This is a genomic window from Nocardioides sp. IC4_145 (assembly GCF_011250565.1).
Lineage (GTDB): Bacteria > Actinomycetota > Actinomycetes > Propionibacteriales > Nocardioidaceae > Nocardioides.
Window position 1 is genome coordinate 1 of sequence record NZ_JAANMS010000003.1, and the last position, 56213, is coordinate 56213.

Sequence of the window (56213 nt, forward strand, 5' to 3'; positions counted from 1 at the left end):
CCGGTCACCGGGGAGCTCGGGCCCAGCACGACCCACCACGCGAACCGAGGAGCAGCATGATCCGCACGACCACCCCGACGACCCGCCGCCGTGGCTTCCGCGCCGCCCTGGGCGCCACCCTCGCCGCCGGCCTCCTCGCGCTCTCCGCCTGCGGCGGCTCCGCGACCGGCAACGAGGGCGCGATCGGCGACGACGGCGAGGTCGACCTCTCCCGGGTCACCCTCGTCGTCGGCGACCAGAAGGGCACCAGCGCCAAGGCCCTGCTGGGCGCGGCCGGGCTCGACGACACCGAGTACACGATCGAGTGGAAGGAGTTCACCTCCGGCCCGCCGATCCTCGAGGCGCTGAACTCCGACGCCATCCACGTCGGCATGGTCGGCAACACCCCGCCGATCTTCGCCGCAGCCGCGGGCGGCACCTTCAAGATGGTCGCCACCGCCTCCTACACCGGCAAGGGCGACACGATCCTCGTCCCCCGGGGCTCGAAGGTGCAGAGCGTCGCGGACCTCGAGGGCAAGAAGGTCGCCGTCGCCGAGGGCAGCTCGGCCAACTACAACCTGCTCGCCCAGCTCGAGGAGGCCGGCCTGACCTACGACGACATCGAGGTGCAGAACCTGCAGCCGGCCGACGCGCTCGCCGCGTTCGCCAACGGCCACGTCGACGCGTGGGCGGTGTGGGACCCCTACACCTCGCAGGCGGTCGTCGACGAGGGCGCCCGCGTGCTCGTGGACGGCGACGGGCTGGTCAACGGGCTGAACTTCCAGGTCGCCTCCCAGGCGGCCCTCGACGACGAGGCCACCACCGCGGCGCTCGAGGACTACCTCACCCGGATCACGAAGGCGCAGATCTGGTCTGCGGAGCACCGTGAGGACTGGGCGAAGGTCTGGGCCGAGCAGACCGGGCTCTCCGAGGAGGTCACGCTCGCCGCCGCGGCAAACCGGCCGGTCACCCCGCGCCCCATCGACGACGAGGTGATCGCCTCGGAGCAGGAGATGGCCGACGCCTTCACCGCCAACGGGCTGATCCCCGAGGAGGTCGACGTGACCGGCTTCTTCAGCGACCAGTTCGCCGACGCCACGACCGGCGACGCCGTCCGGTGACCGCGCCGCTCACCCTGCACTGGTTCCTGCCGACCTCCGGCGACAGCCGGGGGTTGGTGGGGGCCGGGCAGGGCGTCCCGAAGAACGTCACCACCGGGCTGGCGGACACGCTGACCACCAGGCCGGGCGGATCCGTCCGCGAGCGCTTCCGCCCGCCCACCATCGACTACCTCGCCGACGTCGCCCGCACCGCCGAGCGGCTCGGCTTCACCGGGGTGCTCACCCCGACCGGCACCTTCTGCGAGGACGCCTGGCTGACCACGGCCGCGCTGGTCCGGGAGACCACGACGCTGAAGTTCCTCGTCGCCTTCCGCCCCGGCGTGGTCAACCCGGTCCTCGCCGCGCAGATGGCCGCGACCTACCAGCGCATCTCCGACGGACGGCTGATGCTGAACGTCGTCACCGGCGGCGAACCCGTCGAGCAGGCCCGCTTCGGCGACACCGCGCCCAAGGACGAGCGCTACGCCCGCACCGACGAGTTCCTCGAGGTCGTGCGCGGGACCTGGCGCCGGGCGCCCTTCGACTTCGCGGGCACCTACTACCGGGCCGAGGGCGCGCTGGTCAGCGGCGGCATCGACCCGCTGCCCCCGATCTACTTCGGCGGCTCGTCCGCGGCGGCCGGTCCGGTGGCGGCGCGGCACAGCGACGTCTACCTGACCTGGGGCGAGCCGCCGGAGCAGGTGGCCGAGAAGGTCGCCTGGATCCGCGGGCTGGCCGCCGAGCAGGGCCGGACCATCCGGTTCGGGCTGAGGGTGCACACCCTCTCGCGGGACACCTCCGAGGAGGCGTGGCGGCACGCGCAGTGGCTGCTCGACGGCGTCGACCCCGCCACGGTCGAGGCCGCCCAGGCCGCGCAGGCCCGCAGCGAGTCGACCGGCCAGCAGCGGATGAACGCGCTGCGCCGGGCCGGCACGGCGTACTCCTCCGCGCGCGAGCTGGAGGTCTCCCCCGGCCTCTGGTCCGGCGTCGGGCTCGTGCGCGGTGGCGCCGGCACCTCGCTGGTCGGCAGCCACGAGGAGGTCGCCGACCTCGTCGAGGCCTACCACCGCGTGGGCATCGACGAGCTGGTGCTGTCCGGCTACCCGCACGTCGAGGAGGCGTCGTGGTTCGCCGAGGGCGTCATGCCGCACCTGCGGCGCCGGGGCCTCCTCGACGCGCCCCTCCCGGCGGCCGCCTCCGCCTGACCCGCCCGGCACCGTGGCAGGCTGGACCCGTGGACGACGCGACCTGGGCCGCCCTCGCACTCACCCTGACCGTGCTCGGGGCGGTGTGGACGTGGCACGCGTTCCGCAAGCGCGGCGTGGCGTCCGGCCTGCGCGGTGCGGGGCTCACCCTGCTGCCGGCGGCGGCGTACCTCACCGACACGCTGCGGATGTTCACCCGCATCGGAACCGCGGTCGGCGACTGGGTCACCGGCCTGGTGCTCAGCCCGTCGGTGTGGGTCGGGATCGTCCTGGCGGGCGTCGCCGTCGTGCTGCTGGTGGTCTCGGGCCTCGTGCGCGACCGCGAGCGGGCCCGTGCGGTCGGCGGCGCAGCGACCGCCGCGCCCGACAAGGCGGTACGCCGTGGCAAGGGGAAGGGCGAGCCGGCGATCGGCAGCGCCCAGGGCGGGGACGACGAGCTCGCCGACATCGAGGCGCTGCTGCGCAAGCGCGGCATCTCCTGAGCATCTCCTGACCCGGCCGCCCCGAGTCTCCTAGAGTCCTGGGGTGACCCACCTCGACGACGTCGCCCGCAACCGGCTCTGGGCCCGGCTGTCGGCCGCCGCCGCAGCCGCTCCGGGCGACCTGCCCACCCCGGTCGCCGTGGTCGACCTCGACGCCTTCGACGCCAACGCCGCCGACCTGGTGCGGCGCGCGGCCGGGAAGCCCGTGCGGGTGGCGTCGAAGTCGATCCGCGTCCCGGCGCTGCTGAGGCGCGCGCTGGCCACCCCCGGGTTCGCCGGCGTCCTCGGCTACACGCTGCGCGAGGCGCTCTGGCTGGAGGAGCAGGGCGTCACCGACGACGTGCTCGTGGCCTACCCGACGGTCGACCGGGCCGCGCTGGCGCGGCTCGTCGCCTCACCGTCGGCGGCCGCGCGCGTCACGATCATGGTCGACGACGTCGCCCACCTCGACGTGGTCGACTCCGTCCGTTCGTCCTCGGCCGTGCCGGTGCGGGTCGCGCTGGAGGTCGACGCCGGCCTGCGGGTCCGCGGCCAGCACGTCGGACCCAAGCGCAGTCCGCTGCACGAGGCCGACCGGGTCGTGCGGCTGGCGCGCGAGGTGCTCGAGCGGCCGGGCTTCCGGCTCGTCGGCGTGATGACCTACGAGGGCCAGGTCGCCGGCGTCCCCGACGCGGTGCCCACGCAGCGCGCCCGCTCCGCGGTCGTCCGCGGCCTCAAGACGGCGTCGCTGACCCAGCTGTTGGAGCGGCGTCGGGCGGTCGCGGACGCGCTGCGCCCCCTGGTCGACCTCGAGCTGTGGAACGGCGGCGGGTCGGGGTCGATCGAGACGACCGTCGCCGACCCCGTCGTCACCGAGGTCGCCGCCGGGTCGGGACTGCTGGTGCCGACGCTGTTCGACCACTACCGATCGTTCGACCCCCGCCCGGCCGCGTTCTTCGGCGTGCCCGTGGTCCGGCGGCCCTCCGCCGACATCGCGACCGTCCACGGCGGCGGGTTCGTCGCCTCGGGTGCGGCCGGCGCCGACCGGCTCCCCACGCCGTGGGCGCCCGCCGGCCTCCGGTTGACCGGGCTCGAGGGCGCGGGCGAGGTGCAGACGCCGCTCACCGGCCCCGTCGCCGGACGCCTCGCGATCGGCGACCTGGTGTGGTTCCGGCACGCGAAGTCCGGCGAGCTCTTCGAGCACACCGACCGCGTGCACCTGCTCCGCGGCGAACGGTTCGTCGAGGAGGTCCCGACCTACCGTGGGCACGGCCTCGTCTCCTGACCCGGCCGCGGTCGCCCTCGATCTCGTCCGCTCCCGGCCGCCCACGCTCGGCTCCGGGCGGCTGGTCTGCGTCGACGGACCGGCCGGCTCGGGGAAGACCACGCTCGCCGGACGGATCGGCGCGCTGGCCGCCGCGCCCGTGCTGCACATGGACGACCTGTACGACGGCTGGGACGGCCTCCCCCGCGTCGGTGAGCAGCTCGACCGCCTGCTGCTGCCGCTGTCCCGCGGCGAGACCGGGACGTACCGGCGCTACGACTGGCACGCGGGGGCGTACGCCGAGACGGTCGCCGTGGCGCCCGCCCCGCTGCTCGTGCTCGAGGGCGTCGGCGCCGGCTTGGCGGCGTACTCCTCGCTGGTGGGGGTGCTCGTCTGGGTCGAGGCGCCGGCCGGCCTGCGGCTGGAGCGGGGCCTGGCCCGCGACGGCGCCGAGGCCGAGCCGCACTGGCGGCGCTGGACGGTCGCCGAGGCCGCGCACTTCGCCGCCGACCGCACGCCCGAGCGGGCCGACCTGCTCGTGGACGGGACCGGACAGCGTCCGCCCCTGCGCCTAGGGTGAGCCGGTGCTACCTCCGAGCGGCGAACAGTTCGAGATCGAGGGCGGCGGCTACCGCGCCGTCGTGACCGAGAGCGGTGCCGCGCTGCGGGCGCTGTCCTTCCGGGGGCGCGACCTCGTCGACGGCTTCGGGGAGGACGAGATGTCCTCCGGCGGCCGTGGGCAGCTGCTGGTTCCGTGGCCGAACCGGGTCCGCGACGGGCAGTACACCTTCGAGGGTCGCGACCTCCAGCTCCCGCTGAGCGAGCCGTCGCGGCACAACTCCTCGCACGGGTTGGCCCGCTGGGTCGCGTGGAGCGTCGAGGAGCACACCGGGCACTCGGTGTCGCTGACCTACCGGCTGATGGCGCAGACCGGCTACCCGTGGACGCTGGACCTGCACGTCGCCTACGACCTCTCCGCGGACGGCCTCACCGTCACCCAGACCGCGACGAACGACTCCGGCCGCCCGGCGCCGTACGCCTCGGGGGCGCACCCGTACCTCCGCGTCGGCGACGGCCCGGTCGACCGCTGGGAGCTCACGCTCCCCGCCGCCACCCGCCTGCTCGTCGACGACGAGCGGCTGCTGCCGGCGGGCCGGGAGGCGGTCGAGGGCACGCCGTACGACTTCCGCGTCGCCCGCCCCCTGCGCGACCTGGCGCTCAATCACTGCTTCACCGACCTCGAGCGCGACCCGGAGGGCAACACCACCGCGGTGCTGCGGGACCCCGCCAGCGGCGACGGCGTCACCCTCTGGGTCGACGGCCACCACCCCTGGCTGCTGCTCTACACCGCCGACGACGTCCCCGCGGCCGCCCGCCGCTCGCTCGCCGTCGAGCCCATGACCGCTCCCCCCGACGCCCTCCGCTCCGGCGAGGACCTCTTCACCCTCGCCCCCGACGAGACCGTCTCCGTCGTCTGGGGGATCCGCGCCCTCGAGGACTGACCCTGCCCGCTCAGTGGCCACTTCCGGTCCGGTAGGTCGACCGGAAGTGGCGACTCGACTCGTCGTTTCCGTCGACTCGGCGGAGGACGGGGTGGGTGAAGCGCAGGAGCGCAGCGTGGGGGCTAGCGGGTGAGCTCGTCGGCCAGGCGGCGGACGTCGCGGACCGCCTGTCGGGAGCGCTCGCCGTCGGAGCCCTGGATGCCCATGGCGGCGACGGTGCGGCCGTCGGAGAGGTCGAGGGTGACCCAGGGGGCGCCGGGCGGGAGGTTGACCGAGATGACCTCGGCCCAGGCGAACTCCCGCTTGCGGTACCCGTTCACGACGGTCAGCCCGTCGCGGGTCGCGGTGACCCGCGACCGGGTGAGCGCGTGCAGCACGACGCCGCCGGCGATCACGAAGAAGAAGATCGTCCCGATCTGGAACGGGGTGAACTTCGCGCGCGTCTCGGCGCCGAGGGAGATCCAGGCCGTGGCGAGGATGACCAGCATCCCGATGCTCAGGACGGTCGCGACGATCCGGGGGCCGAGGGGACGCCAGGTCCGCGGCACGTCCAGGGGGCCGCGGCCGGCCTCAGAGCCGGCAGGCATTGATCTCGGTGAGCAGGATGCCGCGCGCGCCCAGCTCCCACAGCTCGTCCATCAACCGCTGCGCACCCTGGCTCGGGACCATCGCCCGCACCGCGACCCAGCCGTCCTTGTGGAGCGGGGAGACCGTGGGGCTCTCGATGCCGGGCGTCAGCGCGACCGCGGCGGAGACGTGCTGGCTCTCGATGTCGTAGTCCATCATCACGTAGCTGCGGGCCACGAGGACGCCGTCGAGGCGCCGCTTGAACACCTCGAAGCCGGGTGGCGGGTCGCCGGTGGCGCGCTTGATGAGCACGGCCTCGGAGTCGAGGATGGTCTCGCCGAAGACCTCGAGCCCGGCCTGCCGCAGCGTGCTGCCGGTCTCCACCACGTCCGCGACGACGTCGGCGACGCCGAGCTGGATGCTCGTCTCGACCGCGCCGTCGAGCCGCACCACGGTGGCCTCGATGCCTCGCTCGGCGAGGAAGGCGCGGACGACCCCGACGTACGACGTCGCGATGCGCAGCCCCGCGAGCTGGGACAGGTCGGTGTAGCGCCCGGCGGGACCGGCGAACCGGAACCGGCTGCGGCCGAAGCCGAGCGGGCGGACCTCGTCGGCCTGCGCGCCGGAGTCGCGCAGGAGGTCGCGGCCGGTGATGCCGACGTCGAGCGTGCCCTCGCCGACGTACAGCGCGATGTCCCGCGGGCGCAGGTAGAAGAACTCGACGCCGTTCTCGTCGTCGACGAGCGTCAGCTGCTTGCTGTCGTCGCGCTGCCGGTAGCCGGACTCGCGCAGGATCTCCGAGGCGGACGTGGAGAGCGACCCCTTGTTGGGGACGGCGACGCGGAGGAGGGACATGGGGTCCTGTTCGGGTTCAGAGGTGGGCGTAGACGTCGTCGAGCTCGAGGCCGCTGGCGAGCATCAGGCACTGGGCGTGGTAGAGCAGCTGACTGATCTCCTCGGCCGCCCGGTCCTTGCCCTCGTGCTCGGCGGCCATCCAGGACTCGGCAGCCTCCTCGACCAGCTTCTTGCCGATGGCGTGGACGCCGGCGTCGAGCTGGGCCACCGTGCCCGAGCCCGCCGGACGCGTCCGGGCCTTCTCCTGCAGCTCGGCCCACAGCTCGTCGAACGTCTTCACGGGTCACCAGCCTAGGTGACGGCGGTCCGTCGACGCCCCTCGGTGTCCCCCCGGGAGCGGCTCATGAGCCGCTCTGACCTGCTGATACCGTCCCGGGTATGGGCACATCGCTGTCGCTCGAGGCGCAGCGACGTCGCTTCCGCGTCGTGGTGCCCGCGGCGCTCTCCTTCATCACGCTCTACGCGATCCTGCTCAGCCCCGCGCTGCCGGCGGACTTCCGGGAGTCCGCGAGCGGGCTCGGCCTGATGATCTCCGGCACGACGACCGGCGTGGCGCTGGCCCTGCGGGCGCGGTGGTCGACGGGCCAGCGGCGCCGCGCCTGGCAGTGGCTGACAGCCGCGGCGCTGGTCGCGGTCCTCGGCAACCTGTGGACCGCGTTCGTGGGCTACGACCCCGTGACCGAGCCCAGTGCGGTCAGCGACCTGAGCGTCTCGACGGCGCTGGTGCTCTCGATCGTCGGCGTGCTGTCGTTCCCGACCGTGCGCCGCCGCGGCCGCGACCTGGTGGTCCTGGCGCTCGACGGCGTCGTCGGTGGCGCCGCGGTGCTCATCGTCGCCTCGGTGCTGGTCTACGACGAGCTGCTCCAGTCGGTGGGCGAGCTGTGGGGGCCGCAGTTCTTCAGCCTGCTCATCCCGTTCCTCGACGTCGCCCTGGTCACCTTCGGCTTCTTCCTCGTCCTGCGCAGCCGGGGCGAGGGCCGTCCCGCCCTGGCCCTGGTCGCCTTCGGCTTCATGCTGTACGCGATCGCCGACCTGGCCTTCGCACTGCGGGTGAGCCAGGGCACCTTCGTCTGGGGCGACCTGACCGACCTGGGCTGGATCGCGGGCTACGTGCTCATCGGTGTCGCGGCGTGGTACCCGGCCCGCCCGGGCGCCGAGGACGTCGAAGAGAGCCGTGCCGTGGCCGACGCCCGGGACACGATCCTGGTGTTCTCCACCGTGGGCGTGGCCGTCGCGGTGCAGACCGTGCTGAACCCGGGCACCGAGCTGCAGCGCGCCCAGGTGGTGCTGTGGCTGGCGCTCGGCCTCGCCGCCGGCCTCCGACAGGTCCTGCTGACCCTCGACAACACCCAGCTGCGCCGGGGGCTGGAGCTCCGGGTCGAGGAGCAGACCGCCGACCTGCGGCGGATGGCGCGTCGTACCGAGACCCTGCTGACCTCCGTCGGCGACGGCATCTACGGCGTGGACGCGGACGGGCTGATCACCTGGGTCAACCCGTCGGGCGCCCGCGCGCTCGGCCACCCGATCGAGGCGCTGGTGGGGCAACGGGCCCACGACCTCTTCCACGCCCCCGGTGTCGACGGCGCCGCCTTCCCGTACGACGGGTGCTACATCGCCGAGGCCATCGCCTCGGGAACGGTGACCAGCGCCGAGGAGGACGTCTACGTGCGCGCCGACGGCAGCACGTTCCCGGTCGAGATCACGGCCAGCCCGCTGGTGGACGACGACGTGGTCACCGGCGCGGTGGTGGTGTTCCGCGACGTCACGCAGCGTCGTGAGGTCGACCGGATGAAGAACGAGTTCCTCTCGGTCGTCAGCCACGAGCTGCGCACGCCACTCACCTCGATCCGCGGCTCGCTCGGCCTCCTGGCGGGCGGTCAGCTGGGCGAGCTGAGCCCGCGCGCGACCTCGATGGCGCGGATCGCCCTGGAGAGCAGCGAGCGGCTGACCCGGCTGATCAACGACATCCTCGACCTCGAGCGGATCGAGTCCGGGACCCGCCCGATGGAGCTGGCCCCGACCGACCCCCGGACGCTGGTCGAGGCGGCCACCGCCGGGATGGACGCGATGGCGCGGGGCGCCGACGTCCGGCTCGAGATCGGCGAGACGTCCGGGCAGGTGCTCGCCGACGCCGACCGCGTCGTGCAGACGCTGACGAACCTGCTCAACAACGCGATCAAGTTCTCCGCCGCCGGTGGCCGGGTCGTCGTGGACGCCACCCTCCAGCCCAGTGGCAGCGCCGTGCTGTTCCGCGTGCGCGACGAGGGCCGCGGCATCCCCGCGGACCAGATCGCCACGATCTTCAACCGCTTCCACCAGGTCGACTCCTCCGACGCCCGGCAGAAGGGCGGCACCGGCCTCGGCCTCGCCATCAGCCGCGGCATCATCGAGCGGCACGGGGGGCGGATCTGGGCGGAGAGCCTGCCGGGTGAGGGGACGACCGTCCAGTTCACCCTTCCGGTGGCGCACCGGGCCCGCCCGGTCGGGACGGACGCCCCCGTGGACGCCCCCGCGATCCTCGTCTGCGACGACGAGCCCGAGGTGGTCGGGACGCTGTCGAGCATGCTCGTCCGGCACGGCTACCGGCCCATCGGGGTCGGCGACGGCGACGAGGCGATCGCCCGCGCGACGGCCGAGCGGCCCGCCGCCGTCCTGCTCGACCTGCGCATGCCCGGCACCTCGGGCGCCGAGGTCGTTGCCCAGCTGCGCAGCGGCGAACGCACCCGCGCGATCCCGGTGGTCGTCGTGTCCGGGCTCGGGCCGGAGACGGCACCGGAGCTGGACCGGCAGACCGAGGGCTGGCTGGTGAAGCCGGTCACCGAGGAGCAGCTGGTCCAGGCCGTCGACGTCGCCCTCGCCGGTCGGATGCGCGAGAGCGTGGTGCTGCTGGTCGAGGACGACGAGGACCTCGCGGAGGTGATCATCGCCCTGCTCCGCAGCCACGGGCTGCGCGTCGACCACGCTTCGACCGCGGCGGCGGCGATCGCGGCCGGGCGGAGCGTGCGGCCCCACGTGCTCGTCCTCGACCTGCACCTGCCCGACGAGGACGGATCCGCCGTCGTGGCGGCGTTCCAGCAGGACCCGGCGCTCGCGGCGACCCCGCTGGTCGTCTACAGCGCCGCCGACGTCGAGGTCGACCGGCGGGCCGCCCTCGAGCTCGGGCCGACCGTCTTCCTCACCAAGGGACGCAGCGGGCCCGAGGCGCTCGAGGATCGCGTGCTCGGCCTGCTCGACGCCGTCACCGGGCGCCCGGCCGCGTCCTCCGCCGAACTCTCTGCTCGCCCGTCCGTCACCACCACCTCCCAGGAGGAATCTTGACCACCCGCCTCGACATCACCGTCCGCACCGCCACCGGGGTCGGACGCACGAAGCTGGCGGCGTACGACCACGCCCTGCTCAACGCCGGAGTCGGGAACCTCAACCTGATCAAGCTCTCCTCGGTGATCCCGCCGCACAGCACGGTCCGGGTGCTCGAGGACGGCGCCCGCGAGGTGCTCGCCGGTGGGCACGGCGACAAGCTCTACTGCGTGGAGTCGGCGGTCTTCGCCGAGCACAGCGGGGAGACGGTGTGGGCCGGGCTCGGCTGGACGCGGGACGACACGACCGGCGGGCTGTTCGTCGAGCACCACGGCGGCAGCGAGGAGTCGCTGCTGGAGCAGATCACCCTGAGCCTGCACGACATGGACGAGAACCGCGGCGGTGGCTACGGACCCGTCGAGTCGGCGACCGCGTCGGCCCACTGCACGGACCGGCCGGTCTGCGCGCTCGTGGTGGCGGCGTACGCCGTCGAGGACTGGAACCCGAAGGAGCAGCACCGTGGCTGAGGCGGTCGCCCCCACCCTCGACATCACCGTCGAGCGCGAGCTCGACGACGAGACGATCGCGGCGTACTGGGCGCTCTACCGCGAGACGTTCGCCGAGCTGGAGGTCCGCGCGATGGCGCGCCACCTGCTCCACGAGCACGAGTTCGTCGAGGAGATGAAGGACGCCCGGGTGATGAAGTACGTCGCCCGCGACGCCGCCGGCGAGGTCGTCGGTCTCTCCACGCTCACCCGCGACCTGGAGACCGTGCCGTGGATCAGCCCCGGCTGGTGGGCGCACCACTACCCGGAGCACACCGCCCGGAACGCCGTCTACTACCTCGGTTTCACCTTGGTGCGCCACGACCAGCGACAGACCAACGTCATGTGGTCCATGATCTCCACCATCGTGGAGATGCTCGTGGAGGAGCGGGCGGTCTGCGGGTACGACTACTGCAAGTTCAACAACGAGGTGCTGAACCTCGGTCCCGGTACCGAGGCCCTGCTGCACCGGATCGCCGACGTGGAGGTGGACGCCGCGGACACGCAGACCTACTACCGAGCGCTCTTCGCCGGACCGCGGACGAGCTGATGCCGCGCGCCCTCGTCGTGGACGACGACGACTCGATCCGCGAGATCACCCAGCTCGCACTGGAGGTCGTCGCCGGCTGGGAGGTCGTCACCGCCGAGAGCGGGGCACAGGCCATCGACCTGGCCGCCGAGCACCGGCCCGACGTGGTCGTGCTCGACCTGATGATGCCCGGCATGGACGGCCTCACCACCTTCCGGCACCTCCAGGCGCAGGAGTCGACCGCGGGCATCCCCGTCGTGCTGCTCACCGCCAAGGTCCAGGTCGGCGACCGCCAGCTCTGGGACGAGATGGCCGTCGCCGGGGTCATCTCCAAGCCCTTCGACCCCATGGCCCTCGCCGGCGAGATCTCCACGATGCTCGGCTGGACCTGACCGCTCCGCTGGTTGAGCAGCGAGGGCCGCCTGGCGGCCTGAGCATGTCGAAACCCCCGGTGAGGGGCGCAGGGCCGCGACCACGCTTGCTCTGTCCTCGACCCACCGGGCGCTCGCCCGGTCGACCAGCGGGCGGGCCGGAGGTCAGCGGCGGGTGATGCTGCGGAGGGTGCGGGCGGTGAGGAGGGCGGCGGACGTCGCCTCGTAGCCCTTGTCCTCCTTCGACCCGGGCAGGCCGGCGCGGTCGAGCGCCTGCTCGTCGGTGTCGCAGGTGAGCACGCCGAAGCCGACCGGGGTGCGGTGGTCGAGGGCGACGCGGGTCAGGCCGTCGGTGGCGGCGGAGCAGACGTACTCGAAGTGGGGCGTGCCGCCCCGCACCACGACGCCGAGGGCGACCACGGCGTCGTACCCCTCCTCGGCCAGCGCCGCGGCGACGACCGGCAGCTCGAACGTGCCCGGCACGCGGACGACGGCCGACTCCCCCACCTGGTGGTCGTCGAGCGCGCGCTCGGCACCGGCCAGGAGGCCGTCCATGACCTCGGTGTGCCAGCTGGCGGCGACGACGGCGACGCGCAGGTCGCTGCAGTCGACGGGCCGGAGGGTCGGGGCGCCGTGTCCGCTCATGCGTCGATCTCCTGGTCGGTGGTGTCGAGGGGGTCCACGACGGACGTGCTCGGGGCCGGCTCGACGGAGGTCAGGCCGGGCAGGACGTGGCCCATCCGGTCGCGCTTGGTGCGCAGGTAGGCCAGGTTGTGGTCGTTGGGGTGCGGGGTCAACGGGACCCGCTCGGCGACGGGGACGCCGAAGTCCTCGAGGCTGCTGACCTTCTCCGGGTTGTTGGTGAGCAGCCGGACGCTGGTGACGCCGAGGTCCCGCAGCACCTGCGTCGCGGTGCCGTAGTGCCGGGCGTCGGCCGGCAGCCCGAGGTCGAGGTTGGCGTCGACGGTGTCGCGGCCGCCGTCCTGGAGCTGGTAGGCCTGCAGCTTGGCGACCAGGCCGATCCCCCGGCCCTCGTGGCCGCGGAGGTAGACGACCACGCCGCGGCCCTCCTCGACGATCCGCTCGAGCGCCTCGTCGAGCTGCGGGCCGCAGTCGCAGCGGTGGCTGCCGAAGACGTCCCCGGTCAGGCACTCCGAGTGCACGCGGGTCAGCACCGGCTCGTCGCTCCCCCGCAGGGACTCCGGGTCGCCGTGGACCAGCGCGATGTGCTCGGAGCCGTCGACGGTGATGCGGTAGCCGTACGCCGTGAAGTCGCCGTGGCGGGTCGGCAGGCGGGTCTCGGCGACGCGCTCGACGAGGTTCTCGTGGCGTCGGCGGTGCTTGACCAGCTGCTCGATCGAGATCATCGCCAGCCCGTGCTCGTCGGCGAACTCCCGCAGTTCCGGCGCCCGCTTCATCGTCCCGTCGTCGTTGACGACCTCGACCAGGACGCCGGCCGGGGTGAGCCCGGCCAGCCGGGCCAGGTCGACCGCGGCCTCGGTGTGCCCGCGCCGGACGAGCACGCCGCCCTCGCGGTAGCGCAGCGGGAACACGTGCCCGGGCCGGGTGACCTCCCACGGCTCGGTCGCGGAGTCGGCGAGGACCCGGACGGTGTGCGCGCGGTCGGCGGCCGAGATGCCGGTGCTGACGCCGTCGCGGGCGTCGACCGAGATCGTGTACGCCGTGCGCAGCTTGTCCTTGTTGTGCGGCGTCATCAGCGGGATCTCGAGCCGGTCGAGCATGTCGGCCGGCATGGGCACGCAGATCACGCCGCTGCTGTGGCGGATCGTCCAGGCCATCAGCTCCGGCGTCGCCTTGCTGGCGGCGAAGATGATGTCGCCCTCGTTCTCGCGGTCCTCGTCGTCGACGACGATGACGGCCTTGCCGGCGGCGATGTCGGCGATCGCGCGCTCGACGTCGTCGAGGCGGACCTTCTCGTGCTGCCTGGCGGGCTGCTCGGCGAGCTGCTCGGCGAGCTGGTGGGCGGGCGGGCGCGGGGCGCTCATGCGGGGACTCCTTCGTCGACCGGCAGCGGGGCCGCCGCCGGCTGGTGCGAGGCGCGCTCGACGCGCCACCAGGTGATCAGGCCGAGGACGCAGAACGCGCCGTAGAACAGGTACATGCCGGCGGTCGGGTAGTAGCCGGCCCGGATCAACGTCGTCACGCCGACCACGTCGACGGCGATCCACACCAGCCAGAACTCCACCCAGCCGCGGGCCATGCCGTAGGTCGCGATGAGCGAGCCGGCGAGGATCCACGCCTCGGTGGTGGGACCCCACGACCCGATCCGGACGAGCAGCGCGTACGCCGCGGCGTACCCGACCGCGGCCGCACCGAGCAGCGCGAGCCGCTCGCGGCCGGTCGCCCAGCGGGGCTCGACCGCGGCCTCGTCGGGCGTGCGGCGTGCCGAGCGCCAACGCCACCAGCCGTAGACGCCGACCAGGGCGAACATCACCTGCCGGCCGGCCTGGCCCCACAGCGGCTCGGAGGTCGCGCCGCTGAGCTCGCCGCTCACGAAGACGGTGAAGAGCAGGACGTTCCCGACCAGGCCGATCGGCCAGGCCCACACCAGCCGGCGCATGCCGAGCAGCGCGCTGGCCAGGCCGAAGCCGTTGCCGACGACCTCGCGGACCGCGAGCGTGCCGTCGCCCACGGCGATGGTGCCGTGCAGCAGCCAGTCGAGCATCAGCCCTCCTCGGTGGTGCTCGGCGTGGCGGCGGGCAGGTGGCCCGCGAGCAGCTTCTCGACGTGCTTGGCGATGACGTCGGCCTCGAGGTTGACCCGGTCGCCGACCTGCCGGCTGCCGAGGGTCGTGCGCGCCAACGTCTCGGGAATGAGGCTGACGGTGAACGAGGTCTCCCCCGCCTCCACCACGGTCAGGCTGACCCCGTCGACGGTGATCGAGCCCTTGTCGACGAGGTACCGCGCGAGGTCGGCCGGCAGCGAGACCTCGACGACCTCCCAGTGCTCGCTCGGGGTGCGCCGCAGCACCTCGCCGACACCGTCGACGTGGCCCTGGACGATGTGGCCGCCGAGCCGGGTCGCCGCGGTGACGGCGCGCTCGAGGTTGACGGTGTCGCCGGGCCGGACGCCGCGCAGGCTGGTCTTGTCGAGCGTCTCCTGCATGACGTCGGCGGTCCAGGTGTCCTCGTCGCGGGCGGCCACGGTCAGGCAGCAGCCGTTGACGGCGATGGAGTCACCGAGCGCGGCGTCCTCGAGGACGGTGGCTGCGCGGATCGTGAGCCGGATCGCGTCGCCCTGGTCCTCGACGGCCGCGACGGTGCCGAGCTCCTCGACGATCCCTGTGAACATTGCTCAGCGCTCCTCGTCGTGCTGGACCGGTGCCGTGGACGGCGCCGGTGTCGGTGCGGGTGTGGGTGCGGGCGTCATGGTCAGCCGAACGTTCGGCTGCTCGCCGGCCTCGACCGGGTCGAGCACGGCCACGTCGGTGACCGTGGGCCGGAACGCGTCGGCGATGGTGGTGATTCCGAGGTCGGCCACGGCATCCAGACCGGCGCCGAGGAACATCGGCGCGACGTACGCCACCACCTCGTCGACGAGGCCGGCGCGCAGGAACGCCGCGGCCAGGGTGGGGCCGCCCTCGAGGAAGACGTGCTGGCGGTCGCGGGCGCGCAGCGCGGCGAGCGCCTCGTGCGGGTCGCGGGTGCGCAGCAGCACCGTCTCGGCCCGGTCGTCGAGCACGCGGCGGCCGGGGTCGAGGTCGCGCAGGCCCATGACCGCGCGCAGCGGCTGGGAGGGCAGCGGCACGTCGTGCTCGTCGCGGACGGTGAGCGCCGGGTCGTCGACCGCGATCGTGCCGGTGCCGACCAGCATGGTGTCGGCCTGCCCCCGGAGCCGGTGCGTGTCGAGCCGGGCGGCGCGGCTGGAGATCCAGCGGCTGGTGCCGTCGGCCGCGGCGCTCCGGCCGTCGAGGGTGGTCGCGAGCTTCCAGGTGACGAACGGGCGGCCGTGCTCGACGGCGAAGGTCCAGGTCCGGTTGAGCGCGCGCGACTCGTCCGCGAGCAGCCCGGCCTCCACGTCGACGCCGGCCGCGCGGAGCGTCTGCGCGCCGCCGACGGCCGCCGGGTTGGTGTCGGCCGCGGCGTACACCACGCGACGTACCCCGGCCTCGACCAGCGCTCGCGCACACGGCCCGGTGCGGCCGGTGTGGTTGCACGGCTCGAGGGTGACCACGGCGGTCGTCCCCCGGGCCCGCTCCCCCGCCCGCGCCAGCGCGTCCGCCTCGGCGTGGGCGGTGCCGGCGCCGCGGTGGAAGCCCTCGGCCACAGTGGTGCCGTCGTCCGCGAGCAGCACGCACCCCACCCGTGGGTTCGGCCCGAGGGGTACGCCGGGGCTCGCGGCGAGCGCGAGGGCGCGGCGCATCGCGCGCAGCTCCGCGTCGCTGGTGCTCATCGGCTGACCCCTCGTGTCCGGTGTCGTCGCGGACTCCGGGGCCTGACGGCGGCGCGGGCACGTGCGTGGCGTGCCGAGCCGCCTGCGTGCGCTTCCCATCCGGACTTTGACCGTCGGTCCAGGACTCTCACCTGGTCAACCGGTCACTGGCTGTGACCGGGTCGCGGACTTCTGGATCTCTCCAGTCACCGCCGGCTCGGAATTTCACCGACCCCAGAGCACGCGAGCGTGTTGCTCGTCTGGTCGCCGAGTCTGCCACAGCGGTCCCTCGCCGGCGGCGTGAGGCGGCCCACAGGGTGGGACAACCTTCCGGCCCGCTGGGCGTCTCCCAGGCATGCGCCCCCTCCTCGCCACGCTCGCCGGGGTCGTCCTGCTCGCCGGCTGCGGGGGCGGGCCGACCCCGTCCGCCGACCCCGCCACCGGTCCGTCCGCGGGGGACTCCGTGGAGGACGCCGGGGAGCCCACGGCTCGGGTGGACCGGGGTCGTGCGATCGCCGATGCGCCGACCTCGGTGCTGCGCGACGTCCGGGTGCGGCGCACGCCCCGCGGGCTCGACGTGACGACGTGGTGGGGGTGCGTGGACCCGCTGGCCTGCCTGCGCAGCGACCAGGCCGTCGCCGCCAGCGGGGACGACTTCGCGACCGCGACGTACGACCAGGCCCCCCGCGGGCAGGCGCTCCGGCGGCTGGGCGGTGCGGACCGGCGGCGGTCGGCGGGCCACCCGGCGTGCCGGCCACCCGCGGACTGGTGAGCGCGGAGGGCGACTCGCTCGTCGCCGGCGTGCGTGCCGTGGTCGCCGGCGGCGACGGCGCGACGTTCCTGCCGTTCCAGCGGGTCGTCCGCGGAACGGACGGCCGGTGGGAGGTCTTCGACGTGCCGGAGGTCGACGGCGAACGGGGTACGTGAGCGGGGCGGTCGTCCTGCCGGACGGTCGACTGCTCGTGCTGCTGCCGGTCTGGAGCGGCGACCGGGCCGGCCGGCCCAGCGCCGTCCACCACTGCCTGTGGGTCTCCGCAGGCGCCGACTGGTCGTCGTACCGGCCCTGGGCCGGTGACGTGCAGCGGCTGCGCGCCGACCCGCGCGAGGGCGGGGTCCTCTGGTTGCTGCTCGCCGACGACATGGCGCCCCTGCTGGTCTCGACCGACGGCGGCCGCACGTTGCGGGCCGTGCGGGCTCGGTGACCCCTGGGAGTCTTGATCGAACGTTCGATCAAGGGCGAGCCTGTGGATGAACCCCTCGGCGTCGGGCCAGCCCGTGGTGAGGTGGCGACATGCCGCACGTGCTCGACACCCGCACCCGGACCGAGGAGCTGATGCACGCCTCGTGGCGACTCATCGACGAGGGCGGCACGGCCGCGGTGACCCTCCGCCGTCTGGGCGACGAGGTCGGGATCGCACCATCGTCGATCGTCCACCAGCTGACCAACCGGGAGCGGCTGATCCGGGTCCTCGCGGTGATGACCAACGACGAGCACCTCGCCCGGACACAGGTCCGCTCGCTCGCTGAGGGCTGGGCGGGCTTCCTCCCACGGGACGAGGAGGACCTCCTCGTGCTCCGGGCCTGGCTCGCCTGGAGCGAGCTCGGGCGAGCCGACCGTGAGCTCGGCGACGTGCTCGACGTGCGGCACGCCCGCGAGCGCTCCGTGGTGACCGGCCGGCTCCAGCGCCAGCTGGACCACGAGCCGACCGACGCGCTCGTCGAGTCCGTGCTGGCCCTCGTGCGCGGCCTCCAGCTCGCGGTGACCCTCCGGCCGGGCGGGCTGGACCCAGAGCTCGCGCGCACGGCCCTGGTCGAGGGCGTCCCTCAGCTGACGGCAGCGGCCGCGGCCTCCCGCAGCGAGGAGACCATGGCGTCGGGGTCGTCGGCGGAGTAGACGGCCGAGCCCGCGACGAAGACGTCGGCGCCGGCCTCCGCGCAGCGGCCGATGGTCTCGAGCGAGACGCCGCCGTCGACCTGGAGCCAGGTCTCGACACCGTGGGCGTCGAGCAGCGCGCGGGTGCGGCGGATCTTGGGCAGGACCAGGTCGAGGAACTTCTGCCCGCCGAAGCCCGGCTCGACGGTCATCAGCAGCACCATGTCGAGCTCGGGCAGCAGGTCGGCGTAGGGCTCGATCGGCGTCGCGGGTCGCAGCGCCATCGACGCCCGGGCGCCGTGCGCACGGACCTCGCGGGCCAGCCGGACCGGCGCTCGAGCGGCCTCGACGTGGAAGGTGACCGAGCCGCAGCCGGCCTCGACGTACGCCACGGCGTTGCGGTCGGGGTCCTCGATCATCAGGTGGGCGTCGAGCGGGGTGTCCGTGCTGCGCGCCAGCGCCTCGACCATCGTCGGGCCGAAGGTGAGGTTCGGGACGAAGTGGTTGTCCATGACGTCGACGTGGACCCAGTCCGCGCCGGGGATCCGCGCCACCTCCGCCCCGAGGTTCGCGAAGTCGGCGTTGAGGATGCTCGGCGTGATCTGGAGGTGGTCCACGGGCCGTCAGTCTAGGGAGCGCGCTGACCGCGGAGCAGGTCAGGCCAGCTCGAGCAGGTCCTGCTCGTCGAGGACGTCCAGCGACAGCGTGCGGTAGCCGACCGACTCGAACAGCACCGTGACCCGGTCGTCCTCGACGTCGGTGACGACGCCGGGCCCGAACTCGGTGTGCACGACGTCGCTCTGGACGGGGTACGCCGCGTCCTGCTCGACGGCCGGGTCCTCCGCGACGCCGTCGCGGCAGTTGTCGCAGCGGCCGCAGCGCTGCTCCGCCTGCTCCCCGAAGTAGCCCTGGAGGTACGCCGCGCGGCACCGGTCGGTCTCGGCGTAGCCTCGCATCATGTCGACCCGCGAGCGCTCGAGCCGGCGGTGGGACTCGGCCACCTCGACCACCGCGGCGACGGCGTCGTCCGGCGCATTGGCCTCCGGGCGGGTCTCGTGGACCAGCGTCAGCAGGTTGAGGATCCGGCCCGTCTTGCGCGGCCCGAAGCCGGACGCCTCGGCGACGTCCTTCGGCTCGATGCCGACCTCCCCGGCGGCCCGGAGCACGGCGTGGACGTCCTTGGGCTTGGGCACACCGCCGGAGAAGAACCGGCCCAGGGCGAGGTCCTCGGCCCGGTAGACCAGCGTGGCGGTCGCCGGCTCGCCGTCGCGGCCGGCCCGGCCGACCTCCTGGTAGTAGGTGTCGGGCGACTCGGGGATCTGCGCGTGCACCACGAACCGCACGTCGGGCTTGTCGATGCCCATGCCGAAGGCGGAGGTCGCCACCACGACGTCGACCTCGTCGGCCATGAACGCCTCGTGGGTCTCCTCGCGGCGTCGGTGGCCGAGGCCGGCGTGGTAGACCGCCGTGCGCCGGCCCGCCTCGGCCAGCGCGGCGGCGTACTCCTCGGCCTTGGGACGGGTGCGGCAGTAGACGATGCCCGACCCCTCGGCCGCGGCGACCAGCTCGACCACCGCGCGGAGCTGGTCGGTCTCCTCGTTGACGCGGACCACCTCGAGGGCGAGGTTGTCGCGGGCGAACCCGGTCAGGACGGTCCGCGGGTCGCGCAGGTCGAGCCGGTCGACGATGTCCTCCTGCACCGGAGGCGCGGCGGTGGCGGTCATCGCGACCACGCGGGGCGGCGCGCCGTGCTCGTCGACCAGGTCGGCGAGGAGGTCGCCGAGGCGGAAGTAGTCGGGCCGGAAGTCGTGGCCCCACGCCGAGACGCAGTGCGCCTCGTCGACGGCGACCAGCCGGATGCCGGCGGCGCCGATCGCGGCGCGGACCTCGTCGTTGGCCAGCTGCTCGGGCGAGCAGAAGAGGAAGTCCACCTCGCCGGCGCTCGCCCGCTCGACGACCTCGCGCTTCTCCGCCTCCGACTCCGCCGAGCTGAGCCGGCAGGCGCTGAGCCCGCCCGGGGCCGAGCGGATGCTCTCGACCTGGTCCTGCTGGAGCGCCAGCAGCGGCGAGACGACGAGCGTGCAGCCCTCGGTGAGCACCCCGGCGACCTGGTAGACCAGCGACTTGCCCGAGCCGGTCGGCGAGACGAGCAGCACGTCGTGGCCGTCGAGCAGCGCCGTCATCGCCTCGGCCTGGCCGCCGAGCAGGTGCTCGTGGCCGAAGACCTCGCGGGCGGCCTTCTCGACCCTGGTCAGGAGCTGCTGTCGCGAGGTCACCGCGAGCCGTTACCCACCCCGCTCCCCTCGGACCTCACCCCTGCGGGGGACGCTCACTCCTCGTCGGGGTCCGCAGGCGGCTCGGCGCCCTCCGCCTCGTCGCGCTCGGCCCACGCCAGCAGCGGCGCGATGTCCCAGGGGTGGTCGTCGATGTCGGCGTGCAGGTCGCCGAGCTCGGCGAAGCGCTGCGGCACGGTGAAGATCGTGAAGTCGCGCGGGTCCACGTCGGCGACCTCGTCCCAGCGGATCGGGGTGGAGACGCGGGCGTCGGGCAGGCCGCGGACGGAGTACGCCGCCGCGATGGTGTGGTCGCGGGCGTTCTGGTTGTAGTCGACGAAGACCGTCGCGGGGTCCCGGTCCTTGCGCCACCAGGTCAGGTCGACGTCGTCGGGCGCGCGCCGCTCGACCTCGCGGGCGAAGGCCAGCGCGGCACGGCGCACCTCCTTGAACCCGTGGTCGGGCCGGATCCGGACGTAGACGTGGATGCCCTTGCTGCCGCTCGTCTTCGGGTAGCCGGTCACCCCGAGCTCGTCGAGCACCTCGTGGACGACGCCGGCCACGCGACGTACCCGGTCGAAGTCGCAGTCCGGCCCGGGGTCGAGGTCGATGCGCCACTCGTCGGGCTTCTCGGTGTCGGCGCGCCGGCTGTTCCACGGGTGGAACTCGACCGTCGACATCTGCACCGCCCAGATGACGCTCGCCAGCTCGGTGACGCAGAGCTCGTCGGCGGTGCGGTTCCAGCGCGGGAAGTGCAGCCGCACCGTCTCCACCCACGGCGGTGCGCCGTTCGGTAGCCGCTTCTGGTGCACCTTCTCCCCCGCGAGGCCCTTGGGGAAGCGGTGCAGCATGCAGGGCCGCTCCTCCAGCGCGTTGACGATGCCGGGGCCGACGGCGAGGTAGTACTCGACCAGGTCGAGCTTGGTCGCTCCCGACTCGGGGAAGTACACGCGGTCCGGGTTGCTCACCCGCACGACGCGGTCGTCGACCTCGATCTCGACGGACGGGGACTTCGACGCGGCCACGCGTCCACCGTAGTGGCCCGTACGGTGAGGCCCGTGCGCCTCGACCAACCGCCCGTGGTCCGCGTGTCCGTGCCGCGGCAGGGCCGGGCGGAGAAGCTGCCGCTGCGCCGGTGGCCGATGACCGTGCCGGCCGTCGAGCACGTCGTGCGGCGCGGGCTCGACCTCGACCCGGGGGTGACGTTCCTCGTCGGCGAGAACGGTTCGGGCAAGTCGACGATCGTCGAGGCGGTGGCCGAGGCCTACGGGCTGTCCCCCGAGGGCGGCACCCGCAACTCCCACCACTCCACCCGGGTGACCGAGTCGCCGCTGGGCGCGGCACTCACGCTCCAGCGGGGCCTGGGCGCAGGCCGGTGGGGGTTCTTCCTGCGCGCGGAGACCATGCACGGCTGGTACACGCACCAGGAGCAGTACGGCGGCCCCTCGCTGCACGAGATGAGCCACGGGGAGTCGTTCCTTGAGGTGCTCCGGACCCGCTTCGACTCCGCCGGGTTCTACTGCCTCGACGAGCCCGAGGCGGCGCTGTCGTTCTCCTCGACCCTGGGCCTGGTCGCCGCGTTGGACGAGGTCGTGGCGAAGGGCGGGCAGGTGCTGTGCGCGACGCACTCTCCCGTGCTGGCCGCGATGCCGGGCGCGACGATCCTGGAGGCCGGCCCGTGGGGCCTGCGCCCGGCCCGGTGGGAGGAGCTGGACCTGGTGCAGCACTGGCGCGCGTACCTCGCCGACCCCGGGCGCTACCTCCGGCACGTCGTGGGCGGCGCCTGAGCGCTCACTCCTGCTCGGTGCCGCCTCCCCCGTGGGCGCCATGATGTGCTCGGCGGGGCCGGTGCGGTCGGTGCGCCTCGCGAGCAGCCGGTCGCGGTCGTCGGGTGCCAGGTCGGCCCGCTCGGCGGACTCGACCACCAGCCCCAGCTGCTCCTCGGCCCTCTGCCTCTCAGCCGCGGCGCAGCAGCGCCAGGAACATCGCGTCGGTGCCGTGGCGGTGCGGCCACAGCTGCAGGGTGCCAGCCACCGGGCCGGCGCAGTCCGGCACGTGCGGCAGCAGACCGCCGGCGTCCTCGAGACGTACGTCGCCGCGCGACCCCAGCACCGCCTCGACCACCTCCGCGGTCTCGGCCAGCACCGGCGAGCAGGTCGCGTAGAGCACCACACCGCCGGGCCGCACCAGGCCCAGCGCCGAGCCGACCAGGGCACGCTGGAGCTCCACCAGGTCGGCGAGGTCCTGGGGCCGGCGTCGCCAGCGGGCCTCCGGCCGGCGGCGCAGCGCCCCCAGTCCGGTGCACGGCGCGTCGACGAGGACGCGGTCGAAGGTGCCCTCGCGGAACGGCGGGCGAGTGCCGTCCGCGGTCAGGACACCGGCGACCCCGTCGGCACCCCGGAGGTTGCGCGCCACCAGGCGGGCCCGGTGCTGCTGACGCTCGCCGGCGACGAGCCGCGCACCGCGCCCGGCCGCGAGCGCAGCGAGGAGCGCGGACTTCCCGCCCGGGCCGGCGCACAGGTCGAGCCACTGCTCGTCGCGGCCCTCGAGCGGGGCTGCGGCGGCCGCCTCGGCGACGAGCTGCGAGCCCTCGTCCTGCACCCCGGCGCGGCCCTCGGCGACAGCCGGCACCGCGCCGGGGTCACCGGACTCCAGCACCACGCCGTAGGGCGACCACGGGGTCGGCTCGCCCGGGAGCTCCTCGCGGGTGGCCCGGCCCGGGCGGGCGACCAGGGTGACCCGCGGCGGCTCGTTGTCGGCGGCCAGCAGGGCGTCGAGCTCGTCGGGTCCCACCGCGCGGCGCAGCTCGTCGACCACCCAGCGCGGGTGGCTCGCGGCGATCGCGGCGTGGCCCGTCGGGTCGGTCCCGCGGTCCGGCGCGACCCGGTCGACCCAGGCGTCGAGGTCGTGGGCGGTCACCTTGCGCAGCACGGCGTTGGCGAAGCCGGCCGCCCCCGGCCCGACCTTGCTGCGGACCAGGTCGACGGTCGTGCTGATCGCCGCGTGGGCGGGCACGCGCATCGAGAGCAGCTGGTGCGTCCCGAGCCGCAGCGCGTCGAGCACCTTCGCCTCGACCTTCGCCAGCGACCGGTCGACGCACGCGGCCAGCACGGCGTCGTACGTCGCCTGGCGGCGGATCGTGCCCGACACCAGCTCGGTGACGAACGCTGCGTCGCGGCCGGCCAGCCCGTGCTCGGCCAGCACCGAGAGGAGCACGAGGTTGGTGTACGCGTCGTCGACGCGCACCGCCTTGAGCACCTCCCACGCCGCCAGGCGCGGGACGTCGACCTTCGGCCTCGGCTTCGGCTTCTGCTTCGACCGCGGGGCGGGGCGGCGCCGGTCAGCCATCGGAGTCCCCGTCGAGGTGTGCCAGGTGCTCGCGGACCAGCCGCTTCGGAGCCCGGGCGGCCCAGGCCTCGATGATGACCTCGCGCAGCTCCTCGACGTCGAGCTCGCCGAGCCGGGACTGCGAGACCAGCACCGCGCTGCTGCGGCGGAAGTGGTCGATCGTGAAGAACGGCGTCGACGGGTCGGCGACCAGCGCCTCCTTGGCGTCCGTCGTCGGCGTGGTGATCACCAGCAGGTCGTCGTAGGGCTCCCCGGTCGCGGGGTCCACCGCGTGGTGGTCCGGCGCGCGGAAGAGCAGGAAGCCGCGGCCGCGGACCAGGTACGTCGGCCGGTCGCCCCACGACGTACCCAGCTCGACCTCCGGCAGCGACCGGCAGATCGCGTCGACGTCGGCGGGTGTCGCGGGGCGGCCCATGGCTCAGGCACCGAGCCGGGTGCCCGACTCCAGACGTACGCCGCGGGCCCAGTCGGCCGCGCCCATCTGCTTCTTGCCGAAGGCCTTGACCTCGCCGAGCCGGACCGCGTCGGTGCCGGTGCCGACGAGCACGGCGTTCTTGCGGACCTCGAGCACGCCGGGCTCGAGCCGGGTGCCCTCCTCGATCGTCACCGGACCGACCTTGAGCCGCTCGCCCTCGTGGGTCGACCAGGCGCCCGGGCCGGGCGTGCAGGCGCGGATGCGCCGGTCGACGGCGACCGCGGGCTCGGACCAGTCGACCTCGGCGTCCTCGACGAGGATCTTCGGAGCGATGCTGACGCCGTCCTCGGGCTGCTCGCGGGCGACGAGCGAGCCGTCCTCGATGCCGTCCAGGGTGGCGACGAGCAGCCCGGCGCCGCCCTCGGCGAGGCGACCGAGCAGGTCGCCGGCGGTGTCGGTGGGACGGATCCGCTCGGTCATCACGCCGAACGTCGGGCCCGCGTCCATCGCCTTGACGATGCGGAACGTCGTCGCGCCGGTGACCTCGTCGCCGGCCCAGATGGCGTGCTGCACGGGGGCCGCGCCGCGCCACGCGGGCAGGCAGGAGAAGTGCAGGTTGACCCAGCCGTGCGGCGGGATGTCGAGGGCCGACTGCGGCAGGAGGGCGCCGTACGCCACGACCGGGCAGCAGTCCGGGCGCAGCGCCTTCAGCTGCTCCTGGAACTCCGGGTCACGCGGGTGGTCGGGCTTGAGCACCGGCACGCCGAGCTCCTCCGCACGCTGGGCGACCGGGCTGGCGACCAGCTTGCGGCCGCGGCCCGCCGGGGCGTCGGGGCGGGTGACCACACCGACCAGCTCGTGGCCGGAGTCGGCGATGGCGTTCAGGGAGGGCACGGCGACCTCGGGGGTGCCGGCGAAGACGAGGCGCATGGACTAGAAACCGAAACCGTTCGTGGGATGGGGGCTGATCTTGACCTGGGGCTTCTCGAGCCCGAACCACTCGGACTCGCGGATCTCCTTCATCGCCGCCTTGCGCGCGGCCTGGTCGAGCCGGTCGATGAAGAGAACGCCGTCGAGGTGGTCGGTCTCGTGCTGGATGGCGCGTGCGAGCAGCTCCGAGCCGTGGATCGTCAGCGGCTCGCCGTGCATGTCGAACCCCTGCGCCACCACCGACATCGCGCGACGACACTCGTAGGTGAGCTCCGGGAGCGACAAGCAGCCCTCGAGGCCGTCCTGGACCTCCTCGGACAGCTCCAGCGTCGGGTTGACCAGGTGGCCGACCTCGCCGTCGACGTACCAGGTGAAGACCCGCAGCCCGACGCCGATCTGCGGCGCCGCGAGGCCCGCACCCGGTGCGTCGAGCATGGTGTCGGTGAGGTCCGAGACCAGCTGGCGCAGCTCCTTGTCGAAGTCGACGACCTCCACCGCGGGCTTGCGCAGCACCGGGTCCCCGAAGAGTCGGATCGGCTGGATGGCCACGGTTCTCCTGGAGGTCGGTCGTCGTGCGGGGCAGCGGTCCACTCTAGTGGGCCGCCCGGGTAGCCACGGCAGCGCCGGTCGTGTGCCCCAGCACGCGCGCGCTCGCGTCCTCGGGCACACGACCCCCGATCCCGGGCGGCCCCACGGCGGTCGTGTGCCTGGGAACGCACCGGACCGCGTCGCCAGGCACACGACCCGGGCAGCGGGTCCGGGAGCGGGCGTCGGGGCAGGCGCCGGCACGGACTACAACGACGGCGGGTCGACCTGGATCCGGACGGCGTCGAGCTTGCGGGCGGAGCGGACGCGCTGCAGCTCGCCGAGAGCCCGCCCCAGCGCGGGACCGTGCGCCCGGGGGACGCGGACGACGGCGCGGACCTCGGGCTCGTCCTGCTCGCCGAGCGAGGTGGGGACCGGTCCCAGCACCTCGCCGACCTCCGGCAGGCTCAGCAGGGTCAGCGCGTCGTCGACGGCGCCGGGCTCGCCCGTGATCGTCGCCAGCCGGCTCGCCGGCGGCAGGTGGGCCTCCTGGCGCTCGACGGTCTCCCGGGCCGCGAAGCCGCCGGGGTCCCACCGCACGAGAGCCTGCACGGCCGGGTGCGCCGGGTCGCCGACGACGAGCGCCCGACCGCCGGTGCGCACCAGCCCGACCGCGTCGCACCAGCGCCGCAGCGCCTCCTCGTCGGTGCGCAGGTCGGTGCGGCCCAGCAGCAGCCACGCGTCCAGCAGCACGACCGCCGCGTAGCCGCCCTCCGCGACCGGTTCCGCGCCCGGCGTCGCCACGACGACCCCCGGCCGAGCGTCCACCGTGGCCAGCACCCGGTCCCGCGAGCTGGTGAGCACCCGCACGCGCGGCAGCGCCCGGCCGATCTCCTCGGCGGTCCTCGCGTCGCCGATGACCGGCGCGCGCAGCCCGCGGTGGCCGCACTCGCCGCACGCCCACGCCGGCACCTCCGTCCCGCACCAGCGGCAGGCCGGCGGCGTGGTCGGCCCCGTCAGGGCGAGCGGGCCCCGGCACACGTCGCACCGCGCCGGCGTCCGGCAGCGCTCGCAGGCCAGCGCGGCGACGTACCCGAGCCGGGGGTTCTGCACCAGCACCGGTCCGTCTGCCACCGCCTCGCGGATCGCCTCGAGCGCCTGGTGCGGCAGCCGCGCCGCGCGGGCGAGGGGGTCCCGCCGCAGGTCGAGCTCGCTGGCACCCGCGACGACCACGCGCACCCGCTCACGCACGACCGGGCGCGGGGCGGCGAGCTCGTGGGCCCAGCCGGTGCGCAGGAGGTACTCCGCCTCGACGCTGCGCGCGAACCCCGCGACCAGCGCCGCCGCGCCCTCCCGCTCGGCGCGGAGCAGGAGCGTCTCCCGGGTGTGGGGGTACGGCGCCCGCGGCTCGGCGTGCAGGTCGTCACCGTCGTCCCACACGACCACGTGGCCGAGGTCGTGGACGGGCGCGAAGGCGGCGGCCCGCGTCCCGACGACGATCCGCCGGGCCCCGCGGCTGACGGCCAGGAAGTCGCGGTAGCGCCGGGCCGGCCCCGCGTCCGCGGTCAGCGTGACGTGGTGGTCGCCACCGAGCAGGTCGGTCAGCGCCCGGTCGACCCGGTCGACGTCCTTGCCGTCGGGCAGGCAGATGAGCGTCCCGCGCCCCGACCGGCGCGTCGCGGCGGCCGCCTCGGCCAGCCGGCGCGGCCAGTCCTCCCCCGGCGCGACCGACCACACGGCGCGGGGGGCGCCGCCGCCGGCGAGGTGGGAGAGGTACGCCGCCGCGTGCTCGTAGGTGGCCCAGCCGGCGGCCTCGTCCGGGCGGGCCGCGGGAACCGGCGGCTCCGCCGGGGACGGCTCCTTCTCGGTGGTCGCGTGCCGCGGCGGGACCGCCAGCCGGAGCACGTCGGAGCGGCTCCCGGCGTACCGCTCGGCCACCGCGGCGACCAGGCCGGCCACCGCCGGGCTCAGGACCGGCTCGTCGCTCACCACGCGGCGGAGCGGGGCGAGCCGGCCGGTGTGGTCGGAGGTGGCGGCGCGCTCGACGAGGTAGCCGTCGACGTCCTGCCCCGCGAACCGCACCTTGACCCGGACGCCCGGTCGCGCCGCGTCCGCCATCGACGCCGGCACGGCGTAGTCGAAGGGGCGGTCGAGGTGCGCCAGCGCCACGTCGACCAGGACCCGCGCCACCGGGTCGACCTCGGCGACCTCCGCCTCCGCCGCCTTGCGGGCGCGGGTCGCCCGCGCCTTGGCCTGCGACTCCTTCACGCTCGCCCGCACGCTCTGCCACTCATGGGCGGGCAGCAGCTCGGGCTGCTCCTCCGGTCCGCTCACGAGCCGAAGTCTCCCAGCGACCACCGACGGTGGGGTCGGCAGGTTTCGAGACAGGCGCTGCGCGCCTTCCTGCTCGACCAGCAGGACACACCGCCGCGCCCCGCTGGTCGAGCAGGCGAGCGCCAGCGAGCCGTGTCGAGACCCGGTGACCGTGGTTGCGGCCCTGCGTCTCTCACCGGGTTTCGACACGGTCGGCGCTGGGGCGCCTCCCTGCTCAACCAGCGGGACTCAGCGCTGGGGCGCCTCCCTGCTCAACCAGCGGGCGTCGGGCCTGGCGGCCCTCCCTGATCGACCAGCGGGGACGCTCAGACGCCCGCGGCGGCCTTGAGGGCGTCGGCGCGGTCGGTGCGCTCCCAGGTGAACTCGGGGAGCTCGCGGCCGAAGTGGCCGTAGGCGGCGGTCTTGGCGTAGATCGGGCGCAGGAGGTCGAGGTCGCGCAGGATCGCGGCGGGGCGCAGGTCGAAGACCTCCAGGACGGCCTTCTGGATCTCCTCGTCGGAGACGACGCCGGTGCCGAAGGTCTGCACGAAGACGCCGACCGGCTGGGCCTTGCCGATCGCGTAGGCGACCTGGACCTCGCAACGGCGGGCGAGGCCGGCGGCGACGACGTTCTTGGCGACCCAGCGCATGGCGTAGGCGGCGGAGCGGTCGACCTTCGACGGGTCCTTGCCGGAGAAGGCGCCGCCGCCGTGGCGGGCCATGCCGCCGTAGGTGTCGACGATGATCTTGCGGCCGGTCAGGCCGGCGTCGCCCATGGGGCCGCCGACGACGAAGCGACCGGTGGGGTTGACCAGCAGCCGGTAGTCGTCGGAGGGGATGTCGAAGGTCGCGAGGACCGGGTCGATGACGTTCTGCTTGATCTCGATCTCGAGCTTGGCGAGGTCGGTCTCCTCGGAGTGCTGCGTGGACAGCACGACGGTGTCGACGCGGACGGGGCGGTCGTCGGCGTCGTACTCGATGGTGACCTGGGTCTTGCCGTCGGGGCGCAGGTTGTCCATGACGCCGGTCTTGCGGACCTCGGTGAGCCGTTCGGAGAGGCGCTGCGCGATGACGATCGGGAGCGGCATGAGCACCTGGGTGTCGTCGCAGGCGTAGCCGAACATCAGGCCCTGGTCGCCGGCGCCGCGGCGGTCCAGCTCGTCCTCGGAGGTGCCGACGCGCGACTCGTGGCCGTGGTCGACCCCCTGGGCGATGTCCGCGGACTGGCCGCCGATGGCGACCTGCACGCCGCAGGTGGTGCCGTCGAAGCCCTTCTCGGAGGAGTCGTAGCCAATGTCGAGGATCGCCTCGCGGACCAGCTCGGCCACGGGGGCGTAGGCGTTGGTGCGGACCTCGCCGGCCACGACGACGAGGCCGGTGGTCAGGAGGGTCTCCACGGCGACGCGGAGGTTCTCCTTGTCACCGTCGTTGGCCATCAGGTAGTCGAGCACCGTGTCGCTGATGCGGTCGGCGATCTTGTCCGGGTGTCCCTCGGTCACGGACTCGGAGGTGAAGAGTCGTCCGGCCACGGTGCAGCTCCTGTCGTTCGGGGTCGGTGCTCACCCTAGGACGCGTCCCGAGAGGTGGGACGGGCGTCTCAGTGCGAGTCGCTCAATCCTGCAACCTGCGGACGACTTCGTCCCAAATGGCGTGGGCCAGCGCCGACTTCGACCCGCGCGGCACGTCGGTCGCGGTGCCGTCGGCGCCGAGGATGACCGCCTCGTTCTCGGGACTGCCGAAGACCGCTCCCCCGCTGACGTCGTTGACGACGAGCAGGTCGCAGCCCTTGCGCGCGAGCTTGGCGCGCGCCAGGTCGAGCACCGAGCCGGTGTCGTCGCCGGTCTCGGCGGCGAAGCCGACCACGACCGTGTCCGGCCGGGGCCGGGTGGTGCTGATCTCGTGGAGCACGTCGGGGTTCTGCACCAGCTCGATGGCCGGCGCGGAGCCGTCGGCGGCCTTCTTCATCTTCGCGTCGCTGTACGTCGCCGGGCGGAAGTCCGCCGGCGCGGCCGCCATCACCACGGCGTCGGCCGAGGCCGCGGCGGGGACGACGACGTCGCGCAGCTGGGCGATGGTCTCCACCCGCACGACCTTCACCCCGGCCGGGTCGGGCAGGTTGGCGTTCGCGGCGACGAGGGTGACCTCCGCGCCCCGCGCCGCCGCTGCCCGCGCGAGCGCGAAGCCCTGGAGCCCGGACGAGCGGTTGCCCAGGAAGCGGACGGGGTCGAGGTACTCGCGCGTGCCGCCGGCCGAGACCACCACGTGGCGCCCGGCGAGGTCCTGCACACCTGCGCCGCCTCCGGCCGCGCTGCGGGCGAGCACCTGCGTGCACAGCTCGAAGATCTCCGCCGGCTCGGGCAGCCGGCCCTTGCCGGTGTCCTTGCCGGTCAGCCGGCCCTCGGCCGGCTCGATGACCAGCACGCCCCGCTCGCGCAGGGTCGCGACGTTCGCCTGCGTCGCCGGGTGCTCCCACATCTCGGTGTGCATCGCCGGCGCGAGCACCACGGGGCAGCGCGCGGTGAGCAGCGTGTTGGTGAGCAGGTCGTCGGCGAGGCCGTGCGCAGCCCGCGCGATCGTGTCTGCGGTGGCCGGTGCGACGACGACGAGGTCGGCGGACTGGCCCAGCCGCACGTGCGGCACCCGGTGCACGTCGGTCCACACGTCGGTGGCCACCGGCCTGCCCGACAGCGCCGCCCAGGTGGGGGCGCCGACGAACTCCAGCGCGGAATCCGTGGGCACGACGGTCACGTCGTGCCCCGACTCGGTGAGCCGGCGCAGCAGCTCACAGGCCTTGTACGCCGCGATCCCGCCGGTCACCCCGAGGACGACAACGGGCCGCGTCCCCGTCGGGGGCGCGGCCTCGTGGTCGGAGCTGGTGCTCAGTGGGTCACTCGCCGGGGGTGAACGACGCGTCGATGGCGGCGGCCTTGGCGGCGGCCTCCTCGGCGGCGAGCTCGGCGGGGTCGACGTCCTCGCAGGTCAGCAGGTCCTCGTTGATCTCGCGCAGCGCGATCGAGAGGGGCTTCTCCTGGACGTGGGTGTCCACGAGCGGGCCGACGTACTCCAGCAGGCCCTCGCCGAGCTGGGAGTAGTAGGCGTTGATCTGCCGGGCGCGCTTGGCGCTGTAGAGGACCAGCTTGTACTTGCTGTCGGTCTTGGTGAGCAGGTCGTCGATCGAGGGGTTGGTGACACCCTGAGCGTCGATGTTGGGGGCAGACACGCGTGAAGCCTCACTGATCGGTGGAAGGAGTGCCCGACGGGCGCAGCAGGCGCGGAGCGCGCAGCGCGGATCAGTCGAGCGTCATCAAGGCTACCAACTGGTCCGCGGCAGCGTGAACTTCGTGGTTGACGATCGTCCGGTCGAACTCCGACTCCGCCTCGAGCTCGGCGCGGGCGGTGGTGAGGCGGCGCTCGCGCTCCTCCTCGGTCTCCGTGCCGCGGCCGACGAGCCGGCGCACCAGCTCCTCCCACGACGGCGGCTTGAGGAAGACGAAGAGCGCTTCGGGCATCGTCCGACGCACCTGTCGCGCGCCCTGCAGGTCGATCTCGAGCATCGCGGGGCGGCCCGAGGCCAGCGCGAGGTCGACCGGCTGCCGGGGCGTGCCGTACCGCGCGGCCTTGTGGACGACCGCCCACTCCAGCAGGTCGTCTTCGGCGACCATCCGGTCGAACTCCTCGTCGGAGACGAACCAGTAGTGCACGCCGTTGACCTCGCCGGGGCGCGGCGGACGGGTGGTCGCGGAGACCGAGATCCAGACCTCGGGGTGGTGCTCGCGGATGTGCGCGGCGACCGTGCCCTTGCCGACGGCCGTGGGGCCGGCGAGGACGACGAGACGGGAGCGGCGCTCGGGCTCGGTCACGCCTGACCGCGCGAGCCGAACTCCTTCTCGAGCGCGGCGACCTGCTTGGTCCCGAGCCCGCGGACGCGCCTGCTCTCGGCGATGCCGAGGCGCTCCATCACCTGCCGCGCCCGCACCTTGCCCAGGCCGGGCATCGACTGGAGCAGGTCGACGACGCGCATCTTGCCGACGACCTCGTTCTCCTGGCCCTCGCGGAGCACGTCGACGATCGAGGCACCCGAGTTCTTCAGCCGGTTCTTGATCTCGGCCCGCTCCCGGCGGGACGCGGCTGCCTTCTCGAGGGCCGCCTGGCGTTGTTCCGGCGTGAGGGGCGGGAGCGCCACGGGGCATGTCCTTTGGGTCGAGCTACGGAGGGCAGGGTCAATCTAGTCAGAACTCTTTGCCCCCGGCAACGCAGGTCTCCCGCGGGCCGGCGACCGCCACCACCCGGCCGGTCAGAGGGTGAGCGGGGTCCCGCACACGTCGCGCGCCTGCTGCTGGATCCCCGCCAGCGCCGTCACGGTGGCGCCGGAGACCAGCTGGCGGGCGGCGGCGTCGATCCGGGCGTCCTGCTCCTCGCTGACGCCCTCGGGGCGGCGCTCGGCGTCGTACGCCGCGGGGTCGACGTCGGCGTCCTCCAGCGCGTCGCGCAGCTCCCGCACCCGGCCGACCACGAGGTCCCACTCGTCGCGGAGGTCGCGCGGCGCGGCGTCCTCGAGAGCCTCGAGGCTCGGCAGCGCCTCGATCAGGGCCGTCGGCGAGCCGGCGGCGACGGCCTCGGAGAGGTCGGGCCGCTCCTCCTCGACCACCTCGCAGTAGGCGTCGAAGGGGTCCTCCGAGCACCCGGCGGCGAGCGGCAGCAGCAGGAACCCGCCGGCGAGGAGGCGGCGCGCGCGGGTCACGGCCGCAGCGCCGCGAGCTCGTCGTTGGCGGCCCGCACGGCGTCGCGCAGGGCCGCGGCGTCCGGTCCCCGGCGGAGCACGCCGCGCGAGGAGCTGGCCAGGACGTTCGCGGCGGCGGGGCCGAAGATGCGGCGCACGTCGGCGGCGGTGCCGCCCTGGGCGCCGTACCCGGGCGCGAGGATCGGCCCGTGGAACGCGAGGTCCTCCTCGGTCTCGCCGATCGTGGCGCCGACGACCGCGCCGAAGGACCCGAGCGGGTCCGCGCCCGCGTTGAGCCGGCGCAGGTGGTCCAGCACCCGGCCGGCGACGGTGGAGCCGTCCTCCAAGCGGGCGTGCTGGACCTCGGGACCCTCCGCGTTGGAGGTCAGCGCGAGCACGAAGAGCCCACCGCCGTGGCGCCGGGCGGCGTCGACGAACGGGTCGAGCGACCCGAAGCCGAGGAACGGGCTGACCGTCACCGCGTCGGAGCCCAGCGGCGACGCGGGGTCGAGGTAGGCGTCGGCGTACGCCTGCGAGGTCGAGCCGATGTCGCCACGCTTGGCGTCCATCACCACGAGCGTGCCGGCGGCCCGGGCAGCGGCCACGACCCCCTCGAGCACCGCGACCCCGGCGCTGCCGAACCGTTCGTAGAACGCCGACTGCGGCTTGACCGCGGCCGCGTGGGGGGCCACCGCCTCGACGGCCGTCAGCGCGAAGCGGCGCAGTCCCTCGACGTCGTCGCGGAGGCCCCACTCGGCGAGCAGGCCGGCGTGCGGGTCGATGCCGACGCAGAGCGGGCCGCGCTCGTCCATGGCCGCGCGCAGCCGCGCCCCGAAGCTGGTGGTCATGAGGGTCCTCCGGCGAGGTCGGCCGCGATCCGCGCGGCGGTGGTGGGGTCGTGCAGCAGGGCGGTGCCGACCTGGACCGCCACCGCTCCGGCGTCGAGGAACGCCCGGGCGTCGACGGTGGTGCTGATGCCGCCGCAGCCGACGACGGGCACGTCGGGCAGGGCGGCGCGCACCTCGCCCACGCAGCGCAGGGCGAGGGGCAGCACCGCGGGGCCGCTGAGCCCGGCGGGGCGGCCGTCCGGGAGCGCGGCGGCCTGCGGGCCGCCGACGACGACGGCCGAGGCGCCGGCGTCGGTCACGACCCGGGCGGACTCCGCGACGCGGAGCACGTCGGCGCGGACCTTGGCGAGCACCGGCAGGTCCTGCGCCTCGCGGACGACCGCGGCGACGACGTTGGCGGCGTGGAAGGGCTCGCGCACGTCCAGCAAGCCGTGCGCTCGGGCGTCGGGGACGGCCAGGTCGACCTCCAGGGCGCGGACGCCGGGAGCCTGCGCCAGCCGGCGGGCCACCTCGGCGTGCTCGGCGACGGATGCACCCGTCAGCGACACGACGACGCGCAGGCCCTGCTGGACCAGCCAGGGCAGCTCGGTGGCGAGGAAGATCTCCAGCCCCGGCCCGGGCAGCCCGGTGCTGTGCACGAGGCCCGACGGCGTCTCGGCGATCCGGGGGGACGGGCCGCCGGCGCGGGGGTTGAGCGTGAGCGACCGGGTGGTGAACGCACCGATCCCCTCGAGCGCGCCCAGCGCCGCGAGCTCGCGGCCGGTGCCGCCGCAGCCGGCGGCCACGACGACCGGGTTCGGGAGGTCGATCACGCCGGCTCCTCCGGCTGTGCCCCGGCCAGCTCGGCCCAGCGGACGCGGTCGCCACGGACGACGGGCCCCTCGGTGCAGGCCCGGACGACGCGGGCGACGCCGTCCTCACCGACCACCGGCAGCGGGCAGCCGTGGCAGAGCCCGGTGCCGCAGGTCAGCGGCTGCTCGACGGCGGTCTGGCTCCAGGCCCCCGCCTGCTCGGCCACCGCCGCGACCGCGTGCAGCGTCGGCACCGGCCCGGCGGCGTACACCACCTCGGCGGCGGCCTGGGCGAGCACACCGGCCACCACGTCGGCGACCGAGCCGCGGCGACCGACCGAGCCGTCCGCCGTCACGACCGTCACCGCGCGGGCCGAGCGGCGCGCCTCGAGCGCGGACAGCAGGTGCCGCTCGTCGGGCGCAGCGAGCAGCAGGTTGACCTGGCAGCCGCGCTCGCGCAGCCGCTCGGCGAGCGGGAAGAGCGGCGCGGCGGCGTACCCCTCGCCGACCAGCAGGGTGGCGACCGGCTGCTTCGGGAGGGCGAACGCCCGGCCGAGCGGGCCGGTCAGCTCCACCCGGGCGCCGACCGGGCGCTCGGCGAGCCAGCGGGTGCCGGGGCCGACCGGCTCCACGACGAGCTGGAGCGCCGGTCCGTGGCCGCCCACCGCCCGGACGCCGTGGATCCACAGCGCACGTCGCGCCAGACGGGTGCCGTCGACGGAGACCGCGACGAACGTGCCGGGGCGGAACCGCTCGGCGACGCCCGGCGCGACGACGGTCAGGTGCTGGTAGGCGCCGACCCGCTTGCTGGCCAGCACCTCACCGGTGGTGTGGAGCGGAGCCTTCACCCGGACCCCACCGGTGCGACACCGGCGACGATGCGACGGGGCCAGAGCGGCCCCTCGTAGACGAACGCGGAGTAGCCCTGGAGCAGGTCCGCGCCGGCCTCGAGCCGGGCCCGGGCGTCGTCGGGCGTGGTGATGCCGCCGACGCCGATGATCGTCGTGCCCGCACCGAGGCGACCGCGCAGCAGGCGGGTCACCTCGAGCGCCCGCTCGCGGACCGGGCGGCCGGACAGGCCGCCGTTGCCGATCGCCTCGACCTCGGCGTCCGGGCTGACGAGCCCGGCTCGCGAGGTCGTCGTGTTGGTCGCGATGATCCCGTCCAGGCCGATCGCCCGTGCCATGTCGGCCACGGCCAGCACGTCGTCGTCGGCGAGGTCCGGGGCGATCTTGACCAGCAGCGGCACCCGCCGCGAGGTCACGGTGTCCGCGGTGCGGCGGACGTGCTCGAGCAGCGGCTGGAGCTTCTCGACCGCCTGGAGGTTGCGCAGGCCCGGCGTGTTCGGCGAGCTGACGTTGACCACCAGGTAGTCGGCGAACGGCGCCAGCAGCCGGGTGCTCTTGGCGTAGTCCGCCTCCACCGCCGCCTGGTCGTCGTCCGGCACCACCTTGGTCTTGCCGATGTTGACGCCGAGGACCGGCCCGCCCGCACGGCCCCGCACCCGCGCGGCGCGCTCGGCCAGCCGGCGGGCGACCACCTCGGCGCCGTCGTTGTTGAAGCCCATCCGGTTGACCACCGCGCGGTCCGCGGGAAGCCGGAAGAGCCGCGGCCTGGGGTTGCCGGGCTGCCCCTCGCCGGTGACCGTGCCGACCTCGACGTGGCCGAAGCCGAGCGCGGCCAACGCGTCGATGCCGACCGCGTTCTTGTCGAAGCCTGCGGCGACACCGAGCACGTTCGGGAACGTCTGGCCCAGTGCCTGCACCGGCCGCCCCGGCCGCGGCAGCCGCGCGGCCACCGCCGCACCCGCCCGGACCGCGCGGAAGCCCAGGTGGTGGGCCTGCTCCGCGTCGACCCGGGTGGCGACGTGGTCGAAGAGCAGCGAGTACGGCGTCACCGGCTCGCCCACTCCTGCAGCGATCGCACGCCGATGTCGCCGCGCCGCGCGGCCTCGATGCCCTGGACGGCCGCGCCGAGTCCCTGCACGGTGGTGATGCACGGGACGTTCGCGCGGACCGCGGCGGTGCGGATCTCGTAGCCGTCGAGGCGCGCCTGCCCCTCGCCCGCGCCGTAGGGCGTGTTGACGACCATCTGCACCTCGCCGTCGAGGATCAGCTGCACGGTGGTCTTCTCGCCGCCCGCGCCGGGGCCCTCGAAGTGCTTGCGCACGACGGTCGCGGCGACGCCGTTGCGGCGCAGCACCTCGGCGGTGCCGGCGGTCGCGAGGATCTCGAAGCCGAGGTCGGCTAGGACCTTGACCGGGAAGATCATCGAGCGCTTGTCGCGGTTGGCCATCGACACGAAGATCCGGCCCTCGGTGGGCAGCGGGCCGAAGGCCGCGGCCTGCGACTTGGCGAACGCCGTGCCGAAGTCGCGGTCGAAGCCCATGACCTCGCCGGTCGACTTCATCTCCGGGCCGAGGACGGTGTCCACCTGCGCGCCGTCGGGGGTGCGGAACCGGTTGAACGGCATGACCGCCTCCTTGACCGCGATGGGCTGGTCGGCGGGCAGCGTGCCGCCGTCGCCGGTCGCGGGCAGCAGCCCGGCCGCGCGCAGCTCGGCGATGCTCTCCCCCAGCATGATCCGCGCCGCGGCCTTGGCCAGCGGGGTCGCGGTCGCCTTGGAGACGAACGGCACCGTCCGCGACGCGCGCGGGTTGGCCTCGAGCACGTAGAGGATGTCCGAGCCCAGCGCGAACTGGATGTTCAGCAGCCCGAGCACGCCGACGCCGCGGGCGATCGCCTCGGTCGCCTCGCGGATGCGCGCGATCTCGTGGGCGCCCAGGGTGATCGGCGGCAGCGCGCAGGAGGAGTCGCCGGAGTGGATGCCGGCCTCCTCGATGTGCTCCATCACGCCGCCGAGGAAGAGCTCCTCGCCGTCGAAGAGCGCGTCGACGTCGATCTCGACCGCGTCGTCGAGGAACCGGTCGACCAGCACCGGCGCCTCCCGCGAGATCAGCCCGGCCGCGACGTACTTCTCCAGGTAGGCCTCGAGCGCCTCGTCGCCGTAGACGATCTCCATGCCGCGACCGCCGAGGACGTACGACGGCCGCACGAGCACCGGGTAGCCGATCTCGTTCGCGATCCGCTGCGCCTCGGGGTACGACGTCGCCGTGCCGTGCTTGGGAGCGGTCAGCCCCGCCTCGGCCAGGACCCGGCCGAACGCGCCGCGCTCCTCCGCCAGGTCGATCGCGTCCGGGGAGGTGCCGACCACCGGCACGCCCGCGCGGGCCAGCCCCTGGGCCAGCCCGAGCGGGGTCTGGCCGCCCAGCTGGCAGATGACGCCGGCCACCGGGCCGGCGGCCTGCTCGGCGTGGACGACCTCGAGGACGTCCTCGAGGGTGAGCGGCTCGAAGTAGAGCCGGTCGGAGGTGTCGTAGTCGGTCGAGACGGTCTCGGGGTTGCAGTTGACCATCACGGTCTCGTAGCCCGCGCCGCCCTCGCCCTGCCCGAGCGCCAGCGACGCGTGCACGCAGGAGTAGTCGAACTCGATGCCCTGGCCGATCCGGTTCGGGCCGGAGCCGAGGATGATGACCGCCGGCTTCTCGCGCGGCGCGACCTCGGTCTCCTCGTCGTAGGAGGAGTAGTGGTACGGCGTGGCCGCGGCGAACTCCGCGGCGCAGGTGTCGACGGTCTTGTAGACCGGGCGGATGCCCAGCGCGTGCCGGACGCCGCGGACGACGTCGGGCGACATCCCGCGGATCTTGCCGATCTGGACGTCGGAGAAGCCGTGCCGCTTGGCGCGGCGCAGCAGGCCCGGCGTGAGCTCGGCGGCGGCGGTCACCTCGGCGGCGACCTCGTTGACGAGCGCGAGCTGGTCGAGGAACCACGGGTCGATGCCGGTGGCGTCGAAGATCTCCTCCGGCGTCGCGCCGGCGCGGATCGCGTCCATGACCTCGCGCAGCCGACCGTCGTGCGGCGTGCGGATGGACGCCAGGATCGCGTCCTTGTCGAGGTCGACCCACTCCTGGTGCCAGTCGAAGACCGCGTTGGGGCTCTCCAGCGACCGCAGCGCCTTCTGGAGCGCCTCGGTGAAGCTGCGGCCGATCGCCATCGCCTCACCGACCGACTTCATGTGCGTGGTCAACGTCGGGTCCGCGCCGGGGAACTTCTCGAACGCGAACCGCGGCACCTTCACCACGACGTAGTCCAGGGTCGGCTCGAAGCTGGCCGGCGTCGAGTGGCCGTCGGGGCGGGTCGTGATGTCGTTCGGGATCTCGTCGAGGGTGTAGCCGATCGCGACCTTGGCCGCGATCTTGGCGATCGGGAAGCCGGTCGCCTTGGAGGCCAGGGCGCTCGAGCGGCTGACCCGCGGGTTCATCTCGATGACGACGAGGCGACCGTCGGCCGGGTTCACGGCGTACTGGATGTTGCAGCCGCCGGTGTCGACGCCGACGGCGCGGATGATGCCGATCGCGAGGTCGCGCATCTTCTGGTACTCGCGGTCGGTCAACGTCATCGCCGGCGCGACCGTGATCGAGTCGCCGGTGTGGACGCCCATCGGGTCGAGGTTCTCGATCGAGCAGATGATCACCACGTTGTCCGCGGTGTCTCGCATGACCTCGAGCTCGTACTCCTTCCAGCCGAGAATCGACTCCTCCAGGAGCACCTCGGTGGTGGGGCTGGCGTCGAGGCCGGCGCCGGCGATGCGGTGCAGGTCGGTCTCGTCGTAGGCCATGCCCGAGCCGGTGCCGCCCATGGTGAACGACGGGCGCACGACGACCGGGTAGCCGAGCGCCTCGACCGCCGCCAGGCAGTCCTCCATCGAGTGGCAGATCGCCGAGCGGGCGGACTCGCCGCCGAGGTCCTCGACGATCTTCTTGAACACCTGGCGGTTCTCGCCGCGGTCGATCGCCTCGATGTTGGCGCCGATCAGCTCGACGCCGTACTTCTCCAGCACGCCGTCGCGGTCCAGCGCCATCGCGGTGTTGAGCGCGGTCTGCCCGCCCAGGGTCGCCAGCAGCGCGTCGGGACGCTCCTTGGCGATGACCTTCTCGACGAACTCCGGCGTGATCGGCTCGACGTAGGTCGCGTCGGCGAACTCGGGGTCGGTCATGATCGTGGCCGGGTTGGAGTTCACCAGGACGACCCGCAGGCCCTCCTCGCGCAGCACGCGGCAGGCCTGGGTGCCGGAGTAGTCGAACTCCGCGGCCTGCCCGATGATGATCGGTCCCGAGCCGATGACCAGGACGGACGAGATGTCGGTGCGCTTGGGCATGTCAGGCGCCCTTCCGGTCGGTCGAGCGGTCGGACATGAGGTCGACGAAGCGGTCGAAGAGGTACGCCGCGTCGTGCGGGCCGGCGGCGGCCTCGGGGTGGTACTGCACCGAGAAGCTCTTCAGGGACCCGGCCGCGTCCCGCAGCTCGAGGCCCTCGACCACGTCGTCGTTGAGGCAGACGTGGCTGACGCTGGCCTCGCCGTACGGGGTGGTCGTGCTGCCCTCGAGCGGGGCGTCGACGGCGAAGCCGTGGTTGTGCGCGGTGACCTCGACCTTGCCGGTGGTGCGGTCCATGACCGGCTGGTTGATGCCGCGGTGGCCGTACTTGAGCTTGTAGGTGCCGAAGCCCAGCGCGCGACCGAAGAGCTGGTTGCCGAAGCAGATGCCGAAGTACGGCACCTCCTGCGCGAGCGCGCCCCGGAGCACCTCGACCTGCTGGGTCGTCGCGGCCGGGTCGCCGGGGCCGTTGGAGTAGAAGAGCCCGTCCGGCTGGACGGCGAGGACGTCGTCGAGCGTCGCGGTGGCGGGCAGCACGTGCACCTCGATGCCGCGCTCGGCCATGCGGTACGGCGTCATCGACTTGATGCCGAGGTCGAGAGCCGCCACGGTGAACCGCTTCTCGCCCCAGGGACCGGGCTGGGCCGGGACGACGTAGGCCTCCTGCGTGGTGACCTCGTCGGCCAGCTCCAGGCCGGTCATCTCCGACGACGCACGCACGCGCTCCAGCAGGGCCGCGGGGTCGGTCTCGGTGGTGGAGATGCCGACGCGCATCGCGCCGCGCTCGCGCAGGTGGCGGGTGAGCGCACGGGTGTCGACGCCGCTGATGCCGACGACCCCCTGCTCGCGCAGCTCGTCGTCGAGCGTGCGGCGGCTGCGCCAGCTCGAGGGGACTCGGGCGGGGTCCCGGACGACGTACCCGGCCACCCAGATCCGGCGGGACTCGGGGTCCTCGTCGTTGATGCCGGTGTTCCCGACGTGCGGGGCGGTCATGACGACCACCTGGCGGTGGTAGGACGGGTCGGTCAGCGTCTCCTGGTAGCCGGTCATGCCGGTGTTGAAGACCGCTTCTCCGAACGTCTCGCCGGGGGCTCCGAAGGCCTCTCCGGTGAAGCTGCGACCGTCCTCGAGGACCAGGATCGCGGGGGCATGCGTCGGCACGCCGCACCTCCTTCTCCGCCTCACGGGACGGATCGTTAAAGGATGTCGAACGGCGCCGACCCTACCAGCGCGCGGGCCCCCGGCCCGGTGCACGCCTCGCGGTGGACCAGCCCCGCGAGGCGCCCGTCACGTCGAACCGGAACAGACCCCGGATCAGGCCGCCAGGCGCTCCATCGCCTCGGCGGCGAGGGTGACCGAGCGCAGCCGCGCCTCGGTCGTCGGCGCCTGGTGGGCGGTGATCAGCTCGTCGGCGCCGACCCGCTCCGCGAACGCGCGGAGGTAGTCGCCGACCTCGCCGGGCGCACCGACGGCGGAGTAGGTGAGCATCGAGTCGACGTGGGTGCCGGCGCCGCGGCGCAGCAGCACGTCCGCCTCGACGTCGGAGAGCTCCTGGCCGTTGCCGAAGAGACCGATCGCCAGGGTGCGGCGGACGGCGGCGTGGTGCTCGCGGGCCTGCTCGGCCGTGTCGGCGGCGATGACGTTGACGCCGGCGATGACGTACGGCTCCTCCTGCTGGGCGGAGGGGCGGAACTCGCGGCGGTAGGCCTCGACCGCCGCCTCGAGCGCCTGCGGGGCGAAGTGGCTGGCGAAGGCGTACGGCAGCCCGAGCTGTGCGGCGAGGCGGGCGCCGAACATCGAGGAGCCGAGGATGAACAGCGGGACGTTCGAGCCGCGGCCCGGCACGGCCTGCACACCGGGCACGCGCGAGTCGCCGGCCAGGAAGGCCTGCAGCTCGAGCACGTCCTCGGGGAACCGCTCGGAGGAGCGCGGGTCGCGGCGCAAGGCGTACATCGTGTTCTGGTCCGACCCGGGCGCGCGGCCGAGCCCGAGGTCGATGCGGCCGGGGTACATCGCCTCGAGGGTGCCGAACTGCTCGGCGATCGTCAGCGGCGCGTGGTTGGGCAGCATCACGCCGCCGGCGCCGAGGCGGATCGTCGAGGTGTGCGCGCCGACGTGGGAGATGAGCACGCTGGTCGCCGAGGAGGCGATGCGCGGCATGTTGTGGTGCTCGGCGTACCAGACCCGCTCGTAGCCGTGCTGCTCCGCGCGCTGGGCGAGCGCGACGCTGGCAGCGATGCTGCTGGTGACGGTCTCGCCGTCGGCGATGGGTGCGAGGTCGAGGATCGAGAGCGGGACGGTCATGACCGGCGCAACGCTCAGGAGCCCCGGTTCCTTCCCGTCCCCCGGCCCGTCCCCCGGCCCGTCCCGCGCGTCGGCGGAGCGGTCCAGGGGTCCTCGGGCCAGGCGTGCTTGGGGTAGCGGCCGCGCAGCTCGGCGCGCACCTGCGGGTAGGCGTTCTCCCAGAACGACGCCAGGTCGGCCGTCACCGCGACCGGCCGGCGCGCGGGCGAGAGCAGGTGCAGCAGCACCGGCACCCGGCCCTCGGCGACCCGCGGCGTGGCGGCCCAGCCGAACGTCTCCTGCAGCCGCACGGCGAGCACCGGCTGCTCGCCTGCGTAGTCGACGCGCACCGTCGAGCCGCTCGGCACGGCCAGTCGCTCGGGCGCGAGCTCGTCGAGGCGGCCGGCCTCCGGCCACGGCAGCAGGCGGCGCAGCGCGGCGAGGACGTCGACGCGCCCGAGGTCCCGGGTGCCACGCACCCGGGCCAGCTCGGGGCCGAGCCACGTCTCCACGTCAGCGGTGAGCGTCTCGTCGGAGAGCTCGGGCCACGGCTCGCCGAGCACGCGGGAGAGGAACGCGACCCGATCGCGCAGCGACCGCGCCGCATCGGTCCAGGGCAGCACCGCGAGTCCCGCCTGGCGCAGGCCGTCGCGGACGGCGGCAGCGATGCCGGCGACCGGCGGCTCGGCCAGGGGCACCGAGGCCAGCTCGATCGCGCCCAGCCGGGTCACCCGGCGCGCGACCACCCGGCCGTCGGTCCAGCCGACCTCGTCGTCCTCGCTCCACCGGGCGGCGGCGGCCTCGAGCGCGAGCTCCTCGTCGATCGGCGCAGCGGCGCGGATCGTCGCGTCCCGCTCCCCCGGCTTCCGGTCGACGTCGCCGACCGCGAGCCACGGAGTCCCCGCCAGTCCCGAGCCGCGCGGCAGCACCGCGCCGGTCCCGCCGACCATGAGGTACGCCGTGGTGTCGGCCGCGCCGGGCCGGCGCCGCGCGACCCGGTCGGGGTGGGCGAGCGCGACGACGGCGCCGACGGCCAGGTCGTCGGTCATCCGCTCGCTCCCGCCGGCACCCTCGTCCGTGACGTGCGCCTGCAGGTCCGCGACGACCTTCTGCCAGGCCGCGGGCCGCTCGCGTCGCGCCTGACGGAGCGCGGCCACGAGGTCGCCACCGGGCACCCGGGTGTCCTCCGACAGCAGCGCGACGACCTCGGCCGCGCGACGGGCGCCGACCAGGGCCGCACCGTCGAGCAGCGCGCGGGCCAGCCGCGGGTCGGCGGGCACCCGCGCGATCGACCGGCCGCGCTCGGTCACGGCGCCGGCGCCGTCGACGGCGCCGAGGTCGGCCAACGTGCGGCGGGCCGTCGCCAGGGCGGCCGCCGGTGGCGGGTCCAGCAGCGCCAGCCCGGCCCCGTCGGGGCTCCACCACACCGCCAGCTCGAGCGCGAGGCCGGCCAGGTCGGCGACCGCGATCTCCGGCTCGGGGTGGGCGGCGAGGTGGGCGTGCTCGGCCTCCGACCAGCAGCGGTACGCCGCCCCCGGGCCCTCCCGCCCGGCGCGGCCGGCCCGCTGGTCGGCGGCGGCCCGGCTGACCCGCACGGTCACCAGCCCGGCCAGGCCGCGGCGGTGGTCGGTGCGCGGCTGCCGCACCAGTCCGGCGTCGACCACGGTCCGCACGCCCGGGACGGTCAGGGAGGACTCGGCGACCGCCGTGGAGACGACCACCCGGCGGCGCGGGCCCGGGGTGAGCGCCAGGTCCTGCTCCGCGGCGGGCAGCCGGCCGTGCAGCGGACGCAGGTCGGCCCCGAGACCGGGCCCAGCACCGGCCAGCCGCCGCACCACGCCGTCGACCTCGGCCACGCCGGGCAGGAAGGCCAGCACGTCGCCGGGCCGCTCGTCGAGCGCCCGGCGGACCGTCGCGGCCACGTGGTCGAGGAACGCCGGCGTCACCCCGCGGTCGTCGAGCCGGCGCACGGCCGGCGGGAGGGCGGCGTACGTCGTCGTGACGGGGTGCAGCGCACCGGGCACCTCCACCACCGGCACGGGCGGCGAGCCGAGCAGGGCCGCGGTGCGCTCGGCCTCGATCGTCGCCGACATGGCGACCAGCCGCAGGTCCTCGCGCAGGTGGGCGCGGACGTCGACGAGCAGGGCGAGCAGCAGGTCGGCGTCGAGCGCCCGCTCGTGCACCTCGTCGACCACCACCGCGGCGACGCCGGGCAGGTCGGGGTCGCGCTGGAGCCGGCGCAGCAGCACGCCGGTCGTGACCATCTCGACCCGCGTCGCGGGCGACGAGCGGCGCTCGCCGCGCACGGCGTACCCCACCGTCTGTCCGACCGGCTCGCCGAGCAGCCCGGCCAGGCGACGGGCGGCGGCCCGGACGGCGATCCGGCGGGGCTGGGTGACGACGACCCGCCCCGGGCCGAGCTCGGCGACCGTCGGCGGCACGAGCGTGGTCTTGCCGCTGCCCGGCGGCGCCCAGAGGACGGCCGCCGAGCGCTCGCGCAGCGCCCCGGTCAGCGCCGGGAGGCCGGCGCGGACCGGGAGGTCGAGCTCAGACCAGTGCACCGGCCAGCACCGTCGGCCGCCCGCGCAGGAAGGTGGCGACGACGCGGCCGGGCAGCTCCATCCCGCGGTACGGCGTGTTGCGGCTCAGGCTCGCCGACCGCGCCGGGTCGACGGTCCGGCGCACCGAGGGGTCGTAGAGCACGACGTTCGCCGGCGCCCCGACCTCGAGCGGCTGCCCGTGGTCGGCGACGCGGCCGATCCGGGCCGGGGCGTACGACATCCGCTCGGCGACGCCCGCCCAGTCCAGCAGGCCGGCGTCGACCATCGTCTCCTGCACGATCGACAGCGCGGTCTCGAGGCCGAGCATGCCGAAGGCCGCGGCGGCCCACTCGCAGTCCTTGTCCTCGTGGGGGTGCGGGGCGTGGTCGGTGGCGACGATGTCGATCGTGCCGTCGGCGAGACCGGCGCGCAGCGCCTCCACGTCGGCGCGGGTGCGCAGCGGCGGGTTGACCTTGTAGATCGGGTCGTACGTCGCCGCGAGCTCGTCGGTGAGGATCAGGTGGTGCGGGCACGCCTCCGCGGTGACGTCCACCCCGCGCGCCTTGGCCTCGCGGACGATCTGCACCGAGCCGGCCGTCGAGACGTGGCAGACGTGCAGCCGGGAGCCGACGTGCTCGGCGAGCAGGCAGTCGCGGGCGATGACGGCCTCCTCCGCGACCGCCGGCCACCCGGTGAGCCCGAGCCGGCCGGACAGCTCGCCCTCGTTCATCTGGGCGCCCTCGGTCAGCCGCGGCTCCTGGGCGTGCTGGGCCACGACGCCGTCGAACGCCTTGACGTACTCCAGCGCCCGGCGCATCAGCACCGCGTCGCTCACGCACTTCCCGTCGTCGGAGAAGACCCGGACGCGCGCGGCGGAGTCGGCCATCGCGCCGAGCTCTGCGAGCCGCTCGCCCTGCAGGCCGACGGTCACGGCACCAACCGGGTAGACGTCGCAGTGGCCGGCCTCGCGGCCCAGCCGCCAGACCTGCTCGACGACGCCGGCGGTGTCGGCGACCGGCTCGGTGTTGGCCATCGCGTGGACCGCGGTGAAGCCGCCCAGCGCGGCCGCCTGCGTGCCGGACTCGACGGTCTCGGCGTCCTCGCGGCCCGGCTCGCGCAGGTGGGTGTGCAGGTCGACCAGGCCGGGCAGCGCGACCAGGCCGGTCGCGTCGACGACCTCCGCGCCGTCGGCCGCGAGCCCGGTCCCGACCTCGGCGACGACGCCGTCGCGCAGCAGCAGGTCGGTCGGCTCACCGCCGAGGACCGCGGCGTTCTGGACCAGGTACGAACTCGTGCTCACTCTTCTCCTCCGGGCTGGGCTCCCCCGAGGAGGAGGTACAGGACGGCCATCCGCACGGCGACGCCGTTGGTGACCTGCTCGACGATCACGGAGCGGTCGGAGTCGGCGACGTCGGCGCTGATCTCCATGCCGCGGACCATCGGGCCGGGGTGCATGACGATCGTGTGCTCCTGCAGCGTGGCCATCCGGCGGCCGTCGAGGCCGTAGCGGCGGGAGTACTCCCGCGGCGTCGGGAAGAACCCGCCGTTCATCCGCTCGCGTTGGACGCGCAGCATCATCACCGCGTCCGCCTTCGGGATGACCGCGTCGAGGTCGTAGGACGTCTCGACCGGCCAGGTGTCCACGCCGACGGGCAGCAGGGTGGGCGGCGCGACGAGCGTGACCTCGGCGCCGAGCGTGGCCAGCAGCAGCGCGTTGGACCGGGCGACCCGGCTGTGCAGGACGTCGCCGACGATCGCGACCCGGCGGCCGTCGAGGCTGCCGGCCTTCCCCCGGCCCAGGTGGCGGCTGAGCGTGAACGCGTCGAGCAGGGCCTGGGTGGGGTGCTCGTGGGTGCCGTCGCCGGCGTTGACCACGCTGGAGCGGACCCAGCCCGAGTGGGCGAGCCGGTGCGGCGCGCCGCTGGCGCCGTGGCGGACGACGACCGCGTCCGCGCCCATCGCCTCCAGCGTGAGCGCGGTGTCCTTGAGGCTCTCGCCCTTGGACAGGCTCGAGCCCTTCGCGGAGAAGTTGATGACGTCCGCGCTGAGCCGCTTCGCGGCCGCCTCGAAGGAGATCCGGGTGCGGGTGGAGTCCTCGAAGAAGAGGTTGACCACCGTGCGGCCGCGCAGCGCGGGCAGCTTCTTGATCGGCCGGTCGGCGAGCGAGCGGAGCTCGGCGGCGGTCTGCAGGACCAGCTCGGCGTCGTCGCGGCTCAGGTCGGCCGCGCTGAGCAGGTGGCGCTTCACGGGCGCTCCCCCGCCGGCGCACCGGGCTCGCCGTGGATGGTCACCGCGTCGACGTCGTCGATGCCCGCCAGGGTCACCTTGACCCGCTCCACCAGCGACGTCGGGAGGTTCTTGCCGACGAAGTCCGCGCGGATCGGCAGCTCGCGGTGGCCGCGGTCGACCAGCACCGCGAGGCGCACGGCGCGGGGCCGGCCCAGGTCGTTGAGGGCGTCCAACGCGGCGCGGATGGTGCGGCCGGAGAAGAGCACGTCGTCGACGAGGACGACGGTGCGCCCGTCGATGCCCTCCTCGGGGATCTCGGTGTGGAGCAGGGCGCGGGCCGGCTTCAGGCGCAGGTCGTCGCGGTACATCGTGACGTCGAGCGAGCCCGTCGGCACGTCGTACCCCTCGACCGAGGCGATGCGCTCGGCGATCCGCTCCGCCAGCGGCACGCCGCGGCTGGGGATGCCGAGGAGGACGAGGTCGCCGGCGCCCTTGTTGCGCTCGAGGATCTCGTGGGAGATGCGGGTCAGCGCGCGAGCGATGTCGCGGGCGTCGAGGACGACGCGGCCGGGCTCCGGCGTGGCGCCGGGAGGGGCTTCGGGCTGGGCAGGCACGGGTGCCATGACCTCCTTCTCCGCCTCACGGGACGGCTCGTTAAAGGATGTCGAACGGCGGCGACCCTACCAGCGACCGCCGGCTCACTCCTCGGCGATGTCGAGCAGGACCTTGCCGATGGTGCCCTGCTCGACGGCGTCGTGGGCCGCGGCGGTCTCCTCGAGCGGGAGGTGGTGCAGCGGCAGCCCGGCGTCCTCGCCGACCGCGAACGCGCCGTCCTCCAGCGCGGCGGTGACGTCCTCGGCCGCCGCCCGGAGCAGGTCCTCGCCGAGGGTGTAGAGCAGCACGAACTGGTAGCGCAGGTTCTTCGAGAACGTCTCCCGCACCGGGATCGAGAACTCGTCGCCGCCGTTGTTGGCATAGACCGCGATCGTGCCCCGGACGCGGGTGACGGCGCGGTCGAGGTCGTTGTTCTGCGCCGGGGCGACCTCGACGACCAGGTCGACGCCCTCGGGTGCGAGCTTGCGGATCTCGGCGACCGGGTCGCCGACGGTGTAGTTGATGGTCTGGTGGGCGCCCGCGGCGACCGCCAGCGCGCCCTTCTCGTCGCTGCTGACCGTCGTCAGCACGGTCGCCCCGGCCCAGCGGGCCAGCTGGATCGCCGCGTTGCCGACCGCGCCCGCTCCCCCGGCGACCAGCACCGTGCGCCCCTCGAGCGCCCCCGGTGCGAGCCGGTCGACGTCCTCGCCGCTGGTGAGCGCACGGTGCGCGGTGACAGCCGGTACGCCGAGCGCCGCGCCCACGTCGTACGACGCCCCGACCGGCAGGTGCACGACCTGCGTCGCGGGCAGCACGACGTGCTCGGCGGCCGTGCCGTGCGGCCGGCCGTGCTGGGCGAGGAACACCCAGACCCGGTCCTCCTCGGCGAACCCGACGACGTCCGGGCCGACCGCGTCGACCACGCCGGCGCCGTCCATGCCGGGCGTGACCTCGTCGTACCCACTCATCATCCCGGCGCGGAACTTCCAGTCGGTCGGGTTCACCCCCGCGCGGACCAGCCGCACCCGCACCTCGCCGATCCCCGGCTCCGGCACGTCGCGCTCGACCACCTCCAGGACGCTCGACGGACCGGTCCGGCGGTAGACGACTGCGCGCATGCTCTTCCTCAGTGGTGCTCGATGGGTACGGGATGGTCCACACCCGGTAACCCGCGACCAGGAGGATCCATGCCCGAGCTGCCGTTCCCCGACGACGTCCGCGCGCTGCTGCTCAAGCCCAACCCGGCCGTCGTCGCCACCCTGCGCTCCGACGGGACACCGGTCACGGTGCCGACGTGGTACCTCCTCGAGGACGACGACCGCGTCCTGCTCAACATGGACGCCACCCGGGTGCGGCTCCAGCACCTGCGCCGCGATCCCCGCGTCTCGCTGTCGGTGCTCGACGAGGCGAGCTGGTACACCCACGTCTCCCTCATCGGCCGCGTCACCGAGATGCGCAACGACGAGGGACTGGTCGACATCGACCGGTGCAGCACCCACTACGGCGGCCGGCCCTACCCCGACCGCGAGTCGCCCCGTGTCAGTGCCTGGATGACCATCGACCGCTGGCACGGGTGGGGTGCGGCGAAGGACTGAGCTCGGCTGCTCGCTGCTGCTGGTTCATCAAGGTATGCAGGGAAACCGACGCCGGCGGTGGTGTCGGTTCGGCTGCATACCTAGATGAAGCGCCACTCCCCAGGGTGAGTTCACCCAGGGAAGTGAAGGTTCGTCTGCATACCTGGATGAACCGACATCCGCCGCCGCGGCTGCACGACGGGGTCAGCGGCTGGTGGCCCGCAGCGCCCAGACGTGGCCCCAGGGGTCGCACTCGAGGCGGACGCGGTCCTCGGAGCGGGCGATGGCGCACACCAGCCAGACCACGACCCACAGGCCCCCGGTCACCAGCGTGCCGATGGCGTGGGCGAGGTGCGACACCGGTCGCTTGTACGCCAGCACGGTGCCGTGCGGCCCGGCGTGGACGACCGAGGCGCCCTGGTCGAGCACCTGACGCTCGACGGCGAGGTCGAGCACCCGCTGGCGCTGGGACTCGGTGATCCGGCGGGCGAGGTCGAACCGCTCGGGCCGGTGCAGGGCGGCCAGGTCGGCGGAGTAGGCCGCCGACGCCCAGCGCCGCCCGGTCCACCGGCGCCACCGCTTGCCGTCCCAGTGGTAGTCACCGACGACCGGCTTGGTGGTGACGAGATCCGGCTGGCCGGGACGGGCGAGGGTGGCGGTCCGAGACACGCGTGCATCATCGCCCATTCCCGCCCCTCCTGCCTGCGGATCCGGGCAGGGGCGGGCGGGCGGCCGCCAACTTCATCGGCTGCCCGATGGAACTGACGGTCCCCCGATGAGACTTCAGCCGCGGACCGTGAGGTTCATCGGCGGGCCGATGAACCTCACGACCGACCGGCGAACCGGCGAACCGGCGGACCGGAGCGCACGGGTCAGAGCGCGGCGGCCATCCCGGCGCAGGCCTTGAGCCACTGGCGGCGGGTGGCCTCCGACAGCGAGGCATAGGGGACGACCGAGCCGGAGACGAGGGCGGGGTCGTAGGGCACGCGGTAGACCGCACGGGTCCGCTGCTCGTAGACCTGCACCAGGTCGTGCGCGAGCTTGCTGTCGACCTGGGCGGAGGGGTCGGAGAGCACCGTGACGGTCTTGTGCTTGAGGTCCTGGTAGCCCGCGTCCTGCAGCGCGTCGAGCATCCACAGGCCGGAGTAGCCGGTGTCCTCGCGGACGGTGCTGGTCACGACGAGCAGGTCGGCGGCGTCGGCGGCCGCCAGCCAGTTCTCGGCACGCATGTTGTTGCCGGTGTCGACCAGGATCACCCGGTAGAACCGCTCGAGCAGCTTGTGCACCGCCTGGAAGTCCTGCGCCCGGATCATCCCGGTGACGTCGGGCCGCTCGTCGGAGGCCAGCACGTCGAAGTGGGCGTCGCCCTGGGACCGGACGAACGCACCCAGGTCACCGATCCGCGACTGGTAGACGTCGCTGAACCGGTTCAGGTCCTCCAGCAGCTCGCGAGTGGTGTTGCGGTGGGTGCTCCGGGTGCCGCGGATCCCGAGCGTCCCGCGCGTCTCGTTGTTGTCCCACGCGACGACGCCGCCACCGCGGACCGTGCCGAACGTGTAGCCGGCCGCCAGCACGCCGGTCGTCTTCGCGGCGCCGCCCTTGGGGTTGATGAACGCGATCGTGCGGGGGCCCTCGAAGTCCCGCTGGATCGTGCGCCGGTCGTTCTCGTGGTCCATCTCGGCCGGACCCATCCGCGGCGAGATCAGGCCACCGCTCCAGCGCCGGACCTTGCCGCGCCAGCCCCAGGTCGCCGGGCCGTGGTCGATCTCGTCCGCGCGGCGGTCGAGGAAGTCGGTCGCGGTCATGAACCGGCGCGGCTCGGCCTGGTGGTCGCCGGCCTGGTGGTCGCCGGCCTGGCCGGGCGCCTCGACGGGAGGTACGACGGGCGGCGCGGCGGGTGGTGCGGCGGGCAGTGCGGCCGGCGGCGCCGCAGGTGCTGCGGCGGGCGGCGCGGCAGGCGGCGGGCTGGAGGGCCACGGGTTCGCCTGCGGCGGCCCCGCCGGAGGCGCAGACGGGGGCGCGCTGGCGTGCGGAGCGACCTGCGGGACCTCGCGGGTGTTGTGCCGCTGGTCGGCCAGGGGGTCGACCACGCGGTCGGCAGCCGGCGGCGCGAGCGGGTCGGTCAGCGGGTCGGCGAGCGGATCGGTCAGCGGGTCGGCGGCCGCGCGCTGCCCGGCGGCGTACGCCCCCAGCTCCTCCGGCGTGTAGAGCCGGTCGCTGGTGTCGGAGAGGTCGTGCTGGTCGGTCCGCTGGTAGGGGTCCTGCGGCTGGCTCATCCGGGCTTCCTCCGTCGTCGCGACCGCTCGATCACGGTGTCTCGGTCAGTGCTCCGAGGCTCCTTCCCCCGACAGCCGCCGGTCACACGTCCGCGCAGGTCACAGGTCCAGTCGGCGCAGGGCGGTCTCGACGGCGCGCTGGAAGGTCGGGAACGGGAAGTGCATCCCGCGCAGCACCTCCACCGGGACCTCCGCGTGGACGGCGGTCGACAGCAGCCCCATGACCTCGCCGCCGTACGGCGCGACCACCGTGCCGCCGACGAGCACCCCGCGCTCGGCGTCGGCCACGACCTTGACCACGCCCTCGTTGCCCGGGCCGTGCATCCAGCCACGGCTGGAGCGGGGCACGTCGGCGAGCCCCACCCGCACGTCGACCCCGGCGCCGCGGGCCTGCTGCTCGGTGAGGCCGACGGCGCCGACCTCGGGATCGGTGAACGTGACGCGGGTCAGCGCGCGGTAGTCGGCGGGCCGCACCGCGCGGCCGAGCAGGTCCGCGACGACGCCGACGGCCTGGTACTTCGCCACGTGCGTGAACGGCCCCTCCCCGGTCACGTCGCCGACCGCCCAGAGCCGGTCGCCGGCGCGGAGGTGCTCGTCGACCTCGATCCGGCCGGCGTCCGGGTCGAGCCCGACGGTCTCGAGGCCGATCCCGCGCAGGTTCGCCCGCCGCCCGGTGGCCACGAGCAGCTCGTCGACGACCACCTCGCCGCCGGGCAGCGAGAGGCGGAACTCCCCGTCGCCGTGCTCGACGGCCCGCACCTCGGTCCCGGTGCGCACGTCGATCCCCTCGCGGGTGAACGCTGCGGTCACCGCCGCACTGGCCTCCGGCTCCTCGGGACCGAGCAACCGGGGCCCCGCCTCGAGCAGCGTGACCGTCGACCCGAACCGCGCGAACGCCTGCGCCAGCTCCGCCCCGATCGGCCCGCCGCCGAGCACGCCGAGACGCGCGGGAGCGGCGGTCGCGTGGACGACCTCCTTGTTGGTCCAGTGCGGCGTGCCGGCCAGGCCGGGGACCGGTGGGGCGTCCGCCTCGGTGCCGGTCGCGAGCACGACGCCGCGCCGGGCGACGTACACCGCGGTGCCCCTGGTGCTCTCGACGACCACCCGACCGGGCCCGTCGAGGCGGCCGCGGCCGCGGACCAGCCGCACGCCGGCCTCCTGCAGCGGCAGGCTGTGGCCGTCATCGCTCCAGTCGTGGTTGGCCTCGCGGATCCGGCGCGCGGTCGGGGCGAGGTCCGGCTCGACCGTGGCCCGCCCGGCGAGCTCGTCGACGTGCCGGGCCTCGGCCAGGACGTGCGCGCCGCGGATCATCAGCTTCGAGGGGGTGCAGCCCCAGAACGGGCACTCCCCACCCACCAGGTCCTTCTCGACGCCCACGACCTCGAGCCCTTCGCGGGCCAGCTTGATCGCGGCGTGCTCGCCGCCGGCGCCGAGCCCCAGGACGACCACGTCGACGGTCGTCGCGTCGGCTCCGCTCGTGGTCCCGGTCGTGATCATCGCGACAGGTGCCGGGCCTGGGCGAAGGTGAACAGCCCGTAGCAACCGATGCCCACGCCGACGAGCACGAGCAGCACCGGCCCGAACGGCTGCTCGAGCACCTCCTTCAGCGCCTCGTCGAGCCCGCCGGACTTCTTCGCGTCGTGCGTGGCGGCGGCGTAGCAGAAGAGCCCGCCGACGATGCCGAGCGCGATGCCCTTGGCGACGTGGCCGACCCGGCCCAGCCAGACGTACGCCGTGCCGGTGTCACCGCTGCGGCCCTGGGCGCTGAGGTCCTTCTCGAGCTTGTCGGTGCAGGCGCGGACGACCAGCGCGACGCCGTAGCCGATGATCGCCAGGCCGACGAGGAAGACGATCGCCTGCCCGAGCGGCAGGTTCATCAGCGTCGCGGTCAGGGTCTCCTCCGACGACTTCCCACCGCCACCGCCGGAGCCCGTGGCGATGCGGACGGCGCTGGCGCCGATCGCGGCGTACACGACGGCCTTGCCGGCGGAGGTGAGCCGCTTGCGCAGCCGGGCGGCGCCCTCCTCGTCGCGGTGGCCGACGACGGCCTCGAACGCGCGCCACAGCACCAGCAGGAACATGCCGAGGGCGACGAGCCAGACGAGCACCTCGCCGAACGGCTGCTGCGCCAGCTCGCGCACCGCGCCGCTGGTCGACGCCTCGCCCTCGCGGTCACCGAGCGCGAGCTGGACGGCCAGCCAGGCGATGACGACGTAGACCGCCCCGTAGGCGACGAGCCCCACCCGCACCGCCCGGTCGAACCAAGGGCTGGCGTCGGCGCGGCGGGCGTGCTCCTGCAGGTCGGTCACGCGGGTCAGTTACCCAGGTCGGCCAGGGCGGACTCGATCGCGCGGGAGAACGTCGGGTAGGCCCAGATCATCGTCCGCAGCTGCTCGACCGGGACGGCCGCGTGCACGGCGAGAGCGAGGGCGTGCAGCACCTCCCCACCGGCCGGGCCGACCACCGTCGCGCCGACGAGCACGCCGCGACCGGCGTCCTCGACGAGCTTGACCAGGCCGGCCGCGCCCGGACCGTGCACGAACCCGCGCGAGGACGACGCCAGGTCGGTGGAGCCGGTGCGCACCGAGAGGCCGGCGTCGCGTGCCTGCTGCTCGCTCATGCCGACGCCGGCGACCTCGGGGTCGGTGAAGGTGACGTGCGGCACCGCTGCGTACGCCGCCGGCGGCCCGTCCTGGTCGAGCACGTCGCGCAGCGCGATCGCGGACTGGTACATCGACACGTGCGTGTAGGCGCCGTGCCCGGTCACGTCGCCGAGGACCCAGAGACCCTCGGCCGCCCGCAGCCGCTCGTCGACCTCGACGCTCCGCGCGGACGGGTCCAGCCCGACGGTGTCGAGACCGAGCCCGTCGAGGTTCGGGGTGCGGCCGGTGGCGACGAGCAGCCGGCCGCCCGTGACCCGCTCCTCCCCCACGACGACCGTGAAGCCGCCGTCGGCCCACTCGACCAGGCTCGGCTCCGCGCCGGTGACCACCCGCACACCCTCCTCGGCGAGCACCCGCTCGAGGGCGGCCGAAGCCTCGGGCTCGTCGTGGGGCAGCAGCCGCTCGTTGTGCTGGAGCACGGTGACCCGGCTGCCGAACCGCGCGAAGACCTGGGCCAGCTCGCAGCCGATCGGCCCGCCGCCGAGCACCACCAGCGAGGCCGGCACCTCGGTCGCCCGCAGCGCCTCGCGGTTGCTCCAGAACGGCGTGCCCTCCAGGCCCGGCACCGGCGGCGCCGCGGGACGCGTGCCGGGGTTGAGGACCACGCCGCGCCGGGCCGCGTAGGTCCGGGTCGAGCCGTCGCGGAGCTCGACCGCTACGCGGCGTACCCCGGTGAGGCGGGCGGTGCCGTGGTGCACCGTCGCGCCGGCGTCCTCGAGGCGGCGGACCGCGACCGTGTCGTCCCAGTCGTCGGTGGCCTTCTCGCGGATGCGGCGCGCGACCGGCGCCCACGACGGGGTCACCTCGACGTCACCGGCCAGCGTCCCTGCGCGACGGGCCTCGGCGAGGGTGCCGGCGGCGCGGAGCATCATCTTCGACGGGATGCACCCGTAGTAGGGGCACTCACCGCCGACGAGGTGCTTGTCGACCGCGACCACCGACAGGCCGGCCTGCGCCGCGCCGCTGGCGAGGGCCTCGCCGCCCGGCCCGAGGCCGACGACGACGAGGTCCACCTCGCGCGCCTGCTGCTCGTTGCTCATCGCGCCAGCATGGCGCGGCCGTCAAGCGCCGGGGTGCTTCAGCCCAGCGTCGCCTTGTTCCGCGAGAGGTTGCCCAGCACGCCGTTGACGAACTGCGGCGACTCGTCGGTCGACAGGTCGCGCACGAGCGCCATCGCCTCGCTGATCGCGACCGAGTCCGGGACGTCCTCGGCGTAGAGCAGCTCCCACAGGCCCAGGCGCAGCACGTTGCGGTCCACCGCGGGCATCCGCTCGAGGGTCCAGCCCTCGGCGTACTCCCGCAGCAGGGCGTCGATGCGCGCCTGCTGCTCGACCACGCCGCGCACGAGCGTGGCGGTGTAGGGGTTGGTCGGGGCCTCGCCCTCGGCGATCGCCCGGTCGAGCGCCTCGACCGGCGACTCGCCCCGCATGTCGGAGGCGTAGAGGACGTCGAGCGCGCGCTTGCGCGCCTTGGACCGCGCCGTGGAACGAGCCGACATCAGGACTTGACGCGTCCCAGGTAGGAGGAGTCGCGGGTGTCGACCTTGACCTTCTCGCCCTGGTTGATGAAGAGCGGCACCTGGATCTCGTGGCCGGTCTCCAGCGTCGCCGGCTTGGTGCGGCCGGTGGCGGAGTCGCCGGCGAGGCCGGGCTCGGTGAAGGTGATGACGAGCTCGACGGAGGCGGGCATCTCGATGAAGAGCACGCGGCCCTCGTTCGTCGCGACGATGACCTCCTGGTTCTCGAGCAGGAAGTTCTGCGCGTCGCCGACGATCTCCGGCGCGACCTCGAGCTGGTCGTAGGACTGGACGTCCATGAAGACGAACGACGTGCCGTCGTTGTAGAGGTACTGCATGGTGCGACGGTCGACCGTGGCGGTCTCGACCTTGGTGCCGGCGTTGAAGGTCTTGTCGACGTTCTTGCCCGACTCGACGTTGCGGAGCTTGGTCCGCACGAAGGCGGGGCCCTTGCCCGGCTTGACGTGCTGGAACTCCACCACGGACCAGAGCTGCCCGTCGATGTTGAGGACCATGCCGTTCTTGAGGTCGTTCGTCGTTGCCATGCGCGCGTTGTCAGCCTTCGTCGTCGTCCGGTGGGCGGAGGTGCTCGTGGCCGCCTCACCGGCGCCTCCGGGCACGGCGCACGAGTCTACCGGCGCGGCGCTCCTTCCCCCGAATACGGGCCTCGTGCTGCCCAGCGGGCGCCAGGACGCACGGTGGGCAGCACGAGGCCGCAGGGGTTCAGCCGCGCGCGAGCACCTCGAGGGCCATCCGGTAGCCGTCGACCCCGTGGCCCGCGACGACCTCGACGGCGTACGCCGTGACGACCGAGTGGTGGCGGAACTCCTCGGGCCGCTTGCTCGGGTCGGAGAGGTGCACCTCGACCAGCGGCGCCTCGAGCTGGGCGCACGCGTCGAGCACGGCGTAGGAGTAGTGCGTCCACGCGGCGGCGTTGAGCACCACCGGGATCCGGTCGTCGGCGGCCTGGTTGAGCCAGTCGACCATCACGCCCTCGTGGTTGGTCTGGCGCACCTCGACCTCGAGCCCGAGCTCCGCGCCCCACGCGACGCAGAGGTCGACGAGCTCGGCATGGGTCGTGGTGCCGTAGATCTCCGGCTGGCGCCGGCCCAGCCGGCCCAGGTTCGGCCCGTTGAGGACGAGGACCCTCACGGCTGCTCCGGTGCCTCTTCCCCGAGCTCGAGGGCGTCGTACGCCGCGCGCAGGTTCGCCTCGGACGG

59 protein-coding genes and 1 riboswitch (1 of these 60 running past the window's edge) are annotated in these 56213 nt (G+C 74.3%); of the genes, 16 read left to right on the top strand and 43 right to left on the bottom strand.

Annotated features, from left to right (window positions below; translation table 11 throughout):
* Nucleotides 1–56: 56 nt before the first annotated feature.
* The 6 genes from G6553_RS02370 to G6553_RS02395 are packed head-to-tail and all read left to right on the top strand — an operon-like array spanning nt 57 to nt 5511.
* Nucleotides 57–1100, top strand: a complete 1044-nt coding sequence (locus G6553_RS02370; protein ID WP_166188846.1) for an ABC transporter substrate-binding protein — start codon at nt 57–59, stop codon at nt 1098–1100.
* On the top strand, nt 1097–2284 hold the full coding sequence (locus G6553_RS02375) for an LLM class flavin-dependent oxidoreductase (RefSeq protein WP_166188848.1): 1188 nt from the start codon (nt 1097–1099) through the stop codon (nt 2282–2284). Before G6553_RS02370 ends, G6553_RS02375 begins: the two co-directional genes overlap by 4 nt.
* 29 nt (nt 2285–2313) lie before the next feature.
* On the top strand, nt 2314–2766 hold the full coding sequence (locus G6553_RS02380) for a cellulose synthase (RefSeq protein ID WP_166188849.1): 453 nt from the start codon (nt 2314–2316) through the stop codon (nt 2764–2766).
* 43 nt (nt 2767–2809) lie between these two features.
* A complete protein-coding gene (locus G6553_RS02385) occupies nt 2810–4030 on the top strand; it encodes an amino acid deaminase/aldolase (RefSeq protein WP_347565449.1) in 1221 nt (406 codons plus the stop codon).
* The gene (locus tag G6553_RS02390; RefSeq protein WP_166188851.1) at nt 4008–4589 is read left to right on the top strand and encodes a 4-amino-4-deoxy-L-arabinose transferase; all 582 of its coding nucleotides are present in this window, start codon (nt 4008–4010) and stop codon (nt 4587–4589) included. The genes G6553_RS02385 and G6553_RS02390 overlap by 23 nt, the downstream gene beginning before the upstream one ends.
* 4 nt (nt 4590–4593) lie before the next feature.
* Entirely contained in the window at nt 4594–5511 is a 918-nt protein-coding gene (locus G6553_RS02395; RefSeq protein WP_166188852.1) for an aldose 1-epimerase family protein, read from the top strand.
* A 122-nt stretch (nt 5512–5633) separates the two neighbouring features.
* Here G6553_RS02395 and G6553_RS02400 read toward each other — a convergent pair whose 3' ends face one another.
* The 3 genes from G6553_RS02400 to G6553_RS02410 are packed head-to-tail and all read right to left on the bottom strand — an operon-like array spanning nt 5634 to nt 7213.
* Nucleotides 5634–6098, bottom strand: a complete 465-nt coding sequence (locus tag G6553_RS02400; protein ID WP_166188854.1) for a PH domain-containing protein — start codon at nt 6096–6098, stop codon at nt 5634–5636.
* On the bottom strand, nt 6082–6933 hold the full coding sequence (gene hisG / locus G6553_RS02405; RefSeq protein WP_166188856.1) for an ATP phosphoribosyltransferase: 852 nt from the start codon (nt 6931–6933) through the stop codon (nt 6082–6084). Before hisG ends, G6553_RS02400 begins: the two co-directional genes overlap by 17 nt.
* A 16-nt stretch (nt 6934–6949) precedes the next feature.
* On the bottom strand, nt 6950–7213 hold the full coding sequence (locus G6553_RS02410) for a phosphoribosyl-ATP diphosphatase (RefSeq protein ID WP_166188857.1): 264 nt from the start codon (nt 7211–7213) through the stop codon (nt 6950–6952).
* A 98-nt stretch (nt 7214–7311) separates the two neighbouring features.
* Between G6553_RS02410 and G6553_RS02415 the strand changes: the two genes are divergently transcribed.
* From G6553_RS02415 to G6553_RS02430, 4 genes are read left to right on the top strand one after another with little or no spacing between them, the layout of a single operon-like run.
* Nucleotides 7312–10251 (top strand): response regulator, encoded by a 2940-nt coding sequence (locus G6553_RS02415; RefSeq protein WP_166188859.1) that lies wholly within the window; start codon nt 7312–7314, stop codon nt 10249–10251.
* On the top strand, nt 10248–10757 hold the full coding sequence (locus tag G6553_RS02420) for a pyruvoyl-dependent arginine decarboxylase (RefSeq protein WP_207619267.1): 510 nt from the start codon (nt 10248–10250) through the stop codon (nt 10755–10757). Before G6553_RS02415 ends, G6553_RS02420 begins: the two co-directional genes overlap by 4 nt.
* Nucleotides 10750–11325, top strand: a complete 576-nt coding sequence (locus G6553_RS02425) for a hypothetical protein (protein ID WP_166188861.1) — start codon at nt 10750–10752, stop codon at nt 11323–11325. Before G6553_RS02420 ends, G6553_RS02425 begins: the two co-directional genes overlap by 8 nt.
* Nucleotides 11325–11696 (top strand): response regulator, encoded by a 372-nt coding sequence (locus G6553_RS02430; RefSeq protein WP_166188862.1) that lies wholly within the window; start codon nt 11325–11327, stop codon nt 11694–11696. The genes G6553_RS02425 and G6553_RS02430 overlap by 1 nt, the downstream gene beginning before the upstream one ends.
* A gap of 144 nt (nt 11697–11840) precedes the next feature.
* Here G6553_RS02430 and ribH read toward each other — a convergent pair whose 3' ends face one another.
* The 5 genes from ribH to ribD are packed head-to-tail and all read right to left on the bottom strand — an operon-like array spanning nt 11841 to nt 16088.
* Nucleotides 11841–12320 (bottom strand): 6,7-dimethyl-8-ribityllumazine synthase, encoded by a 480-nt coding sequence (gene ribH, locus G6553_RS02435; protein ID WP_166188864.1) that lies wholly within the window; start codon nt 12318–12320, stop codon nt 11841–11843.
* Entirely contained in the window at nt 12317–13681 is a 1365-nt protein-coding gene (locus G6553_RS02440) for a bifunctional 3,4-dihydroxy-2-butanone-4-phosphate synthase/GTP cyclohydrolase II (RefSeq protein WP_242679916.1), read from the bottom strand. The genes ribH and G6553_RS02440 overlap by 4 nt, the downstream gene beginning before the upstream one ends.
* On the bottom strand, nt 13678–14361 hold the full coding sequence (locus G6553_RS02445) for a nicotinamide mononucleotide transporter family protein (protein ID WP_166188866.1): 684 nt from the start codon (nt 14359–14361) through the stop codon (nt 13678–13680). Before G6553_RS02445 ends, G6553_RS02440 begins: the two co-directional genes overlap by 4 nt.
* Complete coding sequence (locus tag G6553_RS02450; RefSeq protein ID WP_166188868.1) at nt 14361–14987, bottom strand: riboflavin synthase; 627 nt, start codon at nt 14985–14987, stop codon at nt 14361–14363. Before G6553_RS02450 ends, G6553_RS02445 begins: the two co-directional genes overlap by 1 nt.
* A 3-nt stretch (nt 14988–14990) precedes the next feature.
* A complete protein-coding gene (gene ribD / locus G6553_RS02455) occupies nt 14991–16088 on the bottom strand; it encodes a bifunctional diaminohydroxyphosphoribosylaminopyrimidine deaminase/5-amino-6-(5-phosphoribosylamino)uracil reductase RibD (RefSeq protein WP_242679917.1) in 1098 nt (365 codons plus the stop codon).
* A gap of 82 nt (nt 16089–16170) precedes the next feature.
* A riboswitch (FMN riboswitch) is annotated at nt 16171–16314 on the bottom strand.
* Between the two features lie 108 nt (nt 16315–16422).
* Between ribD and G6553_RS02460 the strand changes: the two genes are divergently transcribed.
* The 4 genes from G6553_RS02460 (at nt 16423) to G6553_RS02475 (ending at nt 17961) form a co-directional block, all read left to right on the top strand.
* Nucleotides 16423–16839 (top strand): hypothetical protein, encoded by a 417-nt coding sequence (locus tag G6553_RS02460; RefSeq protein ID WP_166188869.1) that lies wholly within the window; start codon nt 16423–16425, stop codon nt 16837–16839.
* Nucleotides 16836–16994, top strand: coding sequence for a hypothetical protein (locus G6553_RS02465; protein WP_166188871.1), 159 nt, complete (start codon nt 16836–16838; stop codon nt 16992–16994). Before G6553_RS02460 ends, G6553_RS02465 begins: the two co-directional genes overlap by 4 nt.
* Complete coding sequence (locus G6553_RS02470) at nt 16991–17269, top strand: hypothetical protein (RefSeq protein WP_166188873.1); 279 nt, start codon at nt 16991–16993, stop codon at nt 17267–17269. Before G6553_RS02465 ends, G6553_RS02470 begins: the two co-directional genes overlap by 4 nt.
* An 89-nt stretch (nt 17270–17358) precedes the next feature.
* Nucleotides 17359–17961 (top strand): TetR family transcriptional regulator C-terminal domain-containing protein, encoded by a 603-nt coding sequence (locus G6553_RS02475; protein ID WP_166188874.1) that lies wholly within the window; start codon nt 17359–17361, stop codon nt 17959–17961.
* Here the strand turns inward: G6553_RS02475 and rpe are convergent.
* The 3 genes from rpe to ligD are packed head-to-tail and all read right to left on the bottom strand — an operon-like array spanning nt 17892 to nt 21238.
* Nucleotides 17892–18557: a ribulose-phosphate 3-epimerase gene (gene rpe / locus G6553_RS02480; protein ID WP_166188876.1), complete on the bottom strand. Its 666-nt coding sequence runs from the start codon at nt 18555–18557 to the stop codon at nt 17892–17894. The genes G6553_RS02475 and rpe overlap by 70 nt on opposite strands.
* Nucleotides 18558–18596: 39 nt before the next feature.
* Entirely contained in the window at nt 18597–20216 is a 1620-nt protein-coding gene (locus G6553_RS02485) for a RecQ family ATP-dependent DNA helicase (protein ID WP_207619268.1), read from the bottom strand.
* 53 nt (nt 20217–20269) lie between these two features.
* Nucleotides 20270–21238 (bottom strand): non-homologous end-joining DNA ligase, encoded by a 969-nt coding sequence (gene ligD, locus G6553_RS02490; RefSeq protein ID WP_166188878.1) that lies wholly within the window; start codon nt 21236–21238, stop codon nt 20270–20272.
* A gap of 33 nt (nt 21239–21271) precedes the next feature.
* Here ligD and G6553_RS02495 point away from each other — a divergent pair, with 33 nt between their 5' ends.
* The gene (locus G6553_RS02495; protein ID WP_347565450.1) at nt 21272–22000 is read left to right on the top strand and encodes an AAA family ATPase; all 729 of its coding nucleotides are present in this window, start codon (nt 21272–21274) and stop codon (nt 21998–22000) included.
* Between the two features lie 169 nt (nt 22001–22169).
* Here G6553_RS02495 and G6553_RS02500 read toward each other — a convergent pair whose 3' ends face one another.
* The 23 genes from G6553_RS02500 to G6553_RS02610 all read right to left on the bottom strand — a co-directional run bounded on the left by G6553_RS02500 (nt 22170) and on the right by G6553_RS02610 (nt 48082).
* Nucleotides 22170–23561, bottom strand: a complete 1392-nt coding sequence (locus G6553_RS02500; RefSeq protein WP_166188880.1) for a transcription antitermination factor NusB — start codon at nt 23559–23561, stop codon at nt 22170–22172.
* Nucleotides 23554–23976, bottom strand: coding sequence for an MmcQ/YjbR family DNA-binding protein (locus G6553_RS02505; RefSeq protein ID WP_166188881.1), 423 nt, complete (start codon nt 23974–23976; stop codon nt 23554–23556). Before G6553_RS02505 ends, G6553_RS02500 begins: the two co-directional genes overlap by 8 nt.
* A gap of 3 nt (nt 23977–23979) precedes the next feature.
* The gene (gene fmt, locus G6553_RS02510) at nt 23980–24906 is read right to left on the bottom strand and encodes a methionyl-tRNA formyltransferase (protein WP_166188883.1); all 927 of its coding nucleotides are present in this window, start codon (nt 24904–24906) and stop codon (nt 23980–23982) included.
* Nucleotides 24907–24909: 3 nt separating this feature from the next.
* Nucleotides 24910–25455 carry a peptide deformylase gene (gene def / locus G6553_RS02515; protein ID WP_166188885.1) on the bottom strand — a complete coding sequence of 182 codons (546 nt, stop codon included), beginning with the start codon at nt 25453–25455 and terminating at the stop codon, nt 24910–24912.
* 243 nt (nt 25456–25698) lie between these two features.
* Nucleotides 25699–27765 (bottom strand): primosomal protein N', encoded by a 2067-nt coding sequence (locus tag G6553_RS02520; RefSeq protein ID WP_166188886.1) that lies wholly within the window; start codon nt 27763–27765, stop codon nt 25699–25701.
* A gap of 305 nt (nt 27766–28070) precedes the next feature.
* Entirely contained in the window at nt 28071–29273 is a 1203-nt protein-coding gene (gene metK / locus G6553_RS02525; protein ID WP_166188888.1) for a methionine adenosyltransferase, read from the bottom strand.
* An 82-nt stretch (nt 29274–29355) separates the two neighbouring features.
* A complete protein-coding gene (gene coaBC, locus G6553_RS02530) occupies nt 29356–30561 on the bottom strand; it encodes a bifunctional phosphopantothenoylcysteine decarboxylase/phosphopantothenate--cysteine ligase CoaBC (RefSeq protein WP_347565451.1) in 1206 nt (401 codons plus the stop codon).
* Nucleotides 30562–30631: 70 nt separating this feature from the next.
* Nucleotides 30632–30964 carry a DNA-directed RNA polymerase subunit omega gene (gene rpoZ / locus G6553_RS02535; RefSeq protein WP_166188889.1) on the bottom strand — a complete coding sequence of 111 codons (333 nt, stop codon included), beginning with the start codon at nt 30962–30964 and terminating at the stop codon, nt 30632–30634.
* A gap of 70 nt (nt 30965–31034) precedes the next feature.
* Complete coding sequence (gmk, locus tag G6553_RS02540) at nt 31035–31604, bottom strand: guanylate kinase (RefSeq protein WP_166188891.1); 570 nt, start codon at nt 31602–31604, stop codon at nt 31035–31037.
* Nucleotides 31601–31927 carry an integration host factor, actinobacterial type gene (gene mihF, locus G6553_RS02545; RefSeq protein WP_166188893.1) on the bottom strand — a complete coding sequence of 109 codons (327 nt, stop codon included), beginning with the start codon at nt 31925–31927 and terminating at the stop codon, nt 31601–31603. Before mihF ends, gmk begins: the two co-directional genes overlap by 4 nt.
* Nucleotides 31928–32038: 111 nt before the next feature.
* Nucleotides 32039–32485: a hypothetical protein gene (locus G6553_RS02550; protein ID WP_166188895.1), complete on the bottom strand. Its 447-nt coding sequence runs from the start codon at nt 32483–32485 to the stop codon at nt 32039–32041.
* Nucleotides 32482–33312, bottom strand: a complete 831-nt coding sequence (pyrF, locus tag G6553_RS02555; protein WP_166188897.1) for an orotidine-5'-phosphate decarboxylase — start codon at nt 33310–33312, stop codon at nt 32482–32484. The genes G6553_RS02550 and pyrF overlap by 4 nt, the downstream gene beginning before the upstream one ends.
* Nucleotides 33309–34124, bottom strand: a complete 816-nt coding sequence (locus G6553_RS02560; RefSeq protein WP_166188899.1) for a tRNA-dihydrouridine synthase — start codon at nt 34122–34124, stop codon at nt 33309–33311. The genes pyrF and G6553_RS02560 overlap by 4 nt, the downstream gene beginning before the upstream one ends.
* Entirely contained in the window at nt 34121–34951 is an 831-nt protein-coding gene (locus G6553_RS21985; RefSeq protein ID WP_166188901.1) for a dihydroorotate dehydrogenase electron transfer subunit, read from the bottom strand. The genes G6553_RS02560 and G6553_RS21985 overlap by 4 nt, the downstream gene beginning before the upstream one ends.
* On the bottom strand, nt 34948–36000 hold the full coding sequence (locus G6553_RS02570; protein ID WP_347565452.1) for a quinone-dependent dihydroorotate dehydrogenase: 1053 nt from the start codon (nt 35998–36000) through the stop codon (nt 34948–34950). Before G6553_RS02570 ends, G6553_RS21985 begins: the two co-directional genes overlap by 4 nt.
* Nucleotides 35997–39320: a carbamoyl-phosphate synthase large subunit gene (carB, locus tag G6553_RS02575; protein ID WP_166188903.1), complete on the bottom strand. Its 3324-nt coding sequence runs from the start codon at nt 39318–39320 to the stop codon at nt 35997–35999. Before carB ends, G6553_RS02570 begins: the two co-directional genes overlap by 4 nt.
* Nucleotide 39321: 1 nt before the next feature.
* Nucleotides 39322–40479 carry a glutamine-hydrolyzing carbamoyl-phosphate synthase small subunit gene (gene carA, locus G6553_RS02580; protein WP_166188905.1) on the bottom strand — a complete coding sequence of 386 codons (1158 nt, stop codon included), beginning with the start codon at nt 40477–40479 and terminating at the stop codon, nt 39322–39324.
* Between the two features lie 153 nt (nt 40480–40632).
* Nucleotides 40633–41622, bottom strand: a complete 990-nt coding sequence (locus tag G6553_RS02585) for an LLM class flavin-dependent oxidoreductase (RefSeq protein ID WP_166188907.1) — start codon at nt 41620–41622, stop codon at nt 40633–40635.
* A gap of 14 nt (nt 41623–41636) precedes the next feature.
* Nucleotides 41637–44162, bottom strand: a complete 2526-nt coding sequence (gene hrpB, locus G6553_RS02590; protein ID WP_166188909.1) for an ATP-dependent helicase HrpB — start codon at nt 44160–44162, stop codon at nt 41637–41639.
* Nucleotides 44149–45441, bottom strand: a complete 1293-nt coding sequence (locus tag G6553_RS02595; protein WP_166188911.1) for a dihydroorotase — start codon at nt 45439–45441, stop codon at nt 44149–44151. The genes hrpB and G6553_RS02595 overlap by 14 nt, the downstream gene beginning before the upstream one ends.
* Entirely contained in the window at nt 45438–46388 is a 951-nt protein-coding gene (locus G6553_RS02600) for an aspartate carbamoyltransferase catalytic subunit (protein ID WP_166188912.1), read from the bottom strand. Before G6553_RS02600 ends, G6553_RS02595 begins: the two co-directional genes overlap by 4 nt.
* Complete coding sequence (gene pyrR, locus G6553_RS02605) at nt 46385–46993, bottom strand: bifunctional pyr operon transcriptional regulator/uracil phosphoribosyltransferase PyrR (protein WP_166188914.1); 609 nt, start codon at nt 46991–46993, stop codon at nt 46385–46387. The genes G6553_RS02600 and pyrR overlap by 4 nt, the downstream gene beginning before the upstream one ends.
* A 75-nt stretch (nt 46994–47068) precedes the next feature.
* Nucleotides 47069–48082, bottom strand: coding sequence for an NADPH:quinone reductase (locus G6553_RS02610; protein WP_166188916.1), 1014 nt, complete (start codon nt 48080–48082; stop codon nt 47069–47071).
* A 69-nt stretch (nt 48083–48151) separates the two neighbouring features.
* On the opposite strand from G6553_RS02610, the gene G6553_RS02615 reads away from it, so the two are divergent.
* Nucleotides 48152–48559 (top strand): PPOX class F420-dependent oxidoreductase, encoded by a 408-nt coding sequence (locus G6553_RS02615; RefSeq protein WP_166188917.1) that lies wholly within the window; start codon nt 48152–48154, stop codon nt 48557–48559.
* A gap of 183 nt (nt 48560–48742) precedes the next feature.
* Here G6553_RS02615 and G6553_RS02620 read toward each other — a convergent pair whose 3' ends face one another.
* The 9 genes from G6553_RS02620 to aroB form a co-directional block, all read right to left on the bottom strand.
* The gene (locus G6553_RS02620; protein ID WP_166188919.1) at nt 48743–49207 is read right to left on the bottom strand and encodes a hypothetical protein; all 465 of its coding nucleotides are present in this window, start codon (nt 49205–49207) and stop codon (nt 48743–48745) included.
* A 203-nt stretch (nt 49208–49410) separates the two neighbouring features.
* Nucleotides 49411–50814 carry a hypothetical protein gene (locus G6553_RS02625; protein WP_166188921.1) on the bottom strand — a complete coding sequence of 468 codons (1404 nt, stop codon included), beginning with the start codon at nt 50812–50814 and terminating at the stop codon, nt 49411–49413.
* A 99-nt stretch (nt 50815–50913) separates the two neighbouring features.
* The gene (locus G6553_RS02630) at nt 50914–52311 is read right to left on the bottom strand and encodes an NAD(P)/FAD-dependent oxidoreductase (RefSeq protein ID WP_166188923.1); all 1398 of its coding nucleotides are present in this window, start codon (nt 52309–52311) and stop codon (nt 50914–50916) included.
* Nucleotides 52308–53123 carry a DUF1206 domain-containing protein gene (locus G6553_RS02635; protein ID WP_166188925.1) on the bottom strand — a complete coding sequence of 272 codons (816 nt, stop codon included), beginning with the start codon at nt 53121–53123 and terminating at the stop codon, nt 52308–52310. Before G6553_RS02635 ends, G6553_RS02630 begins: the two co-directional genes overlap by 4 nt.
* A gap of 5 nt (nt 53124–53128) precedes the next feature.
* Entirely contained in the window at nt 53129–54517 is a 1389-nt protein-coding gene (locus G6553_RS02640) for an NAD(P)/FAD-dependent oxidoreductase (RefSeq protein ID WP_166188927.1), read from the bottom strand.
* Between the two features lie 38 nt (nt 54518–54555).
* Nucleotides 54556–54975, bottom strand: a complete 420-nt coding sequence (nusB, locus tag G6553_RS02645) for a transcription antitermination factor NusB (protein ID WP_166188928.1) — start codon at nt 54973–54975, stop codon at nt 54556–54558.
* Nucleotides 54975–55538, bottom strand: coding sequence for an elongation factor P (efp, locus tag G6553_RS02650; RefSeq protein WP_166188930.1), 564 nt, complete (start codon nt 55536–55538; stop codon nt 54975–54977). The genes nusB and efp overlap by 1 nt, the downstream gene beginning before the upstream one ends.
* A 178-nt stretch (nt 55539–55716) precedes the next feature.
* Complete coding sequence (locus tag G6553_RS02655; RefSeq protein ID WP_166188932.1) at nt 55717–56145, bottom strand: type II 3-dehydroquinate dehydratase; 429 nt, start codon at nt 56143–56145, stop codon at nt 55717–55719.
* Nucleotides 56142–56213, bottom strand: partial view of a 3-dehydroquinate synthase gene (gene aroB / locus G6553_RS02660; RefSeq protein ID WP_166188934.1) — the final stretch only. It continues 1068 nt past the right edge of the window; the window shows 72 of its 1140 coding nt (coding positions 1069–1140); its start codon lies off the right edge, out of view — the gene reads right to left on this strand; the stop codon is at nt 56142–56144. The genes G6553_RS02655 and aroB overlap by 4 nt, the downstream gene beginning before the upstream one ends.

Excerpts from the sequence above, each read along its gene's own strand:
- G6553_RS02370 (WP_166188846.1), top strand. The coding sequence starts at position 57 with ATGATCCGCACGACCACCCCGACGACCCGCCGCCGTGGCTTCCGCGCC.
- G6553_RS02400 (WP_166188854.1), bottom strand. The coding sequence starts at position 6,098 with ATGCCTGCCGGCTCTGAGGCCGGCCGCGGCCCCCTGGACGTGCCGCGG.
- hisG (WP_166188856.1), bottom strand. The coding sequence starts at position 6,933 with ATGTCCCTCCTCCGCGTCGCCGTCCCCAACAAGGGGTCGCTCTCCACG.
- G6553_RS02415 (WP_166188859.1), top strand. The coding sequence starts at position 7,312 with ATGGGCACATCGCTGTCGCTCGAGGCGCAGCGACGTCGCTTCCGCGTC.
- G6553_RS02430 (WP_166188862.1), top strand. The coding sequence starts at position 11,325 with ATGCCGCGCGCCCTCGTCGTGGACGACGACGACTCGATCCGCGAGATC.
- ribH (WP_166188864.1), bottom strand. The coding sequence starts at position 12,320 with ATGAGCGGACACGGCGCCCCGACCCTCCGGCCCGTCGACTGCAGCGAC.
- G6553_RS02440 (WP_242679916.1), bottom strand. The coding sequence starts at position 13,681 with ATGAGCGCCCCGCGCCCGCCCGCCCACCAGCTCGCCGAGCAGCTCGCC.
- G6553_RS02445 (WP_166188866.1), bottom strand. The coding sequence starts at position 14,361 with ATGCTCGACTGGCTGCTGCACGGCACCATCGCCGTGGGCGACGGCACG.
- G6553_RS02450 (WP_166188868.1), bottom strand. The coding sequence starts at position 14,987 with ATGTTCACAGGGATCGTCGAGGAGCTCGGCACCGTCGCGGCCGTCGAG.
- ribD (WP_242679917.1), bottom strand. The coding sequence starts at position 16,088 with ATGAGCACCAGCGACGCGGAGCTGCGCGCGATGCGCCGCGCCCTCGCG.
- G6553_RS02460 (WP_166188869.1), top strand. The coding sequence starts at position 16,423 with ATGCGCCCCCTCCTCGCCACGCTCGCCGGGGTCGTCCTGCTCGCCGGC.
- G6553_RS02475 (WP_166188874.1), top strand. The coding sequence starts at position 17,359 with ATGCCGCACGTGCTCGACACCCGCACCCGGACCGAGGAGCTGATGCAC.
- G6553_RS02500 (WP_166188880.1), bottom strand. The coding sequence starts at position 23,561 with ATGGCTGACCGGCGCCGCCCCGCCCCGCGGTCGAAGCAGAAGCCGAAG.
- G6553_RS02505 (WP_166188881.1), bottom strand. The coding sequence starts at position 23,976 with ATGGGCCGCCCCGCGACACCCGCCGACGTCGACGCGATCTGCCGGTCG.
- fmt (WP_166188883.1), bottom strand. The coding sequence starts at position 24,906 with ATGCGCCTCGTCTTCGCCGGCACCCCCGAGGTCGCCGTGCCCTCCCTG.
- pyrF (WP_166188897.1), bottom strand. The coding sequence starts at position 33,312 with ATGACCACCAGCTTCGGGGCGCGGCTGCGCGCGGCCATGGACGAGCGC.
- carB (WP_166188903.1), bottom strand. The coding sequence starts at position 39,320 with ATGCCCAAGCGCACCGACATCTCGTCCGTCCTGGTCATCGGCTCGGGA.
- G6553_RS02585 (WP_166188907.1), bottom strand. The coding sequence starts at position 41,622 with ATGACCGTCCCGCTCTCGATCCTCGACCTCGCACCCATCGCCGACGGC.
- pyrR (WP_166188914.1), bottom strand. The coding sequence starts at position 46,993 with ATGGCACCCGTGCCTGCCCAGCCCGAAGCCCCTCCCGGCGCCACGCCG.
- G6553_RS02610 (WP_166188916.1), bottom strand. The coding sequence starts at position 48,082 with ATGCGCGCAGTCGTCTACCGCCGGACCGGTCCGTCGAGCGTCCTGGAG.
- G6553_RS02615 (WP_166188917.1), top strand. The coding sequence starts at position 48,152 with ATGCCCGAGCTGCCGTTCCCCGACGACGTCCGCGCGCTGCTGCTCAAG.
- G6553_RS02625 (WP_166188921.1), bottom strand. The coding sequence starts at position 50,814 with ATGAGCCAGCCGCAGGACCCCTACCAGCGGACCGACCAGCACGACCTC.
- G6553_RS02630 (WP_166188923.1), bottom strand. The coding sequence starts at position 52,311 with ATGATCACGACCGGGACCACGAGCGGAGCCGACGCGACGACCGTCGAC.
- G6553_RS02640 (WP_166188927.1), bottom strand. The coding sequence starts at position 54,517 with ATGAGCAACGAGCAGCAGGCGCGCGAGGTGGACCTCGTCGTCGTCGGC.
- nusB (WP_166188928.1), bottom strand. The coding sequence starts at position 54,975 with ATGTCGGCTCGTTCCACGGCGCGGTCCAAGGCGCGCAAGCGCGCGCTC.
- efp (WP_166188930.1), bottom strand. The coding sequence starts at position 55,538 with ATGGCAACGACGAACGACCTCAAGAACGGCATGGTCCTCAACATCGAC.